General features: G+C 47.3%; 43 protein-coding genes and 1 pseudogene. 29 read left to right on the top strand and 15 right to left on the bottom strand.

The annotated features are described in order from the left end of the window. Nucleotides 1–85 precede the first annotated feature (85 nt). The 4 genes from ACUVJL_RS23320 (at nt 86) to ACUVJL_RS23305 (ending at nt 1,401) form a co-directional block, all read left to right on the top strand. Complete coding sequence (locus tag ACUVJL_RS23320) at nt 86–496, top strand: MAPEG family protein (RefSeq protein WP_333330376.1); 411 nt, start codon at nt 86–88, stop codon at nt 494–496. Between the two features lie 178 nt (nt 497–674). Then, a complete protein-coding gene (locus ACUVJL_RS23315; RefSeq protein ID WP_445248011.1) occupies nt 675–857 on the top strand; it encodes a hypothetical protein in 183 nt (60 codons plus the stop codon). Further along, nucleotides 826–1,191, top strand: a complete 366-nt coding sequence (locus tag ACUVJL_RS23310) for a hypothetical protein (RefSeq protein WP_445248010.1) — start codon at nt 826–828, stop codon at nt 1,189–1,191. The genes ACUVJL_RS23315 and ACUVJL_RS23310 overlap by 32 nt, the downstream gene beginning before the upstream one ends. Nucleotides 1,192–1,224: 33 nt before the next feature. After that, the gene (locus tag ACUVJL_RS23305) at nt 1,225–1,401 is read left to right on the top strand and encodes a hypothetical protein (RefSeq protein WP_445248013.1); all 177 of its coding nucleotides are present in this window, start codon (nt 1,225–1,227) and stop codon (nt 1,399–1,401) included. Nucleotides 1,402–1,539: 138 nt separating this feature from the next. On the opposite strand, the gene murD is transcribed toward ACUVJL_RS23305, so the two are convergent. Next, complete coding sequence (murD, locus tag ACUVJL_RS23300) at nt 1,540–2,886, bottom strand: UDP-N-acetylmuramoyl-L-alanine--D-glutamate ligase (RefSeq protein WP_445248009.1); 1,347 nt, start codon at nt 2,884–2,886, stop codon at nt 1,540–1,542. Nucleotides 2,887–3,088: 202 nt separating this feature from the next. Continuing rightward, nucleotides 3,089–5,272 carry a glycine--tRNA ligase subunit beta gene (glyS, locus tag ACUVJL_RS23295; protein ID WP_445248008.1) on the bottom strand — a complete coding sequence of 728 codons (2,184 nt, stop codon included), beginning with the start codon at nt 5,270–5,272 and terminating at the stop codon, nt 3,089–3,091. Nucleotides 5,273–7,566: 2,294 nt separating this feature from the next. On the opposite strand from glyS, the gene grpE reads away from it, so the two are divergent. The 8 genes from grpE (at nt 7,567) to ACUVJL_RS23255 (ending at nt 16,360) form a co-directional block, all read left to right on the top strand. Beyond that, a complete protein-coding gene (gene grpE, locus ACUVJL_RS23290) occupies nt 7,567–8,361 on the top strand; it encodes a nucleotide exchange factor GrpE (RefSeq protein WP_445248007.1) in 795 nt (264 codons plus the stop codon). A gap of 295 nt (nt 8,362–8,656) precedes the next feature. After that, nucleotides 8,657–10,735 (top strand): molecular chaperone DnaK, encoded by a 2,079-nt coding sequence (dnaK, locus tag ACUVJL_RS23285; RefSeq protein ID WP_445248006.1) that lies wholly within the window; start codon nt 8,657–8,659, stop codon nt 10,733–10,735. Nucleotides 10,736–10,867: 132 nt separating this feature from the next. After that, entirely contained in the window at nt 10,868–11,992 is a 1,125-nt protein-coding gene (dnaJ, locus tag ACUVJL_RS23280; RefSeq protein ID WP_445248005.1) for a molecular chaperone DnaJ, read from the top strand. 406 nt (nt 11,993–12,398) lie between these two features. Next, a complete protein-coding gene (locus ACUVJL_RS23275) occupies nt 12,399–12,689 on the top strand; it encodes a sulfurtransferase TusA family protein (RefSeq protein ID WP_445248004.1) in 291 nt (96 codons plus the stop codon). After that, complete coding sequence (gene rsgA, locus ACUVJL_RS23270) at nt 12,686–13,936, top strand: ribosome small subunit-dependent GTPase A (RefSeq protein ID WP_445248003.1); 1,251 nt, start codon at nt 12,686–12,688, stop codon at nt 13,934–13,936. Before ACUVJL_RS23275 ends, rsgA begins: the two co-directional genes overlap by 4 nt. A gap of 135 nt (nt 13,937–14,071) precedes the next feature. Then, nucleotides 14,072–14,857 (top strand): MotA/TolQ/ExbB proton channel family protein, encoded by a 786-nt coding sequence (locus ACUVJL_RS23265; RefSeq protein ID WP_445248002.1) that lies wholly within the window; start codon nt 14,072–14,074, stop codon nt 14,855–14,857. Nucleotides 14,858–14,872: 15 nt separating this feature from the next. Beyond that, nucleotides 14,873–15,580: a biopolymer transporter ExbD gene (locus ACUVJL_RS23260; protein ID WP_445248001.1), complete on the top strand. Its 708-nt coding sequence runs from the start codon at nt 14,873–14,875 to the stop codon at nt 15,578–15,580. A 582-nt stretch (nt 15,581–16,162) separates the two neighbouring features. Further along, nucleotides 16,163–16,360, top strand: coding sequence for an NblA/ycf18 family protein (locus tag ACUVJL_RS23255; protein ID WP_006635253.1), 198 nt, complete (start codon nt 16,163–16,165; stop codon nt 16,358–16,360). Nucleotides 16,361–16,886: 526 nt separating this feature from the next. On the opposite strand, the gene ACUVJL_RS23250 is transcribed toward ACUVJL_RS23255, so the two are convergent. From ACUVJL_RS23250 to ACUVJL_RS23215, 8 genes are all read right to left on the bottom strand, one after another. Beyond that, a complete protein-coding gene (locus tag ACUVJL_RS23250; RefSeq protein WP_172190924.1) occupies nt 16,887–17,336 on the bottom strand; it encodes a hypothetical protein in 450 nt (149 codons plus the stop codon). 80 nt (nt 17,337–17,416) lie between these two features. Beyond that, on the bottom strand, nt 17,417–18,619 hold the full coding sequence (locus tag ACUVJL_RS23245) for an anhydro-N-acetylmuramic acid kinase (RefSeq protein ID WP_445248000.1): 1,203 nt from the start codon (nt 18,617–18,619) through the stop codon (nt 17,417–17,419). A gap of 266 nt (nt 18,620–18,885) precedes the next feature. Further along, nucleotides 18,886–19,617, bottom strand: a complete 732-nt coding sequence (locus tag ACUVJL_RS23240; protein WP_445247999.1) for a PP2C family protein-serine/threonine phosphatase — start codon at nt 19,615–19,617, stop codon at nt 18,886–18,888. Nucleotides 19,618–20,406: 789 nt separating this feature from the next. Then, on the bottom strand, nt 20,407–22,173 hold the full coding sequence (locus ACUVJL_RS23235) for an ABC1 kinase family protein (RefSeq protein WP_445247998.1): 1,767 nt from the start codon (nt 22,171–22,173) through the stop codon (nt 20,407–20,409). A 116-nt stretch (nt 22,174–22,289) separates the two neighbouring features. Further along, complete coding sequence (locus tag ACUVJL_RS23230) at nt 22,290–22,619, bottom strand: DUF6825 family protein (protein WP_445247997.1); 330 nt, start codon at nt 22,617–22,619, stop codon at nt 22,290–22,292. A 523-nt stretch (nt 22,620–23,142) separates the two neighbouring features. Next, nucleotides 23,143–24,708, bottom strand: coding sequence for a serine/threonine protein kinase (locus tag ACUVJL_RS23225; RefSeq protein ID WP_445247996.1), 1,566 nt, complete (start codon nt 24,706–24,708; stop codon nt 23,143–23,145). 563 nt (nt 24,709–25,271) lie between these two features. Continuing rightward, entirely contained in the window at nt 25,272–25,763 is a 492-nt protein-coding gene (locus tag ACUVJL_RS23220) for a DUF2127 domain-containing protein (RefSeq protein WP_445247995.1), read from the bottom strand. A 396-nt stretch (nt 25,764–26,159) separates the two neighbouring features. After that, nucleotides 26,160–29,168 carry a CBS domain-containing protein gene (locus tag ACUVJL_RS23215; protein WP_445247994.1) on the bottom strand — a complete coding sequence of 1,003 codons (3,009 nt, stop codon included), beginning with the start codon at nt 29,166–29,168 and terminating at the stop codon, nt 26,160–26,162. 324 nt (nt 29,169–29,492) lie between these two features. Between ACUVJL_RS23215 and psbZ the strand changes: the two genes are divergently transcribed. The 13 genes from psbZ to ACUVJL_RS23150 all read left to right on the top strand — a co-directional run bounded on the left by psbZ (nt 29,493) and on the right by ACUVJL_RS23150 (nt 44,356). Then, nucleotides 29,493–29,684 carry a photosystem II reaction center protein PsbZ gene (gene psbZ, locus ACUVJL_RS23210; RefSeq protein WP_333444442.1) on the top strand — a complete coding sequence of 64 codons (192 nt, stop codon included), beginning with the start codon at nt 29,493–29,495 and terminating at the stop codon, nt 29,682–29,684. A 227-nt stretch (nt 29,685–29,911) separates the two neighbouring features. Beyond that, nucleotides 29,912–30,499: a 6,7-dimethyl-8-ribityllumazine synthase gene (ribH, locus tag ACUVJL_RS23205; RefSeq protein WP_332957156.1), complete on the top strand. Its 588-nt coding sequence runs from the start codon at nt 29,912–29,914 to the stop codon at nt 30,497–30,499. 186 nt (nt 30,500–30,685) lie between these two features. Beyond that, the gene (locus ACUVJL_RS23200) at nt 30,686–30,886 is read left to right on the top strand and encodes a hypothetical protein (RefSeq protein WP_445247993.1); all 201 of its coding nucleotides are present in this window, start codon (nt 30,686–30,688) and stop codon (nt 30,884–30,886) included. Nucleotides 30,887–31,894: 1,008 nt separating this feature from the next. After that, the gene (locus ACUVJL_RS23195) at nt 31,895–33,133 is read left to right on the top strand and encodes a sedoheptulose 7-phosphate cyclase (RefSeq protein ID WP_445247992.1); all 1,239 of its coding nucleotides are present in this window, start codon (nt 31,895–31,897) and stop codon (nt 33,131–33,133) included. Between the two features lie 2 nt (nt 33,134–33,135). Next, nucleotides 33,136–33,939, top strand: coding sequence for an O-methyltransferase (locus tag ACUVJL_RS23190; protein ID WP_445247991.1), 804 nt, complete (start codon nt 33,136–33,138; stop codon nt 33,937–33,939). Nucleotides 33,940–34,301: 362 nt separating this feature from the next. Then, entirely contained in the window at nt 34,302–35,693 is a 1,392-nt protein-coding gene (locus ACUVJL_RS23185; protein WP_445247990.1) for an ATP-grasp domain-containing protein, read from the top strand. Nucleotides 35,694–35,846: 153 nt separating this feature from the next. Beyond that, nucleotides 35,847–35,942 carry a hypothetical protein gene (locus tag ACUVJL_RS23180; RefSeq protein ID WP_445248012.1) on the top strand — a complete coding sequence of 32 codons (96 nt, stop codon included), beginning with the start codon at nt 35,847–35,849 and terminating at the stop codon, nt 35,940–35,942. Nucleotides 35,943–36,281: 339 nt separating this feature from the next. Further along, nucleotides 36,282–37,661: an ATP-grasp domain-containing protein gene (locus tag ACUVJL_RS23175; protein WP_445247989.1), complete on the top strand. Its 1,380-nt coding sequence runs from the start codon at nt 36,282–36,284 to the stop codon at nt 37,659–37,661. Nucleotides 37,662–37,679: 18 nt separating this feature from the next. Continuing rightward, entirely contained in the window at nt 37,680–38,717 is a 1,038-nt protein-coding gene (locus tag ACUVJL_RS23170; protein WP_445247988.1) for a D-alanine--D-alanine ligase family protein, read from the top strand. Between the two features lie 355 nt (nt 38,718–39,072). After that, a complete protein-coding gene (locus tag ACUVJL_RS23165) occupies nt 39,073–39,708 on the top strand; it encodes a Uma2 family endonuclease (protein ID WP_445247987.1) in 636 nt (211 codons plus the stop codon). Between the two features lie 215 nt (nt 39,709–39,923). Continuing rightward, nucleotides 39,924–40,544 (top strand): Uma2 family endonuclease, encoded by a 621-nt coding sequence (locus ACUVJL_RS23160; RefSeq protein WP_445247986.1) that lies wholly within the window; start codon nt 39,924–39,926, stop codon nt 40,542–40,544. A gap of 105 nt (nt 40,545–40,649) precedes the next feature. Beyond that, complete coding sequence (gene rimO / locus ACUVJL_RS23155; protein WP_445247985.1) at nt 40,650–41,972, top strand: 30S ribosomal protein S12 methylthiotransferase RimO; 1,323 nt, start codon at nt 40,650–40,652, stop codon at nt 41,970–41,972. Nucleotides 41,973–42,871: 899 nt separating this feature from the next. Then, entirely contained in the window at nt 42,872–44,356 is a 1,485-nt protein-coding gene (locus ACUVJL_RS23150) for a DEAD/DEAH box helicase (protein ID WP_445247984.1), read from the top strand. A gap of 838 nt (nt 44,357–45,194) precedes the next feature. Here the strand turns inward: ACUVJL_RS23150 and ACUVJL_RS23145 are convergent. Then, on the bottom strand, nt 45,195–45,740 hold the full coding sequence (locus ACUVJL_RS23145; protein WP_445247983.1) for a hypothetical protein: 546 nt from the start codon (nt 45,738–45,740) through the stop codon (nt 45,195–45,197). A 333-nt stretch (nt 45,741–46,073) separates the two neighbouring features. Between ACUVJL_RS23145 and ACUVJL_RS23140 the strand changes: the two genes are divergently transcribed. The 3 genes from ACUVJL_RS23140 (at nt 46,074) to ACUVJL_RS23130 (ending at nt 49,416) form a co-directional block, all read left to right on the top strand. Beyond that, complete coding sequence (locus tag ACUVJL_RS23140; protein ID WP_445247982.1) at nt 46,074–47,276, top strand: Coenzyme F420 hydrogenase/dehydrogenase, beta subunit C-terminal domain; 1,203 nt, start codon at nt 46,074–46,076, stop codon at nt 47,274–47,276. Between the two features lie 98 nt (nt 47,277–47,374). After that, entirely contained in the window at nt 47,375–48,409 is a 1,035-nt protein-coding gene (locus tag ACUVJL_RS23135; protein WP_445247981.1) for a M28 family peptidase, read from the top strand. A gap of 188 nt (nt 48,410–48,597) precedes the next feature. After that, a complete protein-coding gene (locus ACUVJL_RS23130; protein WP_445247980.1) occupies nt 48,598–49,416 on the top strand; it encodes a leucine-rich repeat domain-containing protein in 819 nt (272 codons plus the stop codon). Between the two features lie 144 nt (nt 49,417–49,560). Here the strand turns inward: ACUVJL_RS23130 and ACUVJL_RS23125 are convergent, their stop codons facing one another. From ACUVJL_RS23125 to ACUVJL_RS23110, 4 genes and pseudogenes are all read right to left on the bottom strand, one after another. Further along, nucleotides 49,561–51,753 (bottom strand): alkaline phosphatase D family protein, encoded by a 2,193-nt coding sequence (locus ACUVJL_RS23125; RefSeq protein WP_445247979.1) that lies wholly within the window; start codon nt 51,751–51,753, stop codon nt 49,561–49,563. A gap of 520 nt (nt 51,754–52,273) precedes the next feature. Next, nucleotides 52,274–52,516: pseudogene (locus ACUVJL_RS23120) on the bottom strand (ABC transporter ATP-binding protein); the annotation flags it as partial. A gap of 123 nt (nt 52,517–52,639) precedes the next feature. Then, entirely contained in the window at nt 52,640–53,011 is a 372-nt protein-coding gene (locus tag ACUVJL_RS23115; protein WP_445247978.1) for a DUF2237 family protein, read from the bottom strand. Nucleotides 53,012–53,060: 49 nt separating this feature from the next. Next, the gene (locus ACUVJL_RS23110) at nt 53,061–53,522 is read right to left on the bottom strand and encodes a GNAT family N-acetyltransferase (RefSeq protein ID WP_445247977.1); all 462 of its coding nucleotides are present in this window, start codon (nt 53,520–53,522) and stop codon (nt 53,061–53,063) included. A 236-nt stretch (nt 53,523–53,758) separates the two neighbouring features. Here ACUVJL_RS23110 and ACUVJL_RS23105 point away from each other — a divergent pair. After that, nucleotides 53,759–54,251: CatB-related O-acetyltransferase (locus ACUVJL_RS23105; RefSeq protein WP_445247976.1), on the top strand; the 493-nt coding region annotated here is incomplete at its 3' end.

The raw sequence follows: 54,251 nt of genomic DNA, 5'->3' as shown, positions 1-54,251 counted from the left end.
GAATGACGGGATGGCGATGAATAACCCGATCGGCAATAATTGATTTATAATCAAGATATCTACTCCACCCCAATCATATCGAATCATGCTCGCAGAAGCAAACGCGACACTTTGGCCTAGTCTAATTACTGTTTCAGCATTAATTCTCTACTTCGTTGTTACCATCAACGTCGGCAGAGCTAGATTCAAACACAAAGTTTCTCCCCCGCAGATGACAGGAAACCCCGACTTTGAACGAGTGTTGCGAGTTCAGCAAAATACCTTAGAGCAAATGATTCTATTTTTGCCCTCGCTGTGGCTGTTCTCGCAATTTATCAGCCCAATTTGGGGCGCCGGGATCGGCGCAGTTTGGATAATTGGACGCATTTTGTTTGCTTGGGGTTACTATCAAGCTGCCGAAAAAAGAGCGGCTGGATTTGGCATTAGTACCTTAGCTACTTTAGCTTTGCTTGGTGGTTCCTTAACAGGCATAATTATGTCGCTGCTGAAGGTTTGAGCGTAGCTTGCGATCGACATAATTGTTTCTCTACTCGTTTCCCGGCTCTTCCTTGTAACGCATATCCCGAGGCTCTGTATCCAATTTTCCTAAAGAAAAAGCGAGGCTCTTCCTCTGGAAAGCGGTTCCCAGGAAGAACCCTGGAACCAGTTAAATGTAATAAATGTTAGGAGTCAATATGTCAGAAACCAACAAACCCGTATTTGAAATTAACCCGAAACTTTTTCAGCAGCTTGTCGAGTGGCAAGAAAAACTTGAACGAGAAGATGAATTAGCAAGCGAGTCAGAAAACGAGAAACCAACTGAGGTAATAACTCCTCCCGACAGTGATGAACAGCATTCTCAAACAGATAATTTTTAGCTGGTGGCTAGCTGCATCTTTTTTGGGATTTCCGGCTGCTGTCTCGGCTCAATCGCTGACACCTAGCCAAATTCAGCAAGTCAATAGCGGTTTGTTTCGTTCTAACTCTCAAGATTTCTTTCAGCAAGGCTATCGCCAACTGGAAAGAGAAATCGCAACTTTGTTGCAACAAAATGTCACTTCCCAAGGCAATATTCTGGAGATTGATGAAAAATTGCTCTCTCAGATTTGCAGCAAAAAAATTAAAATATCCTCGCGGCATTCTGATAGAATAAATGCTGCTCAGATTGCTAGTTTTAATGCACAAATAAAAGAGATTTGTAGGGAAAATTAAAATCTTAATGAGGTAAAAATTAAAACTTTACTGTTGATGGATAAAGAAGCAATGGTCAAATTGAAACTAGCAATGCTGTCAGCGGAAACTGTGGCTCAATTGGCTGCAATCATTATTGATTACACTCATGAGGAAATGATGCTAGTTTTTTCTGAGCTAGAATGGGAACAGCAGGCTAGAATTAAGGATATTTGGAAGGCTGTTAGTTAAAGTAGATTGGCTACAATCAGAGGTTTTAATTTTTAACCGCAGATGTAAGCGGATAGACGCAGATGCACGCAGATTTAATTTTGTTAGTGTTCGCTGTGTAGAACAATCTTAATTTGTACACAGCGAACAATGATATATCTAAACTAGGGATTCGAGGCATAATTGGCGGAAATGATCGCCCCGTTGCTCGAAGTTTTGGTATTGATCGAAGCTAGCACAGGCTGGGGAAAGTAGCACTACTTTAGCATGATTTTGTTGGGCTAATTCTGCTGCTCGCGGGATTGCTCGTTCCATTGTTCCGACAGTTTCCCAAGCTTTGTAATTTGCTTGTTCGAGCCGATCGCCAAAAAGACTCGCTGCATCTCCAATTAACAGCACCGCAGCAGCTTTTGCTTTTATTGTATCAATCCATGCGCGATCGGATCCTTCTTTGGCGTCGCCGCCGGCAATTAAAATCGCCGGTGCGCTCACTGAAGCCAACCCGACTTGGGCGGCGTCATAATTAGTAGCTTTGCTGTCGTTGATGAAATCTATGCCTTCCCAAGTGCAGATGTGTTCGAGGCGGTGCGAAACTCCGGGGAATTTAGCGATCGCCCGGGCGATCGCACTTTTATCTATCCCCGCTAAATTAGCCGCCGCTACCGCCATTAACAAATTCTGCAAATTGTGTTCTCCCACCATCCGCAAAGACTCAGCAGGCAGAATTTTCTCGCTTTGAGCTATTACCCAACCGTTCTCGATGTACGCTCCAAAAGCTGCATCGCCCAACAGTTCTTTTTCACCTTTGACACTCGTCCAGCACGCATCGGGCCAAATGTCAACTCCTTGCTGCCGCAAATAAGGATCGTCGCCGTTGATTACTTGCAATTCAGACTTTTTCAGCAAATGCGCTTTAATGTTGTAGTAATTTTCTAAAGTTTTATGGCGGCTGAGGTGATCCGGTGTCAAAGTCGTCAAAACTCCGATTCGCGGCGCTACAAAGGGCGAGGATTCTATCTGATAGCTGCTAATTTCTGCGATTACCCAATCCGGCTGTTTTTCGGCTAAAGCTAATTCACACGCAGCATAGCCAATATTGCCGCAAGCGGGAGCGTAAAGCCCGGCTTCTTCAAAAATAGCAGCAATTAAAGCAGTAGTAGTGGTTTTGCCGTTAGTGCCAGTAATTCCCACCCAAGGAGATTTGAGGTAACGCCACGCGAGAGCCATTTCTCCTATTGTTTCAATGCCTAACTCTCTGGCGCGCACTAATGCTGGACTGTCCCAGGGAACGCCGGGACTTACTACTATTAATTCTATAGATTCGACTGGTTCTAAAGATTTACCTAACTCAACTTTAATTCCTTCGTTAGCGAGTTGCTGTTGCTGTTCGAGCAAGTTTGGGGAAGATGAGCGATCGCTCAGGGTTACTTCCCATCCTTCGCGTTTTAGCAGTCTTGCGGCGGCAATTCCTGATTTTCCTAGTCCAATGATATGAGCGATCGGCATAAGTTGTGTGTGTGAGAGAGCGAATTTTCTTGGTTTTTTCCTTTTATATCGGTTACGGTTTTTTTTGGATCATTTAACCGCAGAGGGCGCAGAGGGCACAGAGGAGGAGCAGAGAGAAGATAGAAATGAGTAATTCCGATACCAATGGATTTGATATTACATCAAAACGTTTGGCGGCCATCTAAAATCCAAAATCTCAAATCTAAAATCGATTGACGATCGCCCCAAAGTCAGCCAACACCCGCGCGTGATTCCGCAGCAAACCCAGTAAATTCAACCGATTTTGCTTAATTTCCGGGTCGGAGTCCATCACCAAAACGCTTTCTGGCCCGTCGAAAAAGTTGCTGACAGTCGGAGCAATCTCTGTCAAACTATCTACCAACTGCTGGTAATTGCGAGTTTGTTTAGATAGTTGCGTTTGCGGCACTAACTGCACTACTGCATCGTAAAAAGCTTGTTCAGACGACTTTTGAAATAACTCGGGTTTCACTGCCGTTTTCGGTTCCAATTCTATTTTATCCAAAGATCCTTGAGCCGCCAAACGAGTTGAACGGTTGACTGTTTCGTAAATCAGATCCAAAGTCTGGTTATTGCGGATTTGTTGCAGAAAAAGCGCTCTTTCCAGTGCGTCCAACAAATCTCTCAATGCTCGTTCAGTATATTCTGGGTCGTTTTCTCCCAAAACTGCATTTACCAAATCATAATCTACATTCTTTTCTTCTTGCAATAAAGTCCGAATTCTTTGCAGAAAAAACTCATACAACTGAGCCAGCAACTCCCCTGGTGTTTCCGGCCGCGCTGCAGTAAATCCGGCAACAACTTCTGCGAGCAACTGGTGCAAGTTGACTGGCAACTGAGCAGCCCAAATAATGTTAGTTATTGCATTGGCTGCGCGGCGCAAAGCGAAGGGATCGGATGAACCACTCGGCAACATTCCCAATCCGAAAATGCTGACTAATGTATCTAATTTGTCGGCTATTCCGACAATTTGACCTGTGAGAGTTTGCGGCAAGTTGTCGCCCGCACCTCGGGGTAAATAATGTTCAAAAATTGCTGTGGCTACTGCTTCTGATTCGCCGCTTGCTAAGGCGTATTTCTGCCCCATGATTCCTTGCATTTCGGGAAGTTCGTAAACCATTTGGGTTACGAGGTCGGCTTTGCAAAGTAAGGCTGCTCTCGCTACATCAGCTTGCTCTTGCTCTGTGATTTGCAGTTGATTGACAATTAAACGGGCAATCTTGCACAGGCGATCGACCTTGGCGCGCACTGTCCCCAAATCTTCCTGGAAAGTAACTGTTTCCAACTTGGGCAAATAGTCCTCTAGAGGCTTTGCCAAGTCTGCTTTGTAGAAAAACTGACCGTCTGCCAATCTCGCCCGCACTACTCGCTCGTTACCGGCAGCAATAATCGCAAATTTAGCCGGAGATCCGTTGGAAATTGTAATAAAATAGGGCAGAAGTTCGGGATGATCGGGGCTTTTGAGGATGGGAAAATACCGCTGGTTTGTAACAATAATTGTGGTGATTACTTCCGGCGGCAATATCAAAAATTCTTCGTCAAATTTGCCGACAACTGCGTTCGGCCATTCTACTAAGTCGGTGACTTCTTCTAACAATTCTTCTGTAATGTCGGCGTAACCGCCTTGTTTTGTTGCTGCGGCTTCTACTTGTGCTTTAATTTGAGTTTTGCGCTGCGTGCGATCGACCTCTACGCAAGCAGCCCGCAGACACTCGACATAATCCTCGGCTTGCGGAATCGAGACCCCCCCCGTCCCCTCCTTGCCAAGGGGGGGTGTAGGGGGGGTATGTAACACCCGGTGTCCTTGGGAAATTCGATCGCTCTTGACCGTATCCGAACCGCTCACCAATGTAATTGGCAGTACAGTATCATCCAATAGTGCCACCATCGATCGAATCGGGCGCGGAAACTTCAAATCTCCGTCGGCCCACCGCATAAATCTTTTGCCTTCTAACTTGTTAATCCACTGCGGCACAAGTTCTGCCAAAATATCCGCTGTCTTCCGCCCCGGAATCTTTTTGAGTACAAAAACAAAATCGCCTTTATCGGTAGCGCGAACTTCCAAAGCATCAATTTCTACGCCCTGCTTTTTCGCAAAACCTTCCGCTGCTTTCGTCGGTTTTCCATCTTTAAAAGCCGAACTTGCGGGTGGCCCTTTTACCTCTTCTTCTCTATCTAATTGCTGAACTGGCAGTCCTTTCACCAGAACTGCCAAACGCCTCGGAGTTGCGTATACATTAATTGAGTCATTTGTCAAGGATTGTTCTGCCAGAGTTGCAGGTACAAGTCGCTGCCACTGCTGGGCGCTGCTTCTGACAAAAGATGCGGGCAATTCTTCCGTACCGAGTTCTAATAAAAAGTTAGCCATATAACAGTGTTAGGTGTTTGTGTCAATAGGCAAGTAATCTGCCCGTTTAATCATCAGAAAAAATGGGTAGAAACCCCGTGCTTTGAGCATCGGCTTTATATTTTTGATTTACTACCGCCTTGGGATTGGTTAACGGGAGTGTACTTTTGTATTGCACTTTCAACGGGACAATTACCGCTTCCAATCTTCCAATCCTGTACGCATAGTATTTTGCTCAATTGAGCCTCCCATGAATGGGGTAGAAGAGACGACCTGCCAGGTCGTCTGTACTTCGACAATGTTTTGAGAGCTTGTTAGACCTGCAACACTGTTCCCGTGACCTTAGAACTGTTTAAGTGCTTCGGACAGAGCCAGGGACTAGCTACGCATCCACAGGGTGTCGTGACTCTCAAAACGTAGGCAATTAAGCCTTAGTCTGGTCAGTACCGCTTGCCAGATTTCTCTTGCAAGCCCCGTGTCTTTAGACCGGGGTTACTGACGTTCCTGCTCAATCCCTATCTGTTAAGTGTAAGCTCGCAGTTCCCTCTAACCTTCGTCCACAAATTGACGAGACGTTCGAGGGATTTGTCGGTGCTTGCAATCAGATCTTGTTCGTTAAGTGCTGGCGTTGCTTACTTACCTGATTAACTTGCGGGATACTCTCGTTATAGCGTCAGGGCACATCACTTGGGGATTGCCCCCCGTACCGGGAGAGAAAAGCGGGGCGGGGTGTGTCGCCGTATCAGGCTCCTTCTATTTTCCCAAATTGTTTGCTCAAAATACAGCGCCCGTTGCGGCGCGGTTAGCTTTACTCGGTTAAAGATGAGCTATGTTGTGTGATGATAGCTTTTACGAAAGTCTCGATCTGTCTTTTAAAATATATTTTGATTAATTATCTGCGATCGGGCACTGCCCGATCAGCTACATGAGTCTCCTGCACAGATTTTGAGGATATCTAGTTTTTTTTCAGCCAATATTACTTTGATTCAACCCTGCTGTCGGAATCTTTGTCACCGCGCCCGAAAACGGATACAAGTTTCCCCTTGAGTCGCCATCCGCCCCAAATTTTAGACTCTTGTTCCAGCTCCCAGATTCATCGGTGGGGTAAATCTCAAATCATTCGACTCAGCGCTCACACCCCCGTCTCCAATCTCAAATCTGCTGACGTAAGCTTGACGGTTCACAAATCTTGGAAATAGGCAAATTAGATATCAATCGTATCTACAGATTAGCACCTGGGCGAGACCAGCTAATGTCTCTCATTTTACTGGCAAAATTTCGAGACTTCAAGCGACTTCGGCGGTATCGACTCAGAAAAACAACAGCCCCAATTCGCATCAAGATTAACAACCTATAGCAATCCTAAATCATTTGTGAATTTCTTACTCCCGAGCGAGCGAGTTCGGGGAGGGTTGGGGTGGGGGAAAAAAAATACGGCTCCTGCAAGGATTGCTATAGAATCTGAGTTACACAAGCACACAGCTAACTACTTAGTCACTTAACACAAATTCCTCTTTCTCCCGAGTTGGGAAACGCAGCAAATGGTAAAAAATGCCAGGTTCAGCTTGCGACTAAAATAGCCAGACCGATGATAACTTTAAGTCACTATCGTTTTAGGCAAACGTTGAAGCATCAAGCCTCCTAATGGGGAAAGGTTTTAGTAGACGTAACAGCAGAATATACTTATAAAACTTGTTATAAATGCGATCGCGTTAATCCAAAATTAGGCAGCCACAAACCTTTGGTGGCCCCCGACAGCAGTCATACTATAGGTAAATATCTAAACTGCCCTTTGAATATTTTATTGAAAGCTTTGAGAAATGCCTCCACATCTGGCGAGATTTCCTGTTTTCACATGGTGCCATACAAAGTAAATTCGAGTGCTCTAGATTTACCGGGTTAAATGTATCTGCTAGAATTGATAGGGTTCTGTCGCGCAGCTTTTGTCAGGAACCTCAGCTATCAGGCATGACGCTTAAAGGAGAAATCTAACAAGCCGTTCCCCTAGGGCCTGAATCTTAACTGACTACGTTTTTTGAGTCACGACACCCGCTTGATGCGTAGCTAGTCATGAGCTCTGTCGTTGAGAGTTAAACAGTTCGGTATGTCACGCTCAACTGTGCTTTCAACCGGCGATCGCTCACTAAACCTTGGCGAAGTACAGACGACCTGGCAGGTCGTCTCTTCTACTCCGAAAAGAGATTGAGGCAACCATACCTCACGCCTTGGGCCAACCATACCCCTCCACCCCGCGAGGGGATTCAATTCAACGTAAAGCCGTCCTAAAAGGACGGGGTTTCAAACCCATAGTTCTGATGATTGACGACGAAAAACAGCAAGATCAACAAGATCCTAACTCAACTGGGGTTTCCCCAGAGGACTCGCCAATGGCAAGCGAAAATCCGCCGGCACCAGGAAACTCGAACGGAGCAGCAGATTGGGAGCTCGAACTTGCTCGAGCTTATCAAAGTGCTCAGGACGATCGCGCTCCAGCAAACGCATCCGGGCCTACCGTCACCGGCAGTTCAACCAACAGTCCGACTGCAGAGGCGGCGGAGCCTTGGAAGAGGGAACTGGCCCAGGCAAACGATGAAAAAGAGGCTTTAAAAACTCAGTTGCAAGCCGCATCCGCTCAACTAGAAGAGCTGAAAAATCAAAATCTCCGCCTAGCTGCAGATTTTGAGAACTTCCGCAGGCGCACCCAAAAGGAAAAAGAAGAGCTAGATTTACAGGCAAGGTGTCTGACGATCAAACCCCTGTTGCCGGTAATTGACAATTTCGAGCGCGCTCGATCGCACATCAAGCCGCAAACCGATGGCGAAATGAACATTCACAAAAGCTACCAAAGCGTTTACAAGCAAATGGTAGACAGCCTCAAGCAAATTGGGGTTTCTCCGATGCGCCCCGAAGGCGAACAGTTTGACCCCAACCTCCACGAAGCTCTGCTAAGTGAGCCAACTGACGAACACGAGGAAGGAACAATTATCCAAGAACTAGAACGCGGCTACATTCTGGGCGATCGCGTGTTGCGACACGCCAAAGTGAAAGTTGCAGCGGCTGGGCTATCTGTGGTAGCCTCAGATGAAAATCCCGATAGTTCGGAAAGTTAATCGGGATACAAGCTACTGCATTCCTCAAAGTCACTGACCCCCGAATTCTATTCGGGGGCCATAAGGCGGCAGACTCACCAACTTCTTAATTGATGACTAAAAGCAGGTAAGCGCTTTTTCAAAAAATAAATTATGAAAAATGTTTTTACCCGTCTTTGATATTGCCTGATTGACATCAAGTTTATTTCCTACAAATCTGGTCTGGTGATGCTTGTTTGAACAAGCTGAGTAGTTTTTCCTCCCCCAACCTGTAGTTGGAGGTTTACAAACATCCCACAAAGTTTTATGAGGCGCTATGGGAAAAATTATTGGAATTGACTTAGGCACGACTAACAGTTGCGTAGCTGTGCTAGAGGGTGGTAAACCTGTCGTGATCGCCAATTCCGAGGGCGGCCGCACAACTCCGAGTATAGTAGGATTTGGCAAGGGTGGCGATCGCTTAGTAGGTCAATTGGCCAAGCGGCAAGCTGTAACTAATGCTGTAAATACTGTCTACAGCATCAAACGATTTATCGGACGGCGGTGGGACGACACGGAAGAAGAACGCTCCCGGACTCCCTATACCTGCATAAAAGGCAAAGACGACACCGTTAACGTCCAAATTCGGAACAAGGTTCACACTCCCCAGGAAATCTCGGCAATGGTACTCCAAAAGCTCAAGCAAGATGCTGAAGCTTATTTGGGACAAACTGTTACGCAAGCCGTGATTACAGTGCCAGCCTACTTCACGGATGCCCAGCGGCAAGCTACTAAAGACGCCGGTACGATCGCCGGCCTAGAAGTCCTGCGCATCGTCAACGAACCGACGGCTGCAGCCCTGTCCTACGGGCTCGACAAGCAAAATATAGAACAGAAAATCTTGGTCTTTGACCTGGGCGGCGGTACTTTTGACGTTTCGATCCTGCAACTGGGAGACGGAATTTTTGAAGTCAACGCTACCTCCGGTAACAACCATCTCGGAGGAGATGACTTTGACGACTGTATAGTCCAGTGGCTGGTAGAAGCTTTCCGGACTCAAGAAGGGACTGACCTCTCACAAGACAAAATGGCCTTGCAGCGCCTCCGAGAAGCGGCAGAAAAGGCGAAAATCGAACTCTCCAACCGGGACTCCACCTCAATCAATTTGCCCTTCATCTCTTCTGACGAAAAAGGGCCCAAGCATCTGGAAATGGAACTCTCCAAAGCTAAGTTTGAATCACTGGTGGGTCATTTGGTGCAGGCGACGATCGATCCGGTGACTCAAGCGCTCAAAGACGCAAGTTTGACCCCGAAAGATATAGACAGAATTATTTTAGTGGGAGGCTCAACCCGGATTCCGGCAGTTCAACAGGCAATTAGCAAGTATTTTGGGGGCGTTTCTCCCGATAAATCGGTCAATCCCGACGAAGCTGTAGCCGTAGGCGCTGCAATTCAAGCCGCGGTGTTGGGCGGTGAGGTCAAAGATTTGCTGCTGCTGGACGTGACGCCACTCTCCCTGGGACTCGAAACCTTGGGCGGGGTGTTCACCAAAGTAATCGATCGCAATACCACTATTCCCACCAGCCGATCGCAAATGTACAGCACGGCGGCAGACGGGCAAACCTCCGTAGAAATTCACGTGCTCCAAGGCGAGCGGGCATTGGTTAAAGACAATAAAAGTCTCGGCAAGTTCCTGCTCAAAGGCATTCCCCCAGCCCCCCGCGGCGTACCTCAAATCGAAGTTACCTTTGAAATCGATGCCAACGGGATTCTCAAAGTGGCCGCTGAAGACAAGGGAACCGGAAAAGAACAAAGTATCCAAATTTCCAATACAGGGGGATTGAGCGAAACCGAAGTCGAGCGGATGCGGCAAGAAGCCGAACTTTACGCCGACGAGGACATCAAGCGCGCTCAACTCGTCGAACTCAAAAATCAAGCTGACACCCTGGTCTATAATTGTGGTGTAACTTTAAAAACCAACGCCCAACTGCTGAGCGACGACCTCAAGGCCGAAGCCGAAACAGCAGCAGCAGCCTTGCGGGAGGCGATGGCTAACCCCGAGATCACAGTCGAGGAACTCACGCCCGCAATCGAATCTTTCAAGCAACTGCTATACTCCCTCGGGACAGCAGTCTATTCGCTGCCCCGCAGCGGGGTAGCCCCGCCAGGAGCAGCGGTTGAAAGCGAGATGATCTCAGAAGTAGAATCAAAACTAGAAGAGGTGGCAGCTACCTCCGACAGCATTTCGCAGACAGAAGAGCTGCTGGTGGCGCCCCCAGCGCAGCCGGAACCAAAGCCGGAACCAAAGCCGGATAGACAGTCAAAACGACAGCCAACTCCACCGCCAAATCCACAGTCAAAACAAAAACCAAAGGTTCCGGAACCTGAAGTTGATGATATGAATCCTTTCCTTTAAAACAGAAAAGCTAAAAATTAAAAGTTAAAAATTAACAATGAAAATTTTTAATTTTTAATCGGTAATTTTAGGAAAGGTTGCCCGTTTCTTTTTCGTACACTTTTTGTTATTTACCTCCAGGCAAGCAGCTCTATGGCCGGTGATTACTATGAAATATTAGGCGTTTCTCGCAGCGCAGACAAAGAAGAAATTAAGCGTGCTTACCGCCGCCTAGCTCGCAAGTACCATCCAGATGTCAACAAAACAGAGGGTGCCGAGGAGCGGTTTAAAGAAATTAACCGCGCCTACGAGGTACTCTCAGAACCGGAAACCCGCGCCCGTTTCGACCGTTTCGGTGAAGCAGGCGTGAGCGGTGCGGCTCCGGGCTTCCAAGACTTCGGCGACAGCTTTGCCGATATTTTTGAAAGCTTCTTTCAGGGTTTTCAGGGCCCGGGGGGCGGTCAACAACAAGGTCGCAGACGCAGCGGGCCGGTGCGCGGAGACGATTTGCGCCTTGACTTGCGGCTGGAGTTTCGCGAAGCAGTGTTCGGTGGGGAAAAAGAACTCCGCATCAAGCACCTAGAAACCTGCGAAACTTGCACTGGTACCGGCGCCAAACCGGGAACCAGACCCCAAACCTGCTCGACTTGTACCGGCAGCGGTCAAGTCCGACGCGCTACCCGCACTCCTTTTGGCAGCTTTACTCAAGTTTCAGTTTGCCCCAGTTGCAACGGCACCGGGCAAGTAATTGAGGACAAGTGCGAAACTTGCGGCGGCCGGGGCCAGAAAGAAGTGATGAAAAAGCTGAAAATCACTATTCCGGCTGGGGTTGACAACGGTACTCGCTTGCGCGTTTCCAATGAAGGGGATGCTGGCAAACTGGGCGGGCCGCCCGGGGATCTTTACGTGTTCTTGGCTGTGAATGAAGACCCCCTATTTAAGCGGGACGGCACTAACGTTAACTCGGAAGTTAAGATTAGTTATTTGCAAGCAATTTTGGGGTGCCGGTTGGAAGTGGAAACCGTTGACGGGCCGACGGAATTGTTGATTCCTAGCGGAACTCAGGCGAATACTGTTCTGACTCTGGAGAAAAAAGGGGTGCCACGGTTGGGAAATCCAGTCAGTCGCGGCGATCATTTGATTACGGTGTCTATTGACATTCCGACTAAGGTGACTGCTGAGGAACGGGAGTTGCTGATGCAGCTTGCTAAACTGAAGGGCGATCGTACTGGTAAAGGCGGTTTGGAAGGATTTCTGGGCAATTTGTTTCAGAAATAAACAATTTTTGACACCCATGGGTGTCAAATTTTCCTGTTTGAGGATTCCCCGGCAATTTGTTTCAACAGCCGTTAAAAATTTGTGCGCAATTGCCCACAAAAATGGCAGGTGGGACGGTTCCGGGGCAATTTGTTTCAACAGCCGTCAAAAAATTGTGCACAAGTGCCCACAAAAATGGCAGGTGGGACGGTTCCGGGGCATTGGGTTTCAGTAGCGCTCAAAAAAGTGAGCGCAATTGCGCTCATTTTTTGCAGAAAAAATAATAATCTGTGTCCAATTGGACACACAACTTCGAGAAAGAATAATAATCTGTGTCCAATTGGACACAAAATTTTAGATTCTCCAGTTTCCACGCAACTTGTTTAAAAAACTAAGCCTTTCAGGATTGGAGATTGCGAAAAACATTATGAATTCAACATCGAAAATTGAAAGTCCCAAATCCCCAGATGCCAAAATTGATCTGCGTGGTACTCCGTGTCCTCTCAATTTTGTCCGCACTAAACTGCGCTTGGAGCAAATGGAACCGGGTGCTGTTTTGGAGGTGTGGCTGGACGCTGGAGAGCCGATCGAACAAGTACCCGATAGTCTCAAAATGGAAGGCTACCAGATTCTCGAAACGCAATTTGTCGCGGATGAGCCGGAGTCGGGCTTTTTTGCAATGAAAGTGCAGCGCCCAGAAAACAAGGAAGCAGGATGAGCCTGAATTCGCCCTCGATCGTCGGTACTGTAATTGCTGTTCAGGCTAACTTCTACCAAGTGAGGTTAGATCCCCCAGTCTCGATTGACGGGAAAAATGCTCCCCTGGCTGATTCTCCGACTCTCCTGTGCACTCGTCGCACTCGACTGAAAAAAATTGGCCAACAGGTGATGGTGGGCGATCGGGTGGTGGTAGACGAACCCGACTGGACTGACCGCCGGGGTGCAATTTCTGAAGTCTTCCCGCGCCAAACAGAACTCAACCGCCCGCCTGTAGCTAATGCCGATCGCATTCTCCTGGTTTTTGCCCTCGCCGAACCCGACTTAGACCCCGCATCATTAACTCGGTTTTTAGTCAAGGCAGAATCTACAGGTTTAGAGGTGAGTTTGTGCCTCAACAAATGCGATTTGGTGACGCCCCAGGAGTTGGAACAGTGGCGCGATCGACTTTCAGGCTGGGGCTACGAACCAATGTTTATTAGCGTCCGCAGCGGTGCCGGAGTCCAGGAAGCCACCGAAGAAAGTAAAAATGAAGTTTCTGCATCAAAACCAGCCTGCCATGACTTAACGGAGAAAATAGAGCAATCTAGCGTGATTTCTGAGGATAACCCCCTGCTTCCAAGTTCGGTCTATCAGTTAGATCCGTTAAATTCCGTACATGACCCGTTGCCGAACTTCCTTCTGCAGCACTTACAAGGGAAAATAACGGTAATTTGTGGCCCTTCAGGGGTTGGCAAGTCCAGCTTGATCAACCAACTGATCCCGGCTCTGAATCTGCGAGTGAACGCTGTTTCCGGCAAACTCGGCCGCGGGCGCCACACGACTCGCCACGTAGAACTATTTGAACTCCCCGGTGGCGGACTTTTGGCGGATACTCCGGGCTTTAATCAGCCGGCTCTCGAATGCGACCCGTCCGAGTTAGCTGAATATTTCCCAGAAGCGCGCCAGAGGCTGGCTTTGGGTAGCTGCCAGTTTAGCGACTGTTCGCACCGAGACGAGCCTAACTGTGTCGTGCGGGGCTCTTGGGAGCGCTACGATTATTACTTGAATTTTCTCTCCGAGGCGATCGTCCGCCAGCAACAAGAGCAAAACTCTAGTAGTGCCGAGGCGAGTTTGAAACAGCAAACCAAGTCGGATGGTACGCAGCAATACGAACCGAAGCTGCAAACTAAAAAGTATCGCCGCTCTTCCCGTCGCCTTCAACACCAGTCGCTGCAAGATATGTGTCAAGATTTAGACGAGTTGTGAGGAATTAGTCGATCGCCAACGGTCGATCGGCCCCGGAGCACAGTACATTAATAGCTAAAATTAAATGGCCTTAAATTTGTTAAAAAAAGTACAACAGAAGCAAAGCCAAGCCGGTTATGCAGGAGTAAAAATACTGTGAATATTCAAGAACTGTTTCAAAAAGGTGGCCCCGCCATGTGGCCCCTGTTAGTGTTATCGATTCTATCTTTGAGTACAATTATCGAGCGCTTGTGGTTTTGGGCGAGCCTCCTGAGCAAAGAAAAGCAGATAGTTAACCGTATTCTTGAAGCGGCTCGCAGCGATTGGGGGGCGGCTAGCGAGATTGCCAGACAAGCTAACCGACAGCCGATCGGGCGATTTCTATCTGCACCGCTGCGCCTGTACAACCCTGAACCCGACTTATTTCGACTCGCACTCGAAGCCTCCGCCGATGAAGAGTTGGCTTCGATGCGCCGCGGCGACAAAATCTTAGAAGCTACGATCGCTCTAGCCCCTTTGCTGGGCTTGCTGGGAACAGTTTTGGGCTTGATTAACTCGCTCAGTTCCATCCGTCTGGGCGACATCGGCACGTCGGCAACAACTGGCGTAACTTTGGGGATTAGCGAGGCGCTGATCACGACTGCTACTGGGATGGTAGTAGCAATTTTTAGCTTGGCGTTTTATCGGATCTTTCAAGCTTTTTTGTTCAACCAGGCAAAAATATTTCGCAAAGCGGGAAATGAACTGGAATTGCTTTACAGGCAATACTGGCCGACAGCTAATGCTAAGGGTCGATCGCCCGGTGCCGAATACAGCAATTCTTCCTTTGGTTCCGATGGTTTGAACAGGCGTTCTCTCAATTCTCAAGAACCGGGAGAACGGAACCGGGAGCCGAAATTGAAAGGTTCCGATCCGGCTGAAGATTCACCTTCTAATAATTAAAACTCCACAGATCAGATGAAGATTAATCTAGATACTCCTGCTGAAGAGGCTCGGATTGAACTGGTGCCTTTAATTGACGTGATATTTTGCATTCTGACGTTTTTTCTCCTGGCGGCGCTGCAACTGACTCGCCAGCAAGCAATTAATGTCGATTTGCCTAAGGCGAAGACGGGACAAACACAGATGCGAGAGATGCTGATTGTCAGCATTGACGATTTCGGGCAAACTTATATCGACCAATTGCCTGTTAATTACCAACAGCTCGATCGAGTTTTAAAGAGTTTCCAAACCCAAAACCCTGCGGGGTTGATGGTGCTGTACGCTCCTCAAAATGCTAGATATGCCAAAGTTGTCGAGGTTTTAGACAAATTGAGAGAGGTAGGGGGCGATCGAGTGGCCCTAGCAACTCTTCCTAGTTCGGCTGCCTCCCCGCTGCCGAATCCCTCGGTTCCCAATTCTGGCATTCCTGCAGCACCTGCGATCGGCAATTCCGGTCAACCCCTGCCGTCTCCTCTGGCTCCGGGGCAGCAGCAGTTGAATCCCAATCAGTTTCCATCTCCTCTCCCCGCTCCTGAGCAGCAGCAGCTCAATCCCAATCAGTTTCAATCCCCTCTCCCCGCTCCGGCGCAGCCTAGCAACTTTGGGGGAAATCAGGCCATTCCTCCTGTTTCGCCTGCACCCGCTGCTCCCAATTCCCCACCTGGAGCGGCCACTGCACCCTAGGATGGCGGGCCCTCGAATTAGTCAGAAGGAAGTTCGGCAACGGATTCGCTTTCTGAGGATGTAACGGATGTAACGGATGTAACGGATCTCAGGAAGAAGGAAGAAGGAAGAAGGAAGAACAGAGAAATAGAAATAGAAATTCTCCCCATCTCCCCATCTCCCCATCGGATCCTCTCCCTGTCTCCTCATCTTCCAATCTCCCCCTCTCCTCATCCCCCCCTCTCCCGCTCTCCTCATCTCCCATCGGATCCTGGCAGACAGAAGCTCTGCCTGATTTGGTATAAAGGGCTTCAATTCTTTTGGTTCGTACTGAGCCTTTTTTCTCTTGACAACTAGATACAGTTGTATATGCCTGCGGAAGGAACTTTTGCAGGCATTTCCTCATCTCTCTCCCTAAGTAAGTTATTTCTTGGGACAGATGGTGATTTTGTCAAACAATTGTTACCTTTTGTAATATATACTAAAGCAAGATGGGCCATCAGCCCTCCCGAAACCAACGGTCGATCGCTGAAACTATTTACAAATCTGGTTAATCCAGGTGTTCACTTTTAAGTCACCTTTACTTACAGAGGAGTCAAAGTCATGAGCCAACCAGCAGAACTGTCTTTGGAGCAGCAATTTAGCCTGTGTTCCTTCAAAACACAGGTAAGTGACATGAGTCGCGAACAAGCTCAGGAGTTTTTGGTCAAGCTTTACGAGCAAATGATGCTTCGGGAAACCATGTACCGCCATTTTCTCAAACATCATTGGGGCCTAGAACCAAACCCAGGCGTTGAGTAGCAAAGAGTCGCAGTCGGCGACCTCTGTCTCTTACTCTCTTCCTCAGGTGGAAAGGAGTTGGGGGTGATGGGGCGTCACTCGAAGGCACAAGGAAGAAGGCTTTAGTTATATACCAGAGAAGTCACAAGCAATAAAATCAAGGGTTTGTGCAATTAAGAACGTCATCGGGGGTCGGGTGTGGTTGCTATAGAAGGTAGAAAGCATCTGCACATAGTCATTGTCTCGCCGGGAAAATTTGAGAGTTTTTTTCTTGATTAGGCTCCATTTGGGAAGTCGAGCGCAGCAATCTATTGAGCGCCACAGAAGGATATCGCAAAAATAATTTATCGCGGTTCGACTCAAAAGTTTAATAATTTTTGATCGTAAGTGTGAACTTTTTAACAAAATAAAATATTTGTCTTTAGTTACAGCGGATAAGGTTTCACAAGAGTGCGCTAGTCGGACATCTGAGCGGGATCTCCGACTAGCAAGACCTTCAATTTTCACATCAAACCCTAGAAATCGCAGGTGGTAACTCTAGAAAAAGCTATTCCGACTGACGTTCCAAAGTAGCCTCCATCGTACTTGTCAAGTAATGACCAGACATGATGCCGCTAGAGTGATAGTAGCGGTTGTGATCGACGCGATGGAGCGTATCAAAACCCGTGCGCCGTTGGCGTTCGTCTCCCAGTACCCAGTAACGCTGGACGATCGACTGGGGAGCAATCCAACCTTCGCCCTCGACCCGACCGAGTTCGCTGTGTTGGAGTACAAAAGTATACTGCCGTTCATCGCTGTTGAGGTGTCCTCGGTACTGCAAAATAATCTCTTCGCGATCGCCTCCAGGAAACACGAGCTTCGTAACCATACTGAACCAATCTGTTCGGTTCCAGCTCACTAAAGTTTTGCCTTTCACCGTAATTGGCACGCCATTGCGCTCAATCCAACTTCCTTCGAGCGTCCATTGGCCCGATTCCATTAAAAACGTGTGAGCCACAGTGCTGTTCCTATGCTTTTCCTGCTGGCTACAATGCTGGTGCAACAACGCACAGCCGTTGTCCCTAAGACTCTATGCTATCACGCCCAACTGTGCCAACAAGAGTTAATTTCCCCTAAAAGTACCGGTGCGCGGGCACCAGTAACTTGAGGCAGATTGCCGGGAATGCCCCGAATCCGCCATGCGGCTAAAACCGCGAAAGCGATCGCCTCTTTAAAATCTACACTCAAGCCTGCCTCAGAAGTAGTCAACACTTGCACTGGATGCAATTGAGATTGCAATCGGCGTTTTAAGTAGAGATTGTGGCTGCCGCCCCCGCACAGTAAAACTCGATCGGGCATAGCCGGTAAGAAAGTTTGGTAACTGTGAACTATCGAGGCAACAGTCAGTTCTGTCAGAGTAGCCAGTACGTCAGCAGGACTGAGGTTGTAACCTTGGGCCTCGACCAAACACCGGTCAAAATAGTCTACACCAAATAACTCTCGCCCAGTAGATTTCGGCGGTGGTTGACGGAAGAACTCTTGCTGCAGCCAATCATCGACTAAAGCTTGACAGGGAGTTCCCGATGCGGCCCAAGCTCCACCTTCGTCGATCGTCTTAGTGCCGCCACTCAATTGCTGCACTGCCAAATCTAACAGGGAATTCGCCGGCCCTGTATCCCAGCCCGAGATGCCCGGACCTAGACTGAAAATCTCCGACTCGTCCTTGTTTTCCCCCTTGGACTTGGCGGGAAGATAGGTAACATTGCCAATTCCGCCCAGATTTTGGATGCAGAGGCTTCTGTTGGGTTCCGCCAGCAGGCAGGCATCAAGTATTGAGACTAAGGGTGCTCCTTGACCCCCTGCTGCAATGTCTGCCGATCGAAAGTTACTCACTGTAGTAATGCCTGTCAATTGCGCAATTAGCGCGCCCCGCCCGAGTTGCAAGCTGTAGCCCATGAACCCAGTGCCCATCTCTTTCTCGGCTTTCCTTGCAGGTCGGTGGTAGACGGTTTGACCGTGAGAGCCGATTAATTCGGCTTTATCATATTCTGCTTGAATTGTCAATGCCGCCGTGGCAAATTCTTGGGCAATGGCATCATCTAATTCGGCTAGTTCAGCCATTGATAAAGCTGAGCCGCTGCAAACCGAGAGAATTTGCGAGCGCAAATTAGCAGGATAAGGGAAAGTCTTGCCGGCTACCAATTGCACTTTCAAGTCTGTTTGGGAACCCATCACATCCACCAAAGCAGCATCAATGCCATCCACCGACGTGCCGCTGATCAAACCGATAACGCGGGTCATTAAATTTTAGATTTTAGATTTTAGATTTGAGATTGTCCGGGGGGTTGCCCGATTTATTTGAGGTCGATCGTCACAATCACCACAGTAATATTATCGCGTCCCCCTTTATCCAAGTTTTAGATTTTAGATTTGAGATTGTCCGGGGGGTTGCCCGATTTATTTGAGGTCGATCGTCACAATCACCACAGTAATATTATCCCGTCCCCCTTTATCCAAATTTGAGATTTTAGATTTTAGATTTTAGATTGTCCAGGGGGTTGCCCGATTTATTTGAGGTCGATCGTCACAATCACCACAGTAATATTATCGCGTCCCCCTTTATCCTTAGCGGCTTGAATCAAAGCATTTGCAGCGCCCTCGCAGGCGCGAATCGACTTCAGAGGCGAAGCAATCAAAGGATCGGAAAGTTCCTCAGTCAACCCGTCGCTGCACAGCAGCAAGCGATCCCCTGGCTGCACGTCCACCGGCAAAATATCTATTTCCCGCAAATCATCGCGGCCCAAACACTGGGACAAAACGTGACGCCAAGGATGACTGCGAGCCTGGTCCGGAGTTAGGGCCTTTCTTTTCACAGCCTGAGCCACCCAAGTCTGGTCTTCAGTAATCTGCTCCAACCGAGAGCCGTGCAGCCGGTACAAGCGAGAGTCCCCGATATTTGCGCACCAAGGTCGGCCCTCATCCCTAAACATGAGAACCACAGCCGTAGTCCCCATATCAGCACGCTCGGGGTGGTCTAGCTGATCCGTCAAAATTGCTTGATTAGCAATTAAAAAAGCCTTTTCCAACAACAGCGGAGAATCCTCAGGCCCTTCCCAATGTTCGAGCAAATAAGATTTAATCGCCTGAGTCGCAATCCGGCTGGCTTCTTGACCTCCGGCGTGTCCTCCCATTCCGTCGGCCACTATGAAAAATCGCCCGTCAGAGTCTATGTAGTATGAATCCTGGTTTACTGAACGAACTAGCCCCGTGTCTGTCTTACCTGCGAAAGAGCGTTTCATAGATTGGGTGATTGGACTCATCGAACTTAAAAGCTTGATTTAAGTGGTGCAATGTTTTCTTCCAAAACTTAAATCGCGAAGGGGACTTGAAATTTCTGCCGCCCGCGATCGTGAGTTTTGGAAAAATTGCACTTCCTTGACCTTATATTGTAGATCGTTTTGACATCCACCCCGACCTAAAGGTACGGGGATTCCCAAACCTCGCGATTTGAGTTTCTGCTTCTTCGCAACCGCCTCCACCCTCAAGGAGTTTATGGTCTTACGTTCACTCCACAGACTAACCCCGCAAGCCCTGCGGTTTTTACGTGTCGAATGCCAGAAGGAATTCTTGTGTAGTTTTGATTCTAGGGATGTTCACCATTGCCCCGTCCTCTTTTCCCGGTCTACCGATTTTTCTTCCCCGTTGCGATTGTTCGCAAACTTTGGTGTTAGGGTTTATGTCTCCATCGTCACGGGTGGGTCATTAACCACTCAAATTATACCTGTAAAGCCGTCCTAGAAGGACGGGGTTTCTACCCACATTTTCTGATGATGGTAATCCCCTCTTAAAATTTCGGTAAATCCAGTAAATTAAGCAGCGCCTGCAAAAAAAACTGGATTTCTACCATAAATCACAGGTTTGGATGGCGATAAATTTAGGAAGCAACCGGGTTGTTAGCGTCAAAGCGCGTAAGTGCTCTCAATTTTATTTAGCAATCTGTTGTCAGCCAGCCAAAACTTAACATTCGAGGTCAACTTTTGGCTGGCGAGAAATCTCAAACCTGAAATTTCACATCCCAAATTGCACAATTATGACATCCTGTCTAAACGATCGATCCGCTTAAACAAACGCAGAAGAGCAAACCCTGCACCCGCCGCCAGCAATGCCACAGCCACTGCCGGCCAGACTTGATTGCTGACAAACAAAATTGTCGCTGACAAAGTAAAAGCACTCATCAGCAAAGCATAATTCGTACCCATTTGAACGCTGGTCAGGCGGCGGATCAACCGCTCTGTTTCGGCAGAACGGACGCGAATCCGTAAATCTCCCTGTTCGAGTTTGTCAATAGTCTCCTCAATCCGGCGGGGCAAAGCCAAAGCAGTCGAACTCACCTGAGCTGCCTGACGGCCGATTTCGTTAAAAATGCTGCTACCTGCATCAGGGCCATTTCCATTACTCATAAGCTGCATGGCAAAAGGTTGTGCCACCTCCATAAAGTTAAACTCGGGATCTAAGCCCCGCCCCACTCCTTCAATCGTCGAAAAAGCTCGCATTACAAAAGTAAAGGTAGCTGGGAAGCGAAAAGGTTGGTCGTAGGCAATATCGTAAAGGTCGTCCGTAATCGCGCTCACCGACTGATTTTCAAAAGGCTTGTCCATGAAGTTATCCAGCATATACTGGATTGATCGGCGCACCGGACTCATATCACCCGTAGGCACCAAAGCTCCCAAATTGATCAGAGAATCCATAATCCGCTGTCCATCCTTGGAAGCAATGCCGTAAAGCGTCTCCATCAGTCCTTCGCGGACGTTCGACTGGATTTGCCCCATCATGCCAAAATCGTAGAAAATCAGACAACCGTCAGCACTAACAGCGATGTTGCCGGGGTGTGGGTCAGCGTGGAAAAAGCCATCGTTGAGCAACTGGCGCAAATAAGCTTTTGCCCCCAACTGAGCGATTAATTTTCGATCAATACCGGCCGCTTCCAAAGCTTCGTAGTGGCTGATTTTAATCCCGGGCAGGTATTCCAAAGTCAGCACTCGCGGAGCCGCGTACCGCCAATAAACCCTCGGCACCCGCACCCAGTCACAGTTGCTAAAATTGCGGCGAAAAGTATCAGCATTGCGGCCTTCATGGAGATAGTCAATTTCCAGCCATAGAATGCGACAGCATTCCTCATAAATCCCCATCCAATCTCGGCCGCGGCCCCACTTAGGATGGTTTTGAAAGTAGCGGGCAATTCCCTTAAGAATTTGCAAATCGATCTCGAACAGCTTCCGCAGTCCCGGTCGCTGCACCTTGACCACCACTTCCGGGCCCGAATGCAGTTGAGCTTTGTGTACCTGACCCAGACTTGCAGCGGCCAGGGGCACCGGGTCAAAGCTGTGGTAGAGTTCTTGAACTGTCTTGCCCAAATCTTGCTCAACAATTACCTCTAACTGCTCGTAACTGAAAGCAGGCACTTTATCTTGCAGCTTAGAAAGTTCCTCGACAAACTCTGTCGGGAACAAATCGGCGCGGGTGGAAAATAACTGCCCAACTTTAATGAAAGTCGGTCCCAAATCCAAGAGTGTTTCTCGAACCCAGATAGCTTGAAAGCGGCGCCTGGCAACTTTCTTTTCTTCACTCACGCCTCCCCAGTAGCTCCAATTTTTGCTGTCGAGCCACAGCGAAGCCAGCCAGAGCAAGACAAAAGCCCAAATGTCGAAGAAGCGCCGCTTCCGGGAGTATTTTTCGCGATTCCAGCGATAAGCTTTACTTTTGTAGGATTTACCAGCAGTTTTTGGCTCATCGCCTTCGCCAGCGAGCTTTCTGGAGCGCTGGCGATTAACAGAGTCATCAAGGAGAGCAGACACTTGGGTTCCCAAATTGCTTATTTTATGTTGTTGCTTTGATTGCAGGTAGGAGCGCAGGAGCGCAGTGCTTTGCGCTCACGTAGTCGTAAATAATAGTTGTGGTCGGGGAGCGAGCGCTAGGGCAAACTGCTGCGGTAGCGCTGCAATTGGGAGCGCACCATTGCCACTTCGGCGCGCAGCTCGTCAATAGTCGCTTGCAACTCTGCGGGATGGATGTCTTCAATGGTGGTGGTTGCAGTGCCAGTTCTGGTCTGCTGTGCCTCATCCGCAGCTCTGGAGGCCCGTTCCAGAACTTGATCGGTGAACTGTCGCAGGCGTTCTCTTTGTTCTGCGTCAAATTTGCCGAGTTCAGAGAAAGCGTTGGTTGCTGCGCTTTCTAATTGCTCGTACAGTGCTTCGGCAAGTGCTCTGCCTACAAAAAAAGCATGAACTGGGGGTTTACTCATAAAAAATCTCTGTGCGCTTCCGCAACAAATTATAACTTGCTTGTCCCCAATGGTGCTTGCTCCCAAAGAAAGGAATTTTGGGGGAATTGACACTCCCACCCCGAGTTCGGGGATAGGATTCTGGAGAGTTAGAACAGTTTAAGGCACAACGGCTTAGCCCCCAAGCCTCCCTTAGACTCGCTCCAATGCGATATTGGGGTTGCTTTGTACCAAAATGTTTGCAGCGACAGCAGCAGTAATACACGACTTCACACAACCTCAGCGCCGCGCACATATTCTAACATAAATTAAATCAAAATATCAAACTGTCCTGCTTTTTTTTCAAGCGGGCATTTGGATTGCAGAGGGAATAGGAAATATTGGATAAACTCAGACCGCCCCTGTTGGGATTTCCTGATTCGGTCGAAGGTTTTGCGAGATAGTCGTTGGCTAGGAAGGGCGTTATTATCTAGACTCCCGAGCGGATATTTGCTGACTGATAAAACCAAGTATTTGTCCGCACTTTTAACCAACAAAAACAATACTAATTTGTCGCAGGTTCAGGAAAAGGCACAGTGGGATCTGCCACAGGGGGTGGTGAGTCAGGTGCGATCGAACTATCTGAATTGCTGCTGCTGCGGTTCGGTATCGCAGGTTCAGGCGATCCCTCGATCGGCGACGCTATTACTGGCGACGCGGATTCAGAGGGTGGCAAGGTTTCAGCACTCTTAGGCGTAGGCGGGGCGGGTGCGGGGGGCGATTCAGCAGGCAGGGGCGCAACTTCCGGTACCGGTGCGGGTTCTGGTTGGGGTGCTGGCTCGATTTGGGTTTGAGGCTCCGGAATGGGGGACTTAGCAGGCTGCTCTAGGAGCTCGGGTGTCGGGGATGGCTCAGGTTCCGCTTCGGGCTCTGGGGCGCGAGTTTCCGGGCTTGCCAATCCTGAAGGTTCGGCGCGAGTTTCTGAGGCATCTATCTGTTCGGGAATGTTGCTGCTGTCTAAGGGGGGTTTGGGGCGCTTGTTGAGTTCGAGCGGGTAGAGAGGGCTGCTTTCGACAGACGGCTGCCCGAACATCGGCCCTGACAAATCGCGGGATTTGAGCAAATCTTCGAGAGATGGGAAGGATTCAATTTTGGATCGATTGCTGCTGAGACTGGTGCTGTTGTAGCGCCATGCTAGGTCAAAACCCATCCAGCCTGCAATTGCAGCCGTTACGACAAACGCCACTAAACTCAACTGCAGCGGGGGAGGCGCGGGCAATCGCAGACTTTGCTTGCCTTTTCTCTGTGCTGGTACTCGCTCTGTTTCTTGCAACATGGTAAGCCAATTTTCCACTGTCTGAGGGCGGTTGTGAGGGTCGATTTCGAGTCCCTGAATGATGGCTCGCTCGATTCCCGCGCTGAGGTTGGGCTGAAATTGCCGCAACGAAGCCAGGGGAATGCGATCGCGCAGGGGTGCTGCTACGGGCGCCACGCCGGAAAGTAAGTAGTAGAGGGTGGCGGAGAGCGCGTAGATGTCTGTGGCCGGTGTACATTTACCGTCATAGAGGTATTGTTCAATCGGCGCGTACCCGGGCGAGAGCAAGTTAGTGTGGGTTTGTTTGGTGCCGGCGGTAAAGCCGCGGGCAATGCCGAAATCTATTAACATTACGAGGTGAGAATCGGCTCGCCGGATAATATTTTCTGGATTGATATCTCCGTGCAGCAATCCGCTGTGGTGAACTGTATTTACGGCTGAGGCTATTTGCCGAATGTAGTGCAGGGCCTGGGCTTCTGGCAGTGGCTGATCGGTTTCGACTATTTGGGCGAGAGTTTGGCCCGGAATGTAGTCCATTGCGATAAAATACTGTCCGGCTTCTTCAAAAAAGTCGATTACTCTGACGATGTTGGAATGCTGACACCGCGACAGGCGTTGGGCTTCGGCAATAAACTGCTGCTGAAATTGCGCCGATTCTGGGTGTTGGCGCAGACTTTCGTTCAGGGTTTTGAGTACGACGGTTTGGTTTAAATGGGTGTGGATAGCTCGGTAAGTGATCCCGAACCCTCCTATGCCTAAAGTCGCGTTAATTTTGTATTTGCCCTGTTGCAGGACTGTTGCTGGCGCTAAGTTCATCTTTAGTTGATGCCGTTTCCCCAACTATGCTACCGCCTTTGGGTTATTTCACAGAGTTAGGGCTGTGTTCGATCGCTCCGAACCCTGGTTTTTGCTTCTTCTCTGCTATTTTTGCCTCGGGCGATCATTTTATTGAAATGTTCCACCAATTCTATCTGTACCAGGTATCTTAAAACTTAATACAATATTTTTCCAATAAAAATCCCGCTCTTTTGGAACGGGAAAGCCATCAGGGTGCATCTATATATGTATATTACTATAACCCCTGGGGGGTACAACCCCTCCTGGGTTTATCGAATCTTTACAATTCGCCGATTTTTATAAAGATTTAGGTTTTTATTGGACTTATAAGCACTTTTGTGATTTCTTGTCTGCCGACTGGCAATCTTCAGCTTGGGGAAATAAAGAGCCTGGAAACTATGATAAAAAATGAAAAACACTATGAATACGCTCAAGAATGCGCCCCAAGAGTTAAATATTTAATATTGAAACTTAGAATTATCAGGTAAACGCATTACAAATAAAATGGTAAAGCGCCTACTGATTGAAAATGCTGATATTTATTAAGTCAAATGAGTGTCCTCTGAATTCCCAAAATTCTCAGATCCCTTACCGTGCTTCGGCAAATGGTGCAGCAAATACCATAATACGGCTATATTTGTGATAAATACCGCTAACTTAAGTACCGTGACACCTTGAACTAATTCATAGATTTCAGGCGGAATACTGATACCGACTAGCAATAAAACTAAGATTGTTGCCCAGGCTTTTTCGTACCATAAACCCACCGCTTCCAGAACAGTTAAAATTGCATACAGTCCGGTCGCCAGTCCACTAAATAGTAAGGTGTGAGGCTTAATAATTAGAATCTTTCCTAATAAATATTTAACAATATTTAGTTTAGTTTCTAAGAATAAAGATTCCGATAAAGCCTCCAAGAAGTGATGACTATTCAGTGCTAAAAGCAAAGCGATCGAAGTTACTGTCAAGAGGGAAGCAACCAAACTTTTGTAAAGGACAATTGCGATTAAACCAGGAGGGCGCTGTTTTTTCACCTTAATTATCTAAATATCAATAATGTGCGATCGGCTTGTGAGGCTGTTTTGAACTGAAAAGTAAAATTTAAAGTCCTGGACGCACTCCCACAAAGAAACCGGTTTTTGTACCTAATATCATGTCTGATCGATTGACCATAATATCCTGGCCGGGCGGGTTTTTGAGATTGTCAATTATTGGCAGATATTGGCAGGTTTACCTGCCCCTACCTGATTTCGGGGGAAGCGAAGCGGAGGGAATCGACCGGACATGATATAATCTGCGGGTTGCAACGCGTCTTTTGGTAAAAAAGCCCGGTTTCTGGACTCCCATGCGTCCAGAACTAAATTTAGTAGAGTGCGTCAGCAATTAGCCTATCAATTATAGAAAAAATAACGCGCTGCTGACGCACTTTACTAAGCTGGAGGATAACGTTGTGCTAAGAAAGAGATAGCAGCAGCCCGATCGCCCAAATCGCCATCCAAGGTCGCCGCCAACAAATCATCCAACATTCGTTTAAACTCAGGCCCAGGCTTATAACCCAAAGCCTTCAAATCGTTGCCATTTAAAGGCGACTCAACATTCGCCCACATGGTGAGATATTCCCAAATTTGGCGGCGCGCACTTCGCGGACTTTGTATGGCGATCGCAATTAACACCGGCAAATCATAATTCCTCAACAGCAGCACCAATTGACTCGGCAACTCGCACTTAGGCAAACCCTCTGCTAACTGGTTCTTTCCAGCTTCCAACACTTCCAACCGCTTAATGCTGTCAGCGGGTAACTGAAGATTTGCAGCTACCTTGCCGCGATATTCCGGTGCTAAATAAGCTATCAAAACTTCCAGCCGCATCTGCCAATCGGGAATATTGATAATTGGGAATTGGGAATTGGTAATTGGGAATTTGGAACTGGGAGTTGCTTCTTCCTTCTTAGCTTTTCCCTCTTCCTTCTTCCTTCTATCCTTTACATCCGTTACATCCGTTACATCCGTTACATCCGTTGCCGAACTTCCGACGGACATCGGACTTCTATCCTTTACATCCGTTACATCCGTTACAGAATCCGTTGCCGAACTTCTTTCTTCCTTCTTCCTTGGGAGTTCCTCTTCCTTCTTCCTTGGGATTCCATTCAAACACCGATCGATCAAACGCAGTTGTCGCCACAATTGGCGATCCAACTCCAAAGTAGGATGAATGCAGCGCAAAGCCTGCAAATCTCCTAGCATTTGCAAAGCAACTTTCCAGTAGGGAGCTTGCAAAATGTATTTTAACTCGCTTTTCAGGCGAGTTTCCAAAGCCGGAGCTCGGCCGTTTTCCCCCTGAATTCGGTAATAAATGCCGCTGGCCAAAGCGTGGCGGATGTATCCTTCCGTCTGCGGCTCAATTTCAAAACCCAACCGCACAGCAAACCGCACAGCGCGATAAATTCGCGTCGGATCTTCGATAAAACTGTTGGCGTGCAAAACTCGAATTTGCCGCGCTTGCAAGTCCAGCAAACCGCCAAAAAAATCTAACAATTCGCCACTGCGAGGAAAACCCAACCGCACAGCCAGCGCATTAATTGTAAAATCCCTGCGGTACAAATCTTGGCGAATTGAACTCGCTTCAACTTCAGGATTTGCAGCCGGATAAGGATAAAATTCAGTGCGAGCAGTCGCGATATCCACCCACAGCGAGCCGAAAGCAGAGTCTTTGTGCCACAAAAGCGCGGCGGTTTGAAATTGACCGTGAACGTCCAAACGCGCGTCTGGGTATAGTTTTTGCAGCGATGAAGCTAACTCGACACCAGCACCGGAATCGTCGGGACCGCATTTTCCATCCACAACCAAATCAATATCTGTTAGCGCCAGTGTATGATCGGTCGTCAATAGTAAATCCCGGACTGCTCCACCCACAATATAAAGTTGCCAGCCGCGTTCGGCGGCAATATTGGCCGCGATCGACAATAATTGCCACAATTCCGAACTGATGCGCGATCGCAACAACTGCTCAACCGATTCGGGTACGGGACAATAAGAAAATTCTGCATTACTTCCCCTGTCTCGCGCTTTTTGCTGGTGCAATTCCCGCAACACGTCAGTGCGAGTCACAATTCCTACCAGTTGACTGTTTTCCAATACCGGCAAGCGCCCGATATCATACATCACCATTAAAGATTCAATTTCCGGCAGCAAGGTATCTGGGGCGATCGTTTTTAGCTGCGGAGTCATGTAACCCTTGACTGGGGCGTGACTGAAACCGTGGTGCAGAGCAATGTCAATGTCGCGGCGCGAGATAATGCCGACGAGCCGATCGCCCACATCCACCACACAAAGCCCGGAATGTCCGTAACGTAGGAGTATACGATGAGCTTCCCCCACCGATGTTTCCGGGCGAATACTCCGCACTGGAGACGACATTAATTCGCGGGCTGTGGGAGGGTGGGGAATTTGAGTTTTGAGTTCGTCAGCTAACTGATTTAAAGTCAGCAGGGGGTCAACATCGCGGGTGGCGAGGGAAGCGGCGCGGGCGTGGCCTCCGCCGCCGAGGGGTTTGAACAATTCGCTGAGGTTTGTTCCTTCAATGCGCGATCGACCGATAATAGTTAATCGATTGGAAACTGGCGATTCGGGCTCGATGTTGGGGTTGTTGTCCTTTTCCCCAAATTTATAAACATTCCCTAAAAGCAGAGCATCGGTTTCAGTTAAATCGAGCAAGCGAGAAGCCAGCGAAGAAAGCCCCGGAACGTAGGCTTCAGTAGATAGCAGCACCCAAGCTACGCTGTAACCGTGCAAAATTTCCGATCGCAAATTATTCAGCGCTTCTCTCAGCAAATCTTGCAATTGAGGAGACAAACCGGGTTCTACATATTCAGCGATTACCCGCAAACTCGCTCCCTGTTCCATCAACCACGCCAAAGCAGTCGCATCTCGCGCAGTTGCGCCCTCAAAGGTGAGGGAACCTGTATCGACGTGGATGCCGAGGGCCATTACTGTTGCTTCCGAAGGCAGCAGGCGCGATGGTGTGTCGCTGTTTTCTGGTAGATTTTTGAGCTTTTCGCGGAGCTTTTCGACAATTAATGTCGTGCTGGCTCCGACTGCTTCGATCTGGGTAAAAGTAGCGGGGATGTCTGAATGCGCCTCCTTGTGGTGGTCGAAAACAGAAATTTCGCTCACCTGTGGCAAATCCAGCCACTCGGCGGCTTTTCCCAAGCGATCGCGCCCGGAGGCATCAACTATACTAATCGAGCGAATTTGTTGCGGATTGACCGATCGGCGTTCAATCAGCGGGTACTCGTCGCGGTGTAGCGCCAAAAAATCCCGCACCGTCGGGTGACACCCGCCTGTCAGTACGATCCTGCTACCGGGGCGCAGGACGCAAAGTCCCACTGCCGCTCCCAAGGCGTCAAAATCTGCTGTTGTGTGGCACAAAACTAAGTCCATAGTCGAACATCCCCCATCTCTAACTCACAGATTAGCAATTTCTCAGCTTGTGGCACCCCGCGATCGCAGTGTAACTTAACCTTCAGCCAGTATCGAATCCTGTTTTCTGTGCAGTAGCCAACAATGATAAAATTGATAAAAATCTCAAAAGTCGCTGACGCCTGTTCGCGCAACGCCCGAATTGCACGGGTTCTTTCGTATCAATCAACTGACAATCTCTCGATCAACTATCGGGAAACTGTCAAAAACTAGAATTTGGAATATTTTTTCCAGTTCTGGCAAGCTATTTCTGATCAACGCACGGTTATATCGAAAGGAGAAAAGATGTTATCAATTCTGTTTCAAGTGGTTTTACTGGCTCTGGTACTGCTGTCTTTTGTCATGGTCGTTGGCGTCCCGGTTGCTTATGCCTCTCCCCAAAACTGGAATCAGTCTAAAACGCTGATATATGTCGGGTCGGGTCTCTGGTTTTTGCTGGTTATTGCAGTGGGTGTATTGAACTTTTTAGTCGTTTAAATTCACCCAACCTTATCGAATAAAGAAGGTAAAAGATAGAAGGATGAAGGCATTCGCTAGCGATTGAAAGGCATTCGGCATTCGGCAGAAGCTAGGAATTTTCCAGACCGCGCGACCCTGTATGTTTTTGCACTTGAGATTCAGATGAGATGCTGCAGCTTTCTGACTTTTGCCTTCTCACAAACAAAACTCTAAAACCTAAAATCTAAAATCTAAACTAGAACACTATGGCTGTTTTCGAGGGAACTTTTACTCACACAGAATCTTTGCGATTTGCTATTGTCATCGGTCGTTTTAACGATTTGGTGGTCAACAAACTTTTGGAGGGATGTCAAGATTGTTTGAAACGCCACGGGGTTGATATTAATCCTCATGGCTCTCAGGTGGACTTTTTTTGGGTTCCCGGAAGTTTTGAGATTCCTTTGGTGGCCCGCCAAGCTGCTCTTTCTCACCGCTACGATGCGGTAATTTGTCTGGGTGCAGTAATTCGGGGCCAAACTCCTCATTTCGATTTTGTGGCTGGTGAGGTTGCTAAGGGAATTGCTGCGGCTGCTTTTCAAACAGGGGTGCCGGTGATTTTTGGGGTGGTGACGACTGACACGATGCAGCAAGCTTTGGAAAGGGCTGGAATTAAAAGCAATTTGGGCTGGAATTATGCGATGAGTGCTTTGGAAATGGGCACTTTGATGCGCCAAGTTAAGGGTTTGGGCGGAAATTCTTACGATCTATTACCTACTGCGTCTGCTGCTCAAGTGCTTTCGGGCGAACCAAATCTGGCGATCGCCCCCGATGTATCATCTCAGGAAATGGCCTAATCTAAAATCCGGGTTCGTTATTTTCTTTTATGAACTCGGCTTTATGAATTCGGCATTAATCGGCATTAATCGGCATTAATCGGATCTTGAAATCGCTGCATAGAGTCAAACTTTCGTCCGAGGGGACTAAGGAATAAAGTAGGTAAGAAAAGCTAGGACAACTGAGACCTACTTAAAACTTATGGAGTGGCAAGCACAAATATGGCACAACTACGGCTAGAACACGCTGGTAAGTTAACGGCGATCGTCCAAGACAATGCTTCTGTACATTGTTCACTCCTAATGCTGCAGCAGTGGGAACTTTCTTCAGCAGCAATGCAAGTAATTTTCTTTTTGCCACCTTATAAGAAATATCCTGAAAACCCCGTGACTTCAGTCCGGAGATGAAAGGAATTTACAGGATTTATCCTGCCTACTGTCTTAGTCTCAGCCTGAATCCAAACTCTAATCTTTTCAATTCAAAAAACTTTCTTAAAAACCCGGACAAGGCAGGACAACATGGTATATTGAAATAGTCAAGGTTAAACTCCTTTACCATCGTGAAACGGGACATGAGACACACTTTTAGGCATAAACCGGGGGACAAAGTGCGGCGAGAACACTCTAAACAGCCGGAACCGAAAACGTAGGTTTCAATTCCAGCAAATAAACTTTTTCACTGGAGATTGTTAGGTAGGGTAGGGCATACCCGAACTCTAGGTAAGTATCCTAGTACGCTTTTGGAGATAGACCCGCTGGGGTGTTTCTGAGTTAGGCTCTTCAATTGGTGGTATCCCCACGGTTGAAAGGTTTAAATATTGCCGCAAGGACAGAACATTTTAAGGTCAGTCGCTGAATTAAGAATCCCCTCGACTTCAGTCAGGGGAGTGTCAAAGTCCGCTTCAGGAACCGTATTGAGGATGAATGGTTACATGGGGAGCGATCGGATCTAGGGATCCCGCCTTTTTACCGATGAGTACGATTTGGCGATCGCGATCCCAGAGGTTTGGAAACCAGGGCTGCCAGAGGACAGTATGGTGAAGAAAGCGTTTTCGGTTTAATTAGGTAGAGCTACTTAATTGCTGGACGATCGTATATTCCCCAACAATTCCATAGAAATTTTGTTGCATGAGGTTGCATAAATATGATAAATCCGTTATGTTAAATTTCGTGCAAGTATTGAGGCGATCTAAACTTGCTCCTAGCAAGGCATTCAGGATAAATACTCTACAAGCAGTATTTAACCTATTCTTAACACAGCTCTGAAAGTAAATTTTTAGGTGGATAGTTAAGATAATATTAAATGACAAATTTGTCAACTTAATGCCGAGGAAGTGTGCCAGCAAAAGGATTGAGAGTTTTGACGGTCGCCCGGATACTTACCGTTAGTTATCAACATGAAAGTGCAAAAATCTTATGGGTGACATTCAAGCAACATTTACAGCTACCGATCGAGCTTTTCAGATTGAAGGGTACGAAAAAATAGATTTCAGCTTGCTATACGTAGATGGTGCTTTCAAGCTTGAGAATCCTGAGATTGCGGATAGTTACCGCCAATTTGGTCGCTGTTTAATGGTTGTAGATGAAACAGTCTACGATCTGTACGGTGCACAGATGCATCATTATTTCAAGCATCACGAGATAGATTTAACAGTCTTTCCAGTTAATATCAAGGAACCTGATAAGACGTTAAAAACGTTTGAAAGCATCATAGATGCCTTCGTTGATTTCGGACTCGTGCGGAAGGAGCCTGTTTTGGTAGTCGGTGGTGGATTGACGACAGACGTAGCTGGTTTTGCCTGCTCGTCTTATCGCCGTCGGACTAACTACATTCGGGTACCGACGACACTAATTGGCTTAATTGATGCCAGTGTGGCGATCAAAGTAGCTGTGAACCACGGTAAGCTGAAAAACCGCCTCGGTGCTTACCACGCTTCCAAGAAAGTAATTTTAGACTTCTCTTTTCTGAAAACTCTGCCGATCGACCAAGTGCGAAACGGGATGGCAGAGTTAATTAAGATTGCCGTAGTAGGTAACACAGAAATCTTTGAGTTGTTAGAAAACTACGGCGAAGCATTGCTGCACACCCATTTTGGTTATGTAAACGGCACACCGGAACTTCAAGAAGTGGCGCATCGGCTCACTTACAAGGGCATTGAGTCGATGCTGGCATTAGAAGTACCGAACCTACACGAGCTAGATTTGGATCGGGTGATTGCCTACGGTCACACTTGGAGTCCGACGCTGGAACTAACGCCGGAAATTCCGATGTTCCACGGCCATTCTGTCGCCATCGATATGGCTTTTTCGGCCACCATTGCCCAACTGCGGGGCTACATTTCGATCGCCGAGCGCGATCGGATCTTAGGGTTAATGAGCCGCCTCGGACTAGCAATTGATAGCCCTTATCTCACATCAGAACTGCTCTGGAAAGCGACAACATCGATCAGTCGTACCCGGGATGGTCTTCAACGTGCTGCGGCTCCGCGCCCCATTGGTGAATGCTTTTTCATGAATGATTTGACTCGAGGTGAGTTGGATAAAGCCCTACTGGTTCATCGAGAAATCTGTCAGGGCTATCCGCGCCGCGGCGATGGGGAAGATATGTACCTGTGGTCAGAAAAAGCAGGAAATCTTTCCACATCAGGGGTTTGACCATGAGACCCGTTACCCCAGTCGGGATTTTAGCGGCTAAACTCGAAAGTCTCGCCGAGCAAGTAGAAAAAATCGATAATCTCGATCGAGCTTTCAAGGCAGAATTACAACAAGCCTACGAATTGGCAAATGGTCTCGATCCGTACCTGGATCTTTGTACCACGCCGGAATCTCCTGCCTTAGCCACGTTAGTAAAGCGCACTCAATCAGAAGATTGGAGTAAGCGATTCTCTGACGGCGAGACAGTGCGGCAGTTGGAACAGGAAATGCTATCGGGTAATCTCGAAGGCCAAATGCTGAAATTTCTCGTCCATCTCACCAAAGCACAGCGCGTACTGGAAATAGGGATGTTTACCGGGTACTCAGCACTAGCGATGGCGGAAGCACTGCCGGTGGATGGAGTGGTGGTAGCCTGCGAAGTAGATGCTTATGTAGCTGAATTTGCCCAGAAGTGTTTTCACGAATCTACTGCCGGTCACAAAATCTCAGTGAAGGTGGCACCGGCTCTAGAAACCATGAAAGAATTGGCTGCTAATGGAGAAGTGTTCGATCTGGTATTTATCGATGCCGATAAAGCTGGATACAGAGACTATCTCGATTTACTCCTAACTACGGGGCTGTTGGCTCCTAATTGCTTGATCTGCGTCGATAACACTTTGATGCAGGGACAGCCCTACTTGTCAGGTACTGCCACTCCTAACGGGGTAGCGATCGCCAAATTCAACCAGGCTCTAGTTGACGATCCGCGCGTAGAGCAAGTATTACTGCCGCTGAGAGATGGATTGACCTTAATTCGGCGCGTTTAGTAGAACAAAACTTAGGCGTCAAAACCAAAAAAACCGGGTTTTTTGCCCAGGCGGGCTCTAACGAAGTCCGATATCAAAAAACCCGGTTTTTAACCACCCGTGCGTCATATCAAATCCGCGCTTCATCGGCATGATTCATATCAAATCCGTTAGCATCGGAATAGTAAATTCGAGTTGACGGTTGACGGTTGACTGTTCACTGTCAACAGTCAACAGTCAACCGTCAACAGTCAACATCATTCCGGTGTAACCGGAAATGATATCATCTCTCTTTTCTGGAGACTCTAGGCCTGCGTAGCTTCAAAAGCGGTTTAATCATTCAAAAACCACCGCTAATTAGAGTATTTACTTAGTAAAAAATTATGATCGAAACAGTTTCAACGGCAGCGAGGCCATCTGAACAGGAAACAAACGCGACGACTAGTCCCTTCCAGACAGTCAAAACCATAGCAACCTTAATTTTGCTGCTATTGGTACTGCCCCTGAATCTCGCTTTAACTGCGATCGCCCTACTGAGATCCATCATCATCAAACCGTTTCAGTCTCGAGCGATCGCGGAGTCTCCCCTAACGATTTTGGTCGGCGGCGGCAAGAGAACCAAAGCATTACAGCTAGCCCGCTCGTTCCATAAGGCCGGTCATCGGGTAATTTTGTTTGAAACCCACAAATACTGGCTGACAGGTCATCGTTACTCTTGGGCAGTCGATCGCTTTTACACAGTACCAAATCCCCAGACAGAGGAATACCCTCACGCACTCTTAAAAATTGTCCAACAAGAGAAAGTTGATGTTTACGTTCCCGTCACTAGTGGAGGCGGCAGTTACTACGATGCCAAAGCCAAAAGCGTACTTTCTCCTCACTGTACGGTAATGCAGCTAGATGTCGAAACTCTGCAACGTTTGGATGATAAATATGAGTTGGCAACAGCCGCCAAAGCGTTGGGGCTGCGAGTTCCGAAGTCCTACCGCATTACTAATCCGCAGCAAGTAATCGATTTTGATTTTACTGATGCACAGCGTCCATATATAATCAAAAGTATTCCCTACGATTCTATTCGCAGGTTAGACCTGACGAAGTTACCCTGCGCAACTGAGGCGGAAACGGCCGCGTTTGTGAAATCTTTACCAATTTCCGAGAGTAAACCTTGGATAATGCAAGAGTATATTCCCGGGCAAGAATACTGCACTCACAGTACAATTCGTGATGGTCATCTTCAGTTGCATTGTTGTTGCAAATCGTCGGCGTTTCAGATAAATTACGAGCATGTCGATCGCCCGGATATCGAAAATTGGATTCGTCACTTTGCCAAGAGTCTAAATCTGACTGGACAAGTTTCCTTCGATTTCATGGAGGCGGCGGATGATGGAGAGATTTACGCGATCGAATGCAACCCGCGCACCCATTCAGCCATCGCGGTTTTTTACAACCATCCCGATGTGGCAAAAGCTTATTTGGAACCAGACCCTTTACCACAGACACTGCAGCCTTTGGCATCTAGTCGCCCGACTTACTGGATTTACCATGAAATTTGGCGATTGGTGACTCATTTGTGGTCGCCCAAGCTAGTTTATGAGCGGTTACAAATAATCGCGCAAGGCAAAGATGCCATCTTCGAGTGGGACGATCCGCTGCCCTTTTTGATGGTGCATCATTGGCACATTCCCTTGTTGTTATGGGCAGATTTAAAGAAGACGAATGAGTGGATTGGGATTGATTTTAATATTGGCGAACTTGTGGAAATAGGGGGAGAGTGAGTATGTCAGTATTACGGGTTTTGCATTTAGTCGGGTCGGCAGTTAGCGATTTTTACTTTGATTTATCAGGGTTAATGAGCCGCCTCGGACTAGCAATTGATAGCCCTTATCTGACATCATAACTGCTCTGGAAAGCCTCCTAACGGGGTAGCGATCGCCAAATTCAACCAGGCTCTAGTTGACGATCCGCGCGTAGAGCAAGTGTTACTGCCGCCCAGAGATGGATTGACTTTAATTAGGCGCGTTTAGTAGAACAAAACTTACGCGTCAAAACCAAACAAACCGGGTTTTTTGCCCTATTCGGCGGGCTGTAACGAAGTCCGATGTCAAAAAACCCGGTTTTTAACCACCCCTGGGTAATATCAAATCCGCCGTTCATCGGCATGATTCATCTCTCTGTTCGGGAGACTCTGCGCCTGCGTAAGCTGTTCTGCATTTAAATTGTATGTCAAAAAAAATCAAAGTCTTGTGGGGTGGGCGTCCCGCCCGCCCTGAATATACAATTTAAATGCGCGACAGCTTAGCTTCAACAGCGGTTTAATCATTCAAAAACCACCGCTAATTAGAGTATTTACTTAGTAAAAAATTATGGTCGAAACAGTTTCAACGGCAGCGATGCCATCTGAACAGGAAACAAACGCGGCTTTTAGGCGCTTCCAGACATCAGTCAAAACCATAGCAACCTTCATTTTGCTGCTATTGGTACTGCCCCTGAATCTCGCTTTAACAGCGATCGCCCTACTGAGATCGATCATCATCAAACCGTTTCAGTCTCGAACGATCGCGGACTCTCCCCAAACGATTTTGATTAACGGCGGCAAGACGACCAAAGCATTACAGCTAGCCCGATCGTTCCATAAGGCCGGTCATCGGGTAATTTTGGTTGAAACCCACGAATACAGGCTGATGGGTAATCGATACTCTTGGGCAGTCGATCGCTTTTACACAGTACCAAGTCTCCAGGCAGAGGAATACCCTCAAGCACTCTTAAAAATTGTCCAACAAGAGGGAGTTAATGTTTACGTTCCCGTCAGTAGTCCAGAGGGCAGTTACTACGATGCCAAAGCCAAAAAGGTACTTTCTCCTCACTGTACGGTAATGCACATAGATGTCGAAACTCTGCAACGTTTGGATGATAAGTATGAGTTGGCCACCGCCGCCGAAGCGTTGGGGCTGCGAGTTCCGAAGTCCTACCGCATTACTAATCCCCAACAAGTAATCGATTTTGATTTTAGTGACGCACAGCGTCCATATATTATCAAAAGTATTCCCTACGATTGTGTCCACAGGTTTGATCTCACTAAGTTACCCTGCGCGACCCCAGCAGAAACAGCCGCTTTTGTCAACTCATTACCAATTTCCGAGAGTAAACCTTGGATTATGCAAGAGTATATTCCAGGGCAAGAATACTGCACTCACAGTACAGTTCGTAACGGTCATCTTCAGTTGCACTGTTGCTGCAAATCATCGGCGTTTCAGCTGAATTACCAGAATGTCGATCGCCCGGATATCGAAAATTGGATTCGTCAGTTTGCCAAGAGTCTCAATCTGACTGGACAAGTTTCTTTTGATTTCATTGAAGCGGCGGATGATGGAGAGATTTACGCGATCGAATGCAACCCGCGCACCCATACAGCCATCACGATGTTTTACAACCATCCCGATGTGGCAAAAGCTTATTTGGAACCGGACCCTTTACCGCAGACAGTGCAGCCTTTGGCATCTAGTCGCCCGACTTACTGGATTTACCAGGAAATTTGGCGATTGGTGACTCATTTGTGGTCGCCAAAGCTAGTTTATGAGCGGTTAAAAATTATCGCCCAAGGCAAAGATGCCATCTTCGAGTGGGACGATCCGCTACCGTTTTTCATGGTGCATCATTGGCACATTCCCTTGTTGTTATGGGGAAATTTGCGTCAGCCGAAAGAGTGGATTAAAGTTTATTTTCATAGTGGAATACTTCTGTAAATAGGGGGGAGATTGAGTATGTTAGTATTACGGGTTTTGCATTTAGTCGGAGCTGCAGACAGTGAATTTTACGATAAATTGTCGCGCTTTTATGCCCCATATTGTCTGGAGCAAACTGCTAATCCAGCACTCTATGAATTTCATATAGCCTATATTTCTCCCGGTGGCCAATGGCGTTTTCCCACCTCTCTCGATCCGAGTGCGATCGCGGCCGCTAATCCCATGTCTCTAGCGGGCGCTGTACAGGTGCTGACAGAGCTAAAGATTGACGTAATGGTACCGCAGATGTTTTGCATCCCCGGCATGACTCAATACCGAGCCTTGTTCGATCTGCTGAATATTCCTTACGTGGGTAATACCCCAGAGGTGATGTCACTGACTGCTGACAAAGCGAAGGCTAAGGCAGTAGTAGCGGCCGCTGGGGTAAGCGTACCGTTGGGAGAAGTTGTCCGCGCGGGCGTGAGACCTTCAATTGATTTTCCGGTGGTGCTCAAGCCACTGAATGCGGATAATTCTCTGGGAGTTGCCTTAGTTAAAAATGCTGCTGACTATGATGCGGCGTTGCAGACAGCATTGACTCATTCAGATGAGGTTCTAGTAGAAAAATTCATTGAATTGGGTAGAGAAGTTCGCTGTGGGATTATTGTCCAAGGTGGCGAGCTAGTCTGTTTGCCGCTGGAAGAGTATCCTGTAGATCCTGATACCCAACCGATTCGGACTTATGCCGATAAGCTCCAACAAAATGACGATGGTAGCTTGACTGGTTCCACTAAAAATAGTACCAGGCCGTGGGTAGTTGACAAGAGCGATCCGATTACGGAGAGAGTTTGGGTCGAGGCCAGAAAATGCCACATCGCTTTGGGCTGTCGCCACTACAGTTTATTTGATTTTCGCATTGACCCCGATGGACAACCTTGGTTCTTAGAAGCGGGGCTGTACTGTTGTTTGGCCGAAAAAAGCGTGATTGCGGTTATGGCCAAAGCATCAGGAATTTCTCTGGATACTTTGTTTCAGAGTATGCTGCAAAATGCCTTATGTGAAATCCCAAATAACTAAGAAATTAGGACACGGCAGTGCCGTTTCCCTACAATATTATTTTGGGTAGGGACACGGCACTGCCGTGTCCTCTGTATCATTCTAAAATAGGAACAGGACTTGTTGCCATCTTTGAGCAAGTAGGGTGCGTCGCCATCTATAATCTGCGAGTTATATCAAAGATCTCGCAGCGACGCACCCTACGGATCAACTTTCAAATTTAGTCGATCGGCGCGATCGGTATTTTGATATTATGGACGCGGTATTATATCAAACTTCACTTCCTATGTCAAGAACTGCTGGTAACGTTACCAGCAGTTCTTGTGTAATATTTGAGCTTTTCGCATACTAATCACCAGACAGAGGAAACCACAACATGATCCAAACCATATCGAAAACAATCACGTTTGATGAGTTCGTTGCCTGGTATCCAGAGAACTCTGTCCATAAGTACGAACTACATAATGGAGTAATTGTTGAAATGCCTTTAGGAACCGGCCGCCATTCCCGCGTTATAGGTTTAACCAGGGACGAAATCAGCGCAGAAATCAGGCGACTGAAATTGCCTTGCTTTATCCCCGGCCACTGCCTGCTCAAACCCGTCCGCAACGAGGCGGGCTACCTGCCAGACGCAGTTGTCCTGGATGAAGCAGCTCTCGTCAACGAACCGCGCTGGGATAGGGAATCTATCATCACGATGGGGTCTTCGGTGCGGTTGGCTGTAGAGGTCGTCAGCACTAACTGGCGGGACGATTACCATCTCAAATTCGCTGACTACGAAGAAATGGGCATCCCCGAATACTGGATTGTGGACTACCTCGGTTTGGGCGGCCGCAAGTTCATCGGTACTCCCAAACAACCCACACTATCGGTTTGCCAGTTGGTTGACGGCGAGTATCAGGTAAAACAGTTTAAGGGCGATGACACAGTTGAGTCGCTGGCTTTCCCAGAGTTGAGGTTGACGGCCGAGGTGATTTTTCGAGCCGGTCTGCCTCCAACCGATCCGAGCTAGAAGGACTGGGGGGCGATCGGGTATCAAAAGGATATCAAATGGGTACAAAAGGACACCAATTTTTTAACAAATCTGCGTTTTGTACCAAGTGCTGTTTTGTCGGGACGGGCGATCGGACCCATATCAGCTACAGTCCAATTTGTCAATTGTACTCTGTACATTGTGTCATCTTTTAGATTTCCGCATACTAATCGCTAGACAGAGGAAACCACAACATGATCCAAACCATATCCAAAACAATCACGTTTGATGAGTTCGTTGCTTGGTATCCAGAGAACTCTGTCCATAAGTACGAATTACACAATGGAGTAATTGTTGAAATGCCTTTAGGAACTGGCGACCATTCCGACGTTACAGGTTTCATCTCAGGTGAAATCAATTTTGAAATCAGACGACTGCAATTGCCTTACTCCATCCCCGGTGACTGCCTGCTCAAACCCCGTAACGAATCAGGCTACCAACCAGATGTAATTGTCTTAGACCGCACCGCTCTCACCAACGAACCGCGGTGGAAAAAAGAATCGATCATCACGATGGGTAGTTCCGTTCGACTGGCTGTAGAGGTGGTCAGCACGAACTGGCGGGATGATTATTTTTTCAAAGCTTCCGACTATGAAGAAATGGGCATTCCCGAATACTGGATTGTAGACTATCTCGGTTTGGGCGGCCGCAAGTTTATCGGTAATCCCAAACAACCAACACTTTCGGTTTATCAATTAGTAGATGGAGAGTATCAGGTCAAACAGTTTAGGGGAAGCGAGAGGGTTGAGTCGCTGACTTTTCCAGAATTGAAATTAACGGCCGAACAGATTTTTCGGGCTGGCTTGCCAAACTAGCGAGTAAAAATTATGCAAAGGTCGATCCACACAAGCTTGCAATTTATCAAATTGTGTGATACCATGAAACGTTCTCGAAAATAGCGCAACAGCAAATATTACTGCATGGCAACGAAGCCAACGATCGCATTTAGTCACCTCGGCTGCGAAAAAAATCGCATTGATACCGAACACATGATCGGCTTGCTGGCTCAAGCGGGCTATCAAGTCGATTCTAATGAAGAATTAGCCGATTATGTTGTAGTCAATACTTGCAGTTTTATCCAAGCGGCGCGTGAAGAGTCGGTCCGCACCTTGGTAGAATTGGCCGAAGCTAATAAAAAAGTAGTCATCACCGGCTGCATGGCACAGCATTTTCAGCAGGAATTGCTGGACGAATTGCCCGAAGCAGTCGCAATTGTCGGCACTGGCGACTATCACAAAATAGTCGATGTTATGCAGCAGGTGGAAAAGGGCGATCGAGTTTCCCTCGTCTCCTCAGAACCTACTTACATCGCTGACGAAACTACTCCCCGCTACCGCACCACATCGGAAGGTGTCGCTTATCTGCGGATAGCAGAAGGCTGCGACTACCGCTGTGCATTTTGCATTATCCCGCACTTGCGCGGAAATCAAAGGTCGCGGACGATCGAGTCTATCGTCGCAGAAGCTCAGCAATTGGCGTCGGAAGGGGTAAAGGAAATTATCTTAATTTCTCAAATTACCACCAACTACGGCAAAGATATTTATGGCGAACCGAAACTAGCCGAACTACTTCGCGCTTTGGGTAAAGTAGAGGTGCCTTGGATTCGGATGCACTACGCCTATCCTACAGGTTTGACTCCCCAAGTTGTCGAGGCAATCCGGGAAACGCCCAACGTTTTGCCGTATTTGGATTTACCCCTGCAACACTCGCACCCGGAAATTCTGCGGGCGATGAATCGGCCTTTTCAAGCTGGGATTAATGATGCTATAGTCGATCGGCTCAAAGCAGCACTTCCCGGCGCCGTGATGCGGACAACTTTTATTGTCGGCTTCCCCGGCGAAACCGACGAACACGCAGCACACTTGCTGGAATTTGTCAAGCGCCACGAATTCGATCACGTAGGAGTTTTCGTATTTTCGCCAGAAGAAGGAACCCCAGCCTTTAGCTTACCTCAGCAAATACCAGCAGAAATAATGGAAATGCGGCGCAATGCGGTAATGGCGGCACAACAACCTATATCATTGAAGAAGAATCAAGAATCTGTCGGTCAGGTAGTTGATGTCCTGATAGAACAAGAACAACCAGAGACAGGTGAGTTGATTGGTAGATCGGCTCGGTTTTCCCCAGAAGTAGATGGACTCGTCTATGTGACAGGAGAAGCGCGACTGGGATCGATCGTATCAGTGAAAATCACTGGTGCAGATGTCTACGACCTCTACGGTCAAGTCGATTTTAGATTTTAGATTTTAGATTTTAGATTGACTGCACAGACTCATCTGGGAGATCGATCTTTTGTCTAAAATTGTGGGATCGACCCTCATGAGTTGACGTGGCACTGTATCCGGTGCTGGGCGGGGTCAAGTGTAAGTTTTGCTGGAACAGTGGCGATCGGCGGTGTGGCGAACAAAAACCCGACACCAGCCAAAAATAATTAGCCGATTTTGCAGCAAAAGTAACGGTTTGTACAAGATTGTGCAAAGATATGTAGCAACGGGGTTATAGACCTTGATTAGCCTCTGGCGGCAATCGACGCTCCCCCTCGGGGTGCGGTTATCTCTACAGAACATCGGAAAATTTTAACGAATTTAATGTTTTGTTTCTGAATGTAAAGAGTTATGATAGTAACAAGCCAGAAATAAGCGGGGACAATTTGAGATTGCTTCGCCGTCCGCCCTACACCACAACGGTATCCCGAAAAAGTGTTGAGATGGATAGGCGGTAACGGTCGCTGCATCCCCTGCTCAATCCCGCAGGCGACGGATTGCGGGATAGCGCCTGAACCAAAAAACCTATTACTACTATGTTGTAGTGAAGTGGGGCTGTCATGATCCTCACTATAAAATGCCCAAGAGGGAAAGCTTGCAAGTACCTCAAAGGAAGTCCAATGTCCTGTTTAAAGAATGTTGGAAGCCTATAACCCGACCCCTGGCGGTTGGTATCGGTGATGTCACAAAATCAAAGACGGCTGTCGAATTGGTAAATTAGTCACCATCGACGGAGCTGCCCTATACTCGATTGCTATTTAAGAAGGTGCGCGCAGGCGCAGCACCATAAAGAACTCTTATGAGTTCCTGCCGCCGAGCAGAAATCCGCATCCGAGTTGGGCAACTTAGAAGGCTAAGACTCGTTATTAGGAGCATTAATGAATTTATTGTTTGAAGGCTTAGGTCTTTCGGAAGAACTCGTTCTCCATCTGGAAACACTAGGCTTTACAGAACCTACTCCCATCCAAGTACAAGCAATTCCGCACCTGTTAGCAGGTCGCGACGTTGTGGGTCAAGCCCAAACAGGGACAGGCAAAACTGCAGCATTCTCGTTGCCCATCTTGGAGCGGATTGATTTAGATGTAACAGCAGTGCAAGCACTGGTGCTGACACCGACTCGCGAATTGGCGATGCAAGTAACTGAAGCCATCCGCGATTTGAGTGGCATTAGCAACGAGGGCCCGGTAAAATTGGGTCGCTCTCTGCAAGTTCTGACGGTGTACGGCGGTCAATCGATCGATCGTCAAATGCAGCGTTTGAAGCGCGGCGTTCACGTCGTTGTCGGTACACCCGGACGCATATTGGATATGCTCAGCCGCGGCAGCCTGAAACTAGACAAGGTAAAGTGGCTGGTTTTGGATGAAGCTGACGAAATGCTGAGCATGGGCTTTATCCAAGATGTGGAAAAAATCTTGGATGCTGCACCAAAAGAACGTCAAACGGCATTTTTCTCGGCGACGATGGAAGCTTCCATTCGGAAATTGGTGTCGCGCCATTTGCGCAACCCAGTCAACGTCACCGTAGAACAGCCAAAAGCAACGCCGAAGCGCATCAGCCAAGGCGTGTACATGATTCCCCGTGGCTGGTCGAAGGCAACGGCTCTACAGCCAATCCTAGAAATGGAAGATCCCGAATCTGCACTGATTTTTGTGCGGACGCGGCAGTCGGCGGCGGAACTCACCAGCCAACTGCAAGCTGCAGGTCACAGCGTTGACGAGTATCACGGTAATTTGAATCAAGCACAGCGGGAACGCTTGCTGTCGCGGTTCCGCCAATGTCAGGTGCGCTGGGTAGTGGCGACTGATATTGCGGCGCGGGGTTTGGACGTGGATCACTTGACTCACGTGATTAACTACGATTTGCCCGACAGTGTGGAAAGCTACGTTCACCGGATCGGACGCACGGGCCGGGCTGGTCGCGAAGGAACGGCGATTACGCTGATTCAACCGGTCGATCGCCGCAAACTGCGCTTGATTGAACGCCACGTGCGATCGAGCTTGACGGTGCGAAACATTCCCACACGGGCGCAAATTGAAGCTCGTCAGTTGGAAAAGATGCAAGGTAAAGTGCGCGAAGCGTTAGCCGGAGAACGGATGGCATCTTTCTTGCCTCTGGTGTCTGAGTTATCCGAGGAGTATGACTCCCACGCGATCGCCGCTGCTGCTTTGCAAATGGCTTTCGATCAAAGCCGTCCTGCTTGGATGGGCGCCGATTACGCTCAACAAGAAGATCCCCCGATTGGTGGAGAAAACAGTGTCAAGCCAATCTTGATCAAGAAGCGGGCTAAGACTGCTGCGCCAACTAATTCTGTAGCGCCGACTTTTTCTGGAGCACCGAGTGCTCCTGTTCCCCAGAACAGCTAATTTGTAGGGTGCGCAATGCGCACCTTATTTTGAATTTTTGTAGAGATGCGATCGATCGCACCTCTACTTTTTTTTATGGGTGCGATCCTAAATCCGAGATCGCGGGCGCAGTTGAAACCGCGAACAAACTTTCGTCCACTCCTAGCGGACTGAGCATTGGATAAGTAAAGATGCAAGGAATGCGACAGGCAAGATGCCTGTTCCACAAACAGTGAATTTTCTTGTGGAAGTGGAACAGGCATCTTGCCTGTTCATAATCGGACAATTGCTGTAACTAATTCTACGCTGAGTACGTTAATTGAAGAATTGGGCACTGAGTGTCAAAATGTTATTACTTTATTTCAATTCCGGTTGCATTGGAATCATTAAACCGCAGAGTACGCAGAGAACGTAGAGTCTCCAGAACAGAGAGATGAATACAGGACGATGAAGCGCGGATTTGATATTAATCCATCAACTTCAGTTACCTAATTTGAGCGATCGACTGCGGAGAGGATTTTCATATCATGTCCGGTCAATTCCCTCCGCTTCGCTTCGCCCGAAATCAGGTAGGGGCGGGTTCACCAACAATCTCTGCCAACAATTGACCATTTCAAAAACCCGCCCTGCCGGGATATTATGGTCAATCGATCGGACATGATATCAGACACTAATTGCTGAGGAAATGGCAAAATTGTCGGAGGATGATGATGAAGATTAAGGAGACGCGGACGATCGCACATCAGGAAAAAGCCCTCCCGTCAACTCACAGAAAGCCTAAAACTCCTAAAAAATAAGCAGGAGTTTAGTCCTGACTACAAACTGGTGAACCGGGACTTTTGCACTGTTGTTTAATATTTCAGTTTAGCTGGGTGCCCACAATAATTTTTTGCACGCGAGATCCCTTAATTTCCAAAATCAAATTAGAAGCCTTTTGGTCATTGCTGTAAGTCAACCGAGTCACTCCACCCTGCACAGATTGCGACCCGTAACCGTAAATTTCAACAACTTTTTGGCTATTATCTCCTACCTTCACACCATCAATTGTCAGAAACTTGGGATTGGTAGTAGAAATTAAATAAACTTTGCCCTCCCATGCTGCTACCGTCAATCCTGAGTAGTTTAGCGTGCGAATATTGCCACCGATGGCAGGCCCAGCAGGTTTAGTTTCGTCGCGCTGCTGTTTTCCCAACTTGCGTTTTGCCTCTTCTACAGACATCCCCAACCGAACCCCGCCAATCCCCAGGCGTGAATAGTTCAGCGCCGCCGGCTTTTGTGTCGCGCTGAGCATTCTTTCTAGAGTCGCAACAGTTTGATTCATAGCGGGAATAGGGCGAACTAAAGCAGCAAATCCTAAGCTCGAAATTGCGAGATTGAGGATGATGCTAGCGACGGCTGTTGTCACAAACATTTTTACCATTTTTTTATAGCTTTATTTGGCAATGTATTCGCGCGATCGCCCGCTCGATCCGGATCTATACTAATAATCCAGGCTGCAGATAATTCACTCCTACACAAGCAAAATCCGCCTGGGCAAACTAAAAGAGTAAAGATATTCACCCCCAAAAATATAACGCCTAGAAACCCGGTTTCTGTAGGGGCAGTGCCAAGAGATCTCGCCCTGACGGGTTTCTGAATACCAAACAAAGTTTTACGTTTAATTAGAGCGACTACTTAATAATTGGAATTGCTGTGATATCCTAACAAAAGCCATATCTGCATAAAATAAGTAATTTAGATGACCGCAACAGATTCTACTAAACACCAAAAATCCAAGGCCCTGAAACCGGGTAGCCGCCGCCCCGCTAAAGAACTTTGCAGCGAATGCGGTTTGTGCGATACATATTACATCCATTATGTCAAGGAATCTTGTGCTTTCTTAACACAGCACATCGCGGAACTGGAAGCAGAAATTCACGGGCGATCGCGCAATCTCGACAATGCCGACGATTGGTATTTCGGAGTCAGTCAAAATATGATGGCTGCTCGTAAAAAAGAGCCGATCGAGGGCGCTCAGTGGACGGGAATCGTCAGCACAATTGCCATTGAAATGCTCGAAAAAGGAATTGTAGAAGGCGTTGTTTGCGTCCAAAATACCAAAGAAGACCGCTTTCAACCCATGCCGATTATTGCTAGAAATCGCGAAGAAATTCTGGCTGCAAAAGTCAACAAACCAACTCTCTCTCCCAATCTTTCAGTATTAGAACAAATCGAAAAATCGGGGATGAAGCGGCTGTTAGTAATTGGCGTTGGCTGTCAAATTCAAGCTTTGCGAACAGTCGAGAAAAAACTTGGTTTAGAAAAGCTCTACGTTTTAGGAACTCCCTGCGTGGATAATGTCAGCCGTGCAGGCTTGCAAAAATTCCTAGATACGACTAGCCGCTCTCCTGAAACGGTGGTTTCTTACGAGTTTATGCAAGACTTTAACGTTCACTTCAAACACGAAGATGGTTCGAGCGAGAAAGTGCCGTTTTTCGGTCTGAATACTAAGGAATTGAAAGATGTTTTTGCTCCTTCTTGTTTGAGCTGTTTTGATTATGTCAATTCTTTAGCAGATCTAGTTGTGGGCTACATGGGAGCACCTTTTGGTTGGCAGTGGATTGTGGTGCGAAATGACACCGGGCAAGAGATGTTAGACTTGGTAACGGATCAGCTTAATACTCAGCCCGTGATGTCTCAAGGAAACAGAAAAGAAGCGGTTCAGCAAAGCATTCCGGCTTATGAAAAAGGGGTGACTTTGCCAATGTGGGCGGCGAAGTTAATGGGAGTTTTTATTGAGAGAATTGGGCCGAAGGGTTTGGAATATGCTCGGTTTTCGATTGATTCTCATTTCACTCGCAATTATCTGTACGTGAAGCGGAATTACCCGGAGAAATTAGAGGCTCATGTGCCGGAATATGCTAAGCGGATTGTGGGGCAGTATAAGTTACCAGATGTGTAAACTTGTAGGGTGCGTCAGTCAAAAGCTGTTGGGTTATTGAAAAAATAACGCTAACTGACGCACCCTGCGACTCAAGGATAGCAAAAGATAGAAAACAAATGCACTTGGGAACAATCGGATTATGGAATCGCGGAAGGTTAACTATACTGGCTATTCTTAGTACAATCTTAATTAGTCTGATTAGTGGGATATGGTTGAGTATGATTGCTATGCCAGGGAAAAGCTACAGCGGGACAATTCCACCTTTAACAGCACAGGAAATCTCGCTCCGAGATGCTTTACAGCGCGATGTGGAAAAGCTCTCTGGTGAAATCGGAGAGCGCAACTTTATACAATATCAAAAACTTGGAGAAGCTGCTGACTTTCTCGAAGCATCTTTTCAAGCTGCTGGCTATAAAGTTGAACGACAAGGATATAAAATTGATGATAATTTTTATTATAACATAGAAGTGGAGATTCTAGGGGGAAAAAAGGCAGATGCAATCGTTGTAATTGGGGCACATTATGATTCTGTGGTGGGGAGTCCAGGGGCAAATGATAACGCAACTGGGGCGGCGGGAGTGCTGGCTTTAGCGAGAATGTTTGCAGGTAAAAAGCCTGAAAAGACTGTGCGTTTTGTTGAGTTTGTGAATGAGGAACCGCCTTTTTTCTGGACTGCTGATATGGGGAGTTTGGTTTATGCCAAAAGATGCAGAGAGCGTAATGAAAAAATTGTTTCGATGCTCAGTTTAGAAACAATTGGTTATTACTCAGATGCCAAAAACAGTCAGAAATATCCAGCACCATTAAACCTTTTTTATCCTACGTCGGGAAACTTTATCGGATTTATTGGCAATACATCCTCAAGTAAATTGGTTAGAGAGGCGATCGCATCTTTCCGCCGCCATGCTGAATTTCCCTCGGAAGGTGCAGCAATTCCGGGTGGTATTCCTGGTGTTGGTTGGTCCGATCAATGGTCTTTTTGGCAACATGGTTATCCAGGGCTGATGGTGACAGATACTGCTCCCTATCGCTATCCTTACTATCACACGGCGCAAGATACACCGGATAAGGTTGACTGGGAACGGACGGCGAAGGTGATAGCTGGATTGGAGAAAGTTGTGGCAGATTTGGTGGGAATTAATATTAATTAGTTGCGTAGGGTTCCCAGCGGGAAAATATCCTCGCTCGGCACAGAATATCAGGCAAACTGGCGCACCTAAAAATTAGTATAAGTTGCCAGAGTGAGGTGATTCAGAGAGTTTGTAATAGATGTTTGGCAGGGACACGGTAAGGCAGTGTCTTTGTTGTATACTGTTGGGAAAATTAGAGGTAAAAGATTATGACACTTATAGTTACACAGAAACAGATGAATTTACCAAAGTCGATCGCACTTGCTTGTTGTGCGGTCCTAGCATTATCTGGAAATGGACTGTCTGCGAAAGCTGCAGAAACGCAGCCGGGAAACGGTAGACGAACATTTGCCGATTGGTGTCGCCAAAAAGCTGATTTGAGTCCTGAAGCTAAACGTACTGTTGAGGTGCTGTTGAAGGAAGCAGGGACTACTGAGTGCGATGCGGCTAATCTGAAACTTTCGAGTCTCACACAACTAGACCTCGTGGACAATAAAATCAGCGATATCAAACCATTGGAATCCTTGACTAACCTGACACAGCTCTTCCTTGGCAACAATAAAATCAGTGACATCAAACCGCTACAATCCTTAACTAACCTGACTATGCTCGACCTTGGCGACAATCTTCTGGGCGACATCAAACCGCTACAATCCTTAACTAACCTGGCTTGGCTCGGTCTCGCAAACAATAAAATCAGCGACATCAAACCGCTACAATCCTTGACTAACCTGACTTTGGTCGTCCTCGACAACAATCGAATCAGCGACATCAAACCGCTACAATCCTTGACTAACCTGGATTGGCTCTTCCTCAACAACAATCTTCTGGGCGACATCAAACCGCTCGAATCTTTGACTAACCTGACTAGGATATCCCTCGAAAAAAATCAAATCAGGGACATCAAACCGCTACAATCCTTGACTAAACTGACTGATCTCTACCTCAGCGGAAATCCTATCGCTCCCAAAACTTGCCCGCTCAAACCAGCGTCTATCTGTAAGTGGCAACCACAAACTAAACCATAAAACTTTACAGTTCCGAAAATTATAGCTACCAAATTAGGACACAAATCACCATAATTATCATTGGAAAGTCCGCGCACCATCCGGACTTAGTTTGTGTCACCGCGATTTCAATCGCCTGGATATTTTTGCAATAAGTCTATTTAATCACTTAGGATTAACAACAAACTCACTGACAATAAACGGCTTTCGATTAATAATCGCACTAGGATTAGCATCAAGTTGCGACTGCGTGTAAGGTTCAATACCATAAGTTATTACCCGCAACTGCTGACTCTCAGGAGCAACTTCAAACTCATTCCAGCCGTAGGTATGCACTCCTAAATACTCTCCCTGAATCAGTCTAGCGTCAATCCCAGAACCTTCCAAACCAACTGGATCGTATCCTAGCGGCGCTGTCCGAGTATCCAGAATATTGCGGACAAACGCATCTTTTTCTTCCCTTGTCGGCAATGAATTATAGCGATTTTTTTCAGATTGTGGCAGCAAGGCGGTGGGCGTAAAAGCAACTGTTGCGGGGCCAAAGGGGGCGGCAAACGGCCCTTGCCCGATGTTCAACTGAATAGCAACAGGACTCGTCATTACATCAATAACATCCGTAGGGATTTGCGGCTGACCTGCGGCTTCTTGATAGGTGACATTATTCACGACATATCCGTGAAAATCTCCGGTCGCAAAAACCACATTTTTGATGTTGTTTTCTTTGATGAAACGCAGCAAATCTGTTCGTTCAGCAGCATAACCTTCCCAGCGATCGCCTGCAACCGGAATACCAAAATTTTGAATCGGATCGCTTGACATAACAAACTTCCAAGTTATGCCATTTTGTTGAGCTTTCAGTAAGTCATTTTTCAAGTCTTGAAGTTGCACGGCCCCTAACAGCGTGCGATTGGGCGCAAAGGCATCATTGAGAAACTTATTAACAGTAGCTTGGTCGGAAGTTTCTGCAATACTTTTCAAAGAATTATCTCGGAAAGAGCGCAAGTCTAACACAAATGTAGCTGCATCACTGCCGAAAGTATTATAGCGATAAAGTTTCTGCTCATTAGCAGTGCGAGAGTCGCCCGTATTGCCATAAAAATCATTTCGCACGGGATTGTACGCTTGAAATGCTTGTAAAGCTGTGTCAAATACAGGCGTATCATTGACAAAGCCTCCCCCCGTCCCGAAAATTCCTTCTTTTTGCGGCGACTCACTAGGTGTTGCACCGCCGGCAAAATCATTCGTGAGTTCGTGGTCATCCCAGCTAGCATAGATGCTGGTAGAAGCCTGCAAATCAGCCCAAGTATTGAGGCCATAACGTTGAGCGTAGACTTCATTGTGCTTCGTGCTAAACTCTTCAAAAGTTTTAGGTTGTCTGACTCCCGGCAAATCTGGCGATAGATCGTCTACATAAGCGCTGTCGCCGATGCGAACAAAAAAGTCGAGATTGCGTTCCGGCGCATTTGCGATCGCCGGGAAAGGAGTAAGTTGACCTTGCCAGTCGCCTGCTACCCCAAATCGTAAACCCTGGCGATTTCCCAACTCAGCAGCAGTGCGGAATTGCCCAACTGCTGAAGTGCCAGCGGCATCATGCACTCGATAAAAATATTGAGTACCAGGCTTTAAATTCGTCAGTTCGGCTTTCACTGGTACGGTAACATCGGTGACGGTATCTGTGAGAGTGCCGATACTGTTACTGAAGTTTGGATCTGTGGAATATTCAAAGACAATATTACCAAGAACTGTGCTGCGAGTCCACAAAACCGTTGAAGTTTGGGTGGTATCTCCAGAAGCAACGCCATTTGGCAAGGTTGAGTCACCCGACTTAATAAATGGGGTGACATCTCGCCCTTCGGCAGCGCCAAACTTGATAAAGTGTTCAATGCCAGTAAGTTCGTCCCGTTCAACAGCGGCAGTAATATCGGGGTTTTTGGCCAGATAATAGCTATCGTTATACAAAGGGCTGGGACTGCGGTTTTCCGATTGACCAAATTGGATGAAGTGACCAATGCCAGTAATTTCATCGCGATCGACAGCCGCAGCAACATCGGGATTTTTCCCTAGATAATAGCTGTTGTTATAGAATGGGCTAGGATTGCGACCTTCAGATTCTCCAAAATTAATGAAGTGTTGTAATGCTGTCGTAGCTTTGCTATTGACAGCTGCAGCGACATCAGGGTTATTTAGGAGATAATAATTAGTATCGAATAGGGCGCTAGGGTTGCGGCCCTCAAATTGACCAAATTTGCTAAAGTGTTCAAATCCGTTTTGGAAGTTCCCTTTGGCTACAGCGGCGGCTACCTCTGAGTTTTTGGCCAGATAGTAGCTTTCTTGAAATAGATTTTTAGTGTCTAACATAAGGGAAAATAGAAGTGTTGTTGTTTAATAGTGGCTTTGGGGGTTCAAAATAGCCTTGACAGGATTATACAGTGTGGCGATCGCGATCGTTAAGTAGAAGAAAGTTCGGCAACGGATTCGCAAGGGCGGATGTAACGGATGTAACGGATGTCAGGAAGAAGGAAGTTCGGCAACGGATTATGTAACGGATGTAACGGATGTAACGGATGTAACGGACGTCAGGAAGAAGGAAGAAGAAAGAAGACTTACACAGCCAGCTTTTTAGTGGGTCTTAAACATTTTCCAGCCCCTTTAAAAGCTGAAACCCACTCTAGGGAATGGAAAAAAATCGAGAACCTAAAAAGGTATGAAACCCTTGGTATAACTAGATTAATACCCATTCTATCTAAAAGTATTTCTCTATCGGGGTTTTAGCCAAAAGGGCTTCAGTTTTTGTCTAAGTCCCGTTAGTCATCATTGTTTTACCTTTAATATTACGTCCGATGAAATGCGATCGCTAATTCTGGCCAAACTTCAGCCGCTAAACTTCCTGAATTTGCATCAACCGCTGCTTTAACCTTGGTGGATCGCCCCGATCGAGCACTTCACACTTCTCCAACAAAAAAGCCCCATCGCCATAATTCAACTCATCCAAACGGTGAGTCACCCACAAAGCCGTCAGCCCGCAATTTTTGACCAAACCCTGCACTGCGGACACCAAATTTAACTGAGAATCAGGATCGAGTAAAGCCGTAGGTTGATCTAATAGTAAAACCTCGCCATGACAAGATCGCACTTAAATATTTGAGTGGCGATCGATCTCAAATCTCAAATCCAGTGACTTGATGTTCATCAGAAAAAGACGATCGCCCTTATTGACTAAAAGCGATCGCACAGCAACCTCCTCCTATAAATCAGCAGCGTGCTGCTTCAATTCATCCAAAGAAACGTATTCCAAAGTCAAGGCGTGAGTCGCGGCCAAAACCACAGGTGGCGCAACTCCTGCATCCATTGCTTCCTTCCAGCGAGAGGCGCACAAACACCAGCAATCCCCAGGCTTCAAACCGGGGAAATTAAATTCGGGAACCGGAGTGCTCAAATCATTTCCCTTCGATTTAGTGAATTGCAAAAACTCTTCTGTCAGTTGAGCACAAACAGTGTGAACCCCAAAGTCGCCACCACCTGTATTGCATTTGCCGTCTCGATAATAGCCCGTCATCGGCGACGTGCAGCAAGTCTCTAACTTTCCGCCCACCACATTTGTAGCTTCCGTCACCATCGCAACTCCTCCGTAAAACTCTTCGATCTAATTTTACACAAATCGTTGTTTATATATTTTTTTCCATTACAAAGTTGATAAGTTTTTGTCCTCTGCATTCTACTTCTTGTTTTCTAATCACAATAAATCCCTGGCTTTCAAAAAAAGGTCGAGCTGTAATGCTGGCCTCGGTAAATAATTTGTTAATTCCTAAGTCTTGGGCTTTTGACTCAATTTGTTTTAAAATTAGCCTGCCGACTCCTTGCCTTTGAAAATCTTGATGACAGAAAAAGCAATCGATATGGCCGCTTGGTTCTAATTCCCCAAAACCTGCAATTTTCTCACCCTCTTCTGCTACGAAAGTAAATTTACTGCTTAAACTTTTAGTCCAACGTTCGATATCCATATCTGCTGGCGCCCAAGCATCTACTTGTGCTTGTGTGTAATCGCGGATGTTTACTTCGTGTACCGTGTCGTAAAACAGTTGTACAATTTGTTGGGTATCACCGATGAAGTAGGTTCGTACTCTCATAAATTATCTCACTGCGATCGCTTCTTTAATATTAATTTGGGATTTTTAACCGCTTCGGAACGCGGATGGATGTTGGCTGTTACCATTTTGTCTCATTTCTTGCAGGGCGATCGATCCAAAATTTCTCGCCCACCCCTTGACAAATTTTACAACTCTATGTTATTGAAGCATAAGCAAACCTCACTCTAATTAACAGTAGATCAATCCAGCAGGTTAACGAATAAGCATTGAAACTTATGGCAGAAATTGGGCCCGATCCAAACCGACCTTATCCGATGGCCGATCAGCGGCGCGTATGCTTCATCAAAAACTTTATTAAATCCCCGAACATTATCGTCGGCGATTACTCATATTACGACGATCCAATAGAGCCAGAAAACTTTGAAAAAAATGTACTTTATAACTTCGGAAACGAGCGATTAATTATTGGTAAATTTTGTGCGATCGCGACCAACGTCAAATTCATTATGAACGGTGCAAATCATAAACTAGACGGGATTTCAACTTATCCTTTTCCTATTTTTGGGAATGGTTGGGAAACAGCCATGAATTTATTAATGGAACTGCCAAGTAAAGGCGATACTGTCATTGGCAATGATGTTTGGATCGGCTATGAATCCCTGATTATGCCCGGAGTAAAAATCGGCGACGGTGTCGTCATTGCGGCCAAATCCGTTGTAGTAAAAGACATTCCCGCTTACACCGTTGTGGGTGGAAACCCCGCCCAGC

The organism is Microcoleus sp. OTE_8_concoct_300 (genome assembly GCF_031383065.1).
Classification (GTDB): domain Bacteria; phylum Cyanobacteriota; class Cyanobacteriia; order Cyanobacteriales; family Microcoleaceae; genus Microcoleus.
The sequence above is the reverse complement of the archived record's forward strand: the minus strand, read 5'-3'. Positions and strand labels throughout refer to the sequence as shown.

Bases quoted from the DNA above. Each gene is read 5' to 3' on its own strand.
- ACUVJL_RS23150 (WP_445247984.1), top strand. From the start codon at position 42,872: ATGAATTTATTGTTTGAAGGCTTAGGTCTTTCGGAAGAACTCGTTCTC.
- ACUVJL_RS23115 (WP_445247978.1), bottom strand. From the start codon at position 53,011: ATGGTGACGGAAGCTACAAATGTGGTGGGCGGAAAGTTAGAGACTTGC.
- rsgA (WP_445248003.1), top strand. From the start codon at position 12,686: ATGAGCCTGAATTCGCCCTCGATCGTCGGTACTGTAATTGCTGTTCAG.
- glyS (WP_445248008.1), bottom strand. From the start codon at position 5,272: ATGGCTAACTTTTTATTAGAACTCGGTACGGAAGAATTGCCCGCATCT.
- ACUVJL_RS23275 (WP_445248004.1), top strand. From the start codon at position 12,399: ATGAATTCAACATCGAAAATTGAAAGTCCCAAATCCCCAGATGCCAAA.
- ACUVJL_RS23110 (WP_445247977.1), bottom strand. From the start codon at position 53,522: ATGAGAGTACGAACCTACTTCATCGGTGATACCCAACAAATTGTACAA.
- ACUVJL_RS23165 (WP_445247987.1), top strand. From the start codon at position 39,073: ATGATCCAAACCATATCGAAAACAATCACGTTTGATGAGTTCGTTGCC.
- ACUVJL_RS23185 (WP_445247990.1), top strand. From the start codon at position 34,302: ATGATCGAAACAGTTTCAACGGCAGCGAGGCCATCTGAACAGGAAACA.
- ACUVJL_RS23255 (WP_006635253.1), top strand. From the start codon at position 16,163: ATGAGCCAACCAGCAGAACTGTCTTTGGAGCAGCAATTTAGCCTGTGT.
- ACUVJL_RS23140 (WP_445247982.1), top strand. From the start codon at position 46,074: ATGACCGCAACAGATTCTACTAAACACCAAAAATCCAAGGCCCTGAAA.
- ACUVJL_RS23225 (WP_445247996.1), bottom strand. From the start codon at position 24,708: ATGAACTTAGCGCCAGCAACAGTCCTGCAACAGGGCAAATACAAAATT.
- ACUVJL_RS23170 (WP_445247988.1), top strand. From the start codon at position 37,680: ATGTTAGTATTACGGGTTTTGCATTTAGTCGGAGCTGCAGACAGTGAA.
- ACUVJL_RS23130 (WP_445247980.1), top strand. From the start codon at position 48,598: ATGACACTTATAGTTACACAGAAACAGATGAATTTACCAAAGTCGATC.
- ACUVJL_RS23230 (WP_445247997.1), bottom strand. From the start codon at position 22,619: ATGAGTAAACCCCCAGTTCATGCTTTTTTTGTAGGCAGAGCACTTGCC.
- ACUVJL_RS23125 (WP_445247979.1), bottom strand. From the start codon at position 51,753: ATGTTAGACACTAAAAATCTATTTCAAGAAAGCTACTATCTGGCCAAA.
- dnaK (WP_445248006.1), top strand. From the start codon at position 8,657: ATGGGAAAAATTATTGGAATTGACTTAGGCACGACTAACAGTTGCGTA.
- ACUVJL_RS23160 (WP_445247986.1), top strand. From the start codon at position 39,924: ATGATCCAAACCATATCCAAAACAATCACGTTTGATGAGTTCGTTGCT.
- ACUVJL_RS23240 (WP_445247999.1), bottom strand. From the start codon at position 19,617: ATGAAACGCTCTTTCGCAGGTAAGACAGACACGGGGCTAGTTCGTTCA.
- ACUVJL_RS23190 (WP_445247991.1), top strand. From the start codon at position 33,136: ATGAGACCCGTTACCCCAGTCGGGATTTTAGCGGCTAAACTCGAAAGT.
- ACUVJL_RS23320 (WP_333330376.1), top strand. From the start codon at position 86: ATGCTCGCAGAAGCAAACGCGACACTTTGGCCTAGTCTAATTACTGTT.
- grpE (WP_445248007.1), top strand. From the start codon at position 7,567: ATGATTGACGACGAAAAACAGCAAGATCAACAAGATCCTAACTCAACT.
- dnaJ (WP_445248005.1), top strand. From the start codon at position 10,868: ATGGCCGGTGATTACTATGAAATATTAGGCGTTTCTCGCAGCGCAGAC.
- murD (WP_445248009.1), bottom strand. From the start codon at position 2,886: ATGCCGATCGCTCATATCATTGGACTAGGAAAATCAGGAATTGCCGCC.
- ACUVJL_RS23245 (WP_445248000.1), bottom strand. From the start codon at position 18,619: ATGACCCGCGTTATCGGTTTGATCAGCGGCACGTCGGTGGATGGCATT.
- ACUVJL_RS23315 (WP_445248011.1), top strand. From the start codon at position 675: ATGTCAGAAACCAACAAACCCGTATTTGAAATTAACCCGAAACTTTTT.
- ACUVJL_RS23215 (WP_445247994.1), bottom strand. From the start codon at position 29,168: ATGGACTTAGTTTTGTGCCACACAACAGCAGATTTTGACGCCTTGGGA.
- ACUVJL_RS23135 (WP_445247981.1), top strand. From the start codon at position 47,375: ATGCACTTGGGAACAATCGGATTATGGAATCGCGGAAGGTTAACTATA.
- rimO (WP_445247985.1), top strand. From the start codon at position 40,650: ATGGCAACGAAGCCAACGATCGCATTTAGTCACCTCGGCTGCGAAAAA.
- ACUVJL_RS23195 (WP_445247992.1), top strand. From the start codon at position 31,895: ATGGGTGACATTCAAGCAACATTTACAGCTACCGATCGAGCTTTTCAG.
- ACUVJL_RS23175 (WP_445247989.1), top strand. From the start codon at position 36,282: ATGGTCGAAACAGTTTCAACGGCAGCGATGCCATCTGAACAGGAAACA.
- psbZ (WP_333444442.1), top strand. From the start codon at position 29,493: ATGTTATCAATTCTGTTTCAAGTGGTTTTACTGGCTCTGGTACTGCTG.
- ACUVJL_RS23260 (WP_445248001.1), top strand. From the start codon at position 14,873: ATGAAGATTAATCTAGATACTCCTGCTGAAGAGGCTCGGATTGAACTG.
- ribH (WP_332957156.1), top strand. From the start codon at position 29,912: ATGGCTGTTTTCGAGGGAACTTTTACTCACACAGAATCTTTGCGATTT.
- ACUVJL_RS23310 (WP_445248010.1), top strand. From the start codon at position 826: ATGAACAGCATTCTCAAACAGATAATTTTTAGCTGGTGGCTAGCTGCA.